This is a genomic window from Frigoribacterium sp. MCBA15_019 (assembly GCF_001864945.1).
Classification (GTDB): domain Bacteria; phylum Actinomycetota; class Actinomycetes; order Actinomycetales; family Microbacteriaceae; genus Frigoribacterium.
The window spans coordinates 249,306-304,322 of record NZ_MJGS01000002.1; the positions used below are offsets into that span (position 1 = coordinate 249,306).

Annotated in this window: 57 protein-coding genes, 4 tRNA genes and 1 pseudogene (1 of these 62 cut by a window edge); 41 read left to right on the plus strand and 21 right to left on the minus strand. The window is 71.4% G+C overall.

Going from position 1 to position 55,017, the window contains the following annotated elements; translation table 11 throughout:
- Window positions 1-67 precede the first annotated feature (67 nt).
- On the minus strand, window positions 68-1,030 hold the full coding sequence (locus tag BIV04_RS06100; protein ID WP_071255172.1) for a cation diffusion facilitator family transporter: 963 nt from the start codon (window positions 1,028-1,030) through the stop codon (window positions 68-70).
- 47 nt (window positions 1,031-1,077) lie between these two features.
- On the opposite strand from BIV04_RS06100, the gene proC reads away from it, so the two are divergent.
- On the plus strand, window positions 1,078-1,929 hold the full coding sequence (proC, locus tag BIV04_RS06105) for a pyrroline-5-carboxylate reductase (protein ID WP_071255174.1): 852 nt from the start codon (window positions 1,078-1,080) through the stop codon (window positions 1,927-1,929).
- A gap of 10 nt (window positions 1,930-1,939) precedes the next feature.
- On the opposite strand, the gene BIV04_RS16705 is transcribed toward proC, so the two are convergent.
- Genes BIV04_RS16705 through BIV04_RS06120 form a run of 3 tightly spaced genes read right to left on the minus strand, consistent with a single transcriptional unit; the run spans window position 1,940 to window position 4,781 of the window.
- On the minus strand, window positions 1,940-2,626 hold the full coding sequence (locus BIV04_RS16705) for a DUF6584 family protein (RefSeq protein ID WP_071255175.1): 687 nt from the start codon (window positions 2,624-2,626) through the stop codon (window positions 1,940-1,942).
- Window positions 2,627-2,668: 42 nt separating this feature from the next.
- Window positions 2,669-3,340: a TrkA family potassium uptake protein gene (locus tag BIV04_RS06115; protein ID WP_054146335.1), complete on the minus strand. Its 672-nt coding sequence runs from the start codon at window positions 3,338-3,340 to the stop codon at window positions 2,669-2,671.
- A complete protein-coding gene (locus BIV04_RS06120) occupies window positions 3,333-4,781 on the minus strand; it encodes a TrkH family potassium uptake protein (protein ID WP_369825291.1) in 1,449 nt (482 codons plus the stop codon). Before BIV04_RS06120 ends, BIV04_RS06115 begins: the two co-directional genes overlap by 8 nt.
- Before the next feature lie 36 nt (window positions 4,782-4,817).
- On the opposite strand from BIV04_RS06120, the gene BIV04_RS06125 reads away from it, so the two are divergent.
- The 4 genes from BIV04_RS06125 (at window position 4,818) to BIV04_RS06135 (ending at window position 6,225) form a co-directional block, all read left to right on the plus strand.
- Window positions 4,818-5,354, plus strand: a complete 537-nt coding sequence (locus tag BIV04_RS06125) for a helix-turn-helix transcriptional regulator (RefSeq protein WP_071255178.1) — start codon at window positions 4,818-4,820, stop codon at window positions 5,352-5,354.
- Between the two features lie 114 nt (window positions 5,355-5,468).
- Window positions 5,469-5,663: a helix-turn-helix domain-containing protein gene (locus BIV04_RS06130; protein WP_043593002.1), complete on the plus strand. Its 195-nt coding sequence runs from the start codon at window positions 5,469-5,471 to the stop codon at window positions 5,661-5,663.
- Between the two features lie 106 nt (window positions 5,664-5,769).
- The gene (locus BIV04_RS16410) at window positions 5,770-5,868 is read left to right on the plus strand and encodes a 30S ribosomal protein bS22 (RefSeq protein WP_003792170.1); all 99 of its coding nucleotides are present in this window, start codon (window positions 5,770-5,772) and stop codon (window positions 5,866-5,868) included.
- 90 nt (window positions 5,869-5,958) lie between these two features.
- Window positions 5,959-6,225: a glutaredoxin family protein gene (locus BIV04_RS06135; RefSeq protein WP_071255180.1), complete on the plus strand. Its 267-nt coding sequence runs from the start codon at window positions 5,959-5,961 to the stop codon at window positions 6,223-6,225.
- A 78-nt stretch (window positions 6,226-6,303) separates the two neighbouring features.
- On the opposite strand, the gene aspS is transcribed toward BIV04_RS06135, so the two are convergent.
- The gene (gene aspS, locus BIV04_RS06140; protein ID WP_071255181.1) at window positions 6,304-7,638 is read right to left on the minus strand and encodes an aspartate--tRNA(Asn) ligase; all 1,335 of its coding nucleotides are present in this window, start codon (window positions 7,636-7,638) and stop codon (window positions 6,304-6,306) included.
- A gap of 122 nt (window positions 7,639-7,760) precedes the next feature.
- On the opposite strand from aspS, the gene BIV04_RS06145 reads away from it, so the two are divergent.
- Genes BIV04_RS06145 through ccsB form a run of 5 tightly spaced genes read left to right on the plus strand, consistent with a single transcriptional unit; the run spans window position 7,761 to window position 12,631 of the window.
- On the plus strand, window positions 7,761-8,408 hold the full coding sequence (locus BIV04_RS06145; RefSeq protein WP_071255185.1) for a histidine phosphatase family protein: 648 nt from the start codon (window positions 7,761-7,763) through the stop codon (window positions 8,406-8,408).
- Window positions 8,405-9,031, plus strand: coding sequence for a TlpA disulfide reductase family protein (locus BIV04_RS06150; RefSeq protein ID WP_055971224.1), 627 nt, complete (start codon window positions 8,405-8,407; stop codon window positions 9,029-9,031). The genes BIV04_RS06145 and BIV04_RS06150 overlap by 4 nt, the downstream gene beginning before the upstream one ends.
- Window positions 9,032-9,796: a cytochrome c biogenesis CcdA family protein gene (locus BIV04_RS06155; protein WP_071255187.1), complete on the plus strand. Its 765-nt coding sequence runs from the start codon at window positions 9,032-9,034 to the stop codon at window positions 9,794-9,796. It begins immediately after the preceding gene.
- Window positions 9,780-11,618 carry a cytochrome c biogenesis protein ResB gene (locus BIV04_RS06160; RefSeq protein WP_071255189.1) on the plus strand — a complete coding sequence of 613 codons (1,839 nt, stop codon included), beginning with the start codon at window positions 9,780-9,782 and terminating at the stop codon, window positions 11,616-11,618. Before BIV04_RS06155 ends, BIV04_RS06160 begins: the two co-directional genes overlap by 17 nt.
- Window positions 11,618-12,631, plus strand: a complete 1,014-nt coding sequence (gene ccsB, locus BIV04_RS06165; protein WP_071255190.1) for a c-type cytochrome biogenesis protein CcsB — start codon at window positions 11,618-11,620, stop codon at window positions 12,629-12,631. The genes BIV04_RS06160 and ccsB overlap by 1 nt, the downstream gene beginning before the upstream one ends.
- 45 nt (window positions 12,632-12,676) lie before the next feature.
- Here ccsB and BIV04_RS06170 read toward each other — a convergent pair whose 3' ends face one another.
- Window positions 12,677-13,693: an o-succinylbenzoate synthase gene (locus tag BIV04_RS06170; protein ID WP_071255191.1), complete on the minus strand. Its 1,017-nt coding sequence runs from the start codon at window positions 13,691-13,693 to the stop codon at window positions 12,677-12,679.
- Window positions 13,694-13,735: 42 nt separating this feature from the next.
- Between BIV04_RS06170 and BIV04_RS06175 the strand changes: the two genes are divergently transcribed.
- The 4 genes from BIV04_RS06175 (at window position 13,736) to BIV04_RS06190 (ending at window position 17,389) form a co-directional block, all read left to right on the plus strand.
- Window positions 13,736-14,170 carry a hypothetical protein gene (locus BIV04_RS06175; RefSeq protein WP_071255192.1) on the plus strand — a complete coding sequence of 145 codons (435 nt, stop codon included), beginning with the start codon at window positions 13,736-13,738 and terminating at the stop codon, window positions 14,168-14,170.
- 43 nt (window positions 14,171-14,213) lie between these two features.
- Window positions 14,214-15,122, plus strand: a complete 909-nt coding sequence (locus tag BIV04_RS06180) for a 1,4-dihydroxy-2-naphthoyl-CoA synthase (RefSeq protein WP_071255193.1) — start codon at window positions 14,214-14,216, stop codon at window positions 15,120-15,122.
- A gap of 76 nt (window positions 15,123-15,198) precedes the next feature.
- Window positions 15,199-16,404 (plus strand): AMP-binding protein, encoded by a 1,206-nt coding sequence (locus BIV04_RS06185; protein ID WP_071255194.1) that lies wholly within the window; start codon window positions 15,199-15,201, stop codon window positions 16,402-16,404.
- Window positions 16,405-16,432: 28 nt separating this feature from the next.
- On the plus strand, window positions 16,433-17,389 hold the full coding sequence (locus BIV04_RS06190) for a 1,4-dihydroxy-2-naphthoate polyprenyltransferase (protein ID WP_083396196.1): 957 nt from the start codon (window positions 16,433-16,435) through the stop codon (window positions 17,387-17,389).
- A 63-nt stretch (window positions 17,390-17,452) separates the two neighbouring features.
- On the opposite strand, the gene BIV04_RS06195 is transcribed toward BIV04_RS06190, so the two are convergent.
- Window positions 17,453-17,743, minus strand: a complete 291-nt coding sequence (locus BIV04_RS06195) for a DUF4229 domain-containing protein (protein ID WP_071255197.1) — start codon at window positions 17,741-17,743, stop codon at window positions 17,453-17,455.
- A gap of 177 nt (window positions 17,744-17,920) precedes the next feature.
- Here BIV04_RS06195 and BIV04_RS06200 point away from each other — a divergent pair, with 177 nt between their 5' ends.
- Genes BIV04_RS06200 through BIV04_RS06210 form a run of 3 tightly spaced genes read left to right on the plus strand, consistent with a single transcriptional unit; the run spans window position 17,921 to window position 20,940 of the window.
- Entirely contained in the window at window positions 17,921-18,280 is a 360-nt protein-coding gene (locus BIV04_RS06200) for a PLD nuclease N-terminal domain-containing protein (protein WP_071255198.1), read from the plus strand.
- Window positions 18,281-20,035, plus strand: a complete 1,755-nt coding sequence (gene menD, locus BIV04_RS06205) for a 2-succinyl-5-enolpyruvyl-6-hydroxy-3-cyclohexene-1-carboxylic-acid synthase (RefSeq protein ID WP_071255199.1) — start codon at window positions 18,281-18,283, stop codon at window positions 20,033-20,035.
- A 53-nt stretch (window positions 20,036-20,088) separates the two neighbouring features.
- Window positions 20,089-20,940, plus strand: a complete 852-nt coding sequence (locus tag BIV04_RS06210) for a PPK2 family polyphosphate kinase (protein ID WP_071255200.1) — start codon at window positions 20,089-20,091, stop codon at window positions 20,938-20,940.
- Between the two features lie 24 nt (window positions 20,941-20,964).
- On the opposite strand, the gene BIV04_RS06215 is transcribed toward BIV04_RS06210, so the two are convergent.
- Both BIV04_RS06215 and BIV04_RS06220 read right to left on the minus strand, forming a co-directional pair.
- On the minus strand, window positions 20,965-22,398 hold the full coding sequence (locus BIV04_RS06215) for an MFS transporter (RefSeq protein WP_071255202.1): 1,434 nt from the start codon (window positions 22,396-22,398) through the stop codon (window positions 20,965-20,967).
- The gene (locus BIV04_RS06220) at window positions 22,395-23,627 is read right to left on the minus strand and encodes an isochorismate synthase MenF (RefSeq protein ID WP_071255203.1); all 1,233 of its coding nucleotides are present in this window, start codon (window positions 23,625-23,627) and stop codon (window positions 22,395-22,397) included. Before BIV04_RS06220 ends, BIV04_RS06215 begins: the two co-directional genes overlap by 4 nt.
- A 52-nt stretch (window positions 23,628-23,679) precedes the next feature.
- Here BIV04_RS06220 and ubiE point away from each other — a divergent pair, with 52 nt between their 5' ends.
- The 5 genes from ubiE to cls all read left to right on the plus strand — a co-directional run bounded on the left by ubiE (window position 23,680) and on the right by cls (window position 29,131).
- Window positions 23,680-24,420, plus strand: coding sequence for a bifunctional demethylmenaquinone methyltransferase/2-methoxy-6-polyprenyl-1,4-benzoquinol methylase UbiE (ubiE, locus tag BIV04_RS06225; RefSeq protein WP_255364177.1), 741 nt, complete (start codon window positions 23,680-23,682; stop codon window positions 24,418-24,420).
- Window positions 24,417-25,556, plus strand: a complete 1,140-nt coding sequence (locus tag BIV04_RS06230; protein WP_071255205.1) for a polyprenyl synthetase family protein — start codon at window positions 24,417-24,419, stop codon at window positions 25,554-25,556. Before ubiE ends, BIV04_RS06230 begins: the two co-directional genes overlap by 4 nt.
- A 91-nt stretch (window positions 25,557-25,647) precedes the next feature.
- Entirely contained in the window at window positions 25,648-27,030 is a 1,383-nt protein-coding gene (locus BIV04_RS06235) for an FAD-dependent oxidoreductase (protein WP_054146356.1), read from the plus strand.
- 105 nt (window positions 27,031-27,135) lie between these two features.
- Window positions 27,136-27,624 (plus strand): YajQ family cyclic di-GMP-binding protein, encoded by a 489-nt coding sequence (locus BIV04_RS06240; protein ID WP_043592964.1) that lies wholly within the window; start codon window positions 27,136-27,138, stop codon window positions 27,622-27,624.
- 40 nt (window positions 27,625-27,664) lie between these two features.
- Entirely contained in the window at window positions 27,665-29,131 is a 1,467-nt protein-coding gene (gene cls / locus BIV04_RS06245) for a cardiolipin synthase (protein ID WP_071255206.1), read from the plus strand.
- A gap of 217 nt (window positions 29,132-29,348) precedes the next feature.
- Here the strand turns inward: cls and BIV04_RS06250 are convergent, their stop codons facing one another.
- Window positions 29,349-30,218 (minus strand): type IV toxin-antitoxin system AbiEi family antitoxin domain-containing protein, encoded by an 870-nt coding sequence (locus BIV04_RS06250; RefSeq protein WP_071255207.1) that lies wholly within the window; start codon window positions 30,216-30,218, stop codon window positions 29,349-29,351.
- 359 nt (window positions 30,219-30,577) lie between these two features.
- Between BIV04_RS06250 and BIV04_RS06255 the strand changes: the two genes are divergently transcribed.
- The 3 genes from BIV04_RS06255 to BIV04_RS06265 all read left to right on the plus strand — a co-directional run bounded on the left by BIV04_RS06255 (window position 30,578) and on the right by BIV04_RS06265 (window position 32,978).
- Window positions 30,578-30,659, plus strand: a tRNA-Tyr gene (locus BIV04_RS06255).
- 76 nt (window positions 30,660-30,735) lie between these two features.
- Window positions 30,736-31,548, plus strand: coding sequence for an inositol monophosphatase family protein (locus tag BIV04_RS06260; RefSeq protein ID WP_071255208.1), 813 nt, complete (start codon window positions 30,736-30,738; stop codon window positions 31,546-31,548).
- 278 nt (window positions 31,549-31,826) lie between these two features.
- A complete protein-coding gene (locus BIV04_RS06265; protein WP_071255210.1) occupies window positions 31,827-32,978 on the plus strand; it encodes a M23 family metallopeptidase in 1,152 nt (383 codons plus the stop codon).
- Window positions 32,979-33,057: 79 nt separating this feature from the next.
- Here the strand turns inward: BIV04_RS06265 and BIV04_RS06270 are convergent, their stop codons facing one another.
- Window positions 33,058-34,782, minus strand: coding sequence for a glycoside hydrolase family 13 protein (locus tag BIV04_RS06270; RefSeq protein WP_083396197.1), 1,725 nt, complete (start codon window positions 34,780-34,782; stop codon window positions 33,058-33,060).
- A 130-nt stretch (window positions 34,783-34,912) separates the two neighbouring features.
- On the opposite strand from BIV04_RS06270, the gene BIV04_RS06275 reads away from it, so the two are divergent.
- Entirely contained in the window at window positions 34,913-35,857 is a 945-nt protein-coding gene (locus BIV04_RS06275) for an aldo/keto reductase (protein WP_071255211.1), read from the plus strand.
- Window positions 35,858-35,877: 20 nt separating this feature from the next.
- On the opposite strand, the gene BIV04_RS06280 is transcribed toward BIV04_RS06275, so the two are convergent.
- Window positions 35,878-36,444 carry a 2'-5' RNA ligase family protein gene (locus BIV04_RS06280; RefSeq protein ID WP_071255213.1) on the minus strand — a complete coding sequence of 189 codons (567 nt, stop codon included), beginning with the start codon at window positions 36,442-36,444 and terminating at the stop codon, window positions 35,878-35,880.
- 126 nt (window positions 36,445-36,570) lie between these two features.
- On the opposite strand from BIV04_RS06280, the gene BIV04_RS06285 reads away from it, so the two are divergent.
- From BIV04_RS06285 to BIV04_RS06305, 5 genes are all read left to right on the plus strand, one after another.
- Window positions 36,571-36,642, plus strand: a tRNA-Thr gene (locus BIV04_RS06285).
- 52 nt (window positions 36,643-36,694) lie between these two features.
- Window positions 36,695-36,768: transfer RNA gene (locus BIV04_RS06290), tRNA-Met, on the plus strand.
- A gap of 78 nt (window positions 36,769-36,846) precedes the next feature.
- A complete protein-coding gene (locus BIV04_RS16710) occupies window positions 36,847-37,965 on the plus strand; it encodes a type III polyketide synthase (RefSeq protein ID WP_071255214.1) in 1,119 nt (372 codons plus the stop codon).
- Window positions 37,962-38,744, plus strand: coding sequence for a class I SAM-dependent methyltransferase (locus BIV04_RS16715; protein ID WP_255364179.1), 783 nt, complete (start codon window positions 37,962-37,964; stop codon window positions 38,742-38,744). The genes BIV04_RS16710 and BIV04_RS16715 overlap by 4 nt, the downstream gene beginning before the upstream one ends.
- Complete coding sequence (locus BIV04_RS06305; protein WP_143048580.1) at window positions 38,731-39,915, plus strand: NAD(P)/FAD-dependent oxidoreductase; 1,185 nt, start codon at window positions 38,731-38,733, stop codon at window positions 39,913-39,915. The genes BIV04_RS16715 and BIV04_RS06305 overlap by 14 nt, the downstream gene beginning before the upstream one ends.
- A gap of 76 nt (window positions 39,916-39,991) precedes the next feature.
- On the opposite strand, the gene BIV04_RS06310 is transcribed toward BIV04_RS06305, so the two are convergent.
- Window positions 39,992-40,894: a UbiA family prenyltransferase gene (locus BIV04_RS06310; protein ID WP_083396198.1), complete on the minus strand. Its 903-nt coding sequence runs from the start codon at window positions 40,892-40,894 to the stop codon at window positions 39,992-39,994.
- A gap of 366 nt (window positions 40,895-41,260) precedes the next feature.
- Window positions 41,261-41,476 (minus strand): annotated as a pseudogene (locus BIV04_RS17405) (DUF3072 domain-containing protein); the annotation flags it as partial.
- Between the two features lie 218 nt (window positions 41,477-41,694).
- On the opposite strand from BIV04_RS17405, the gene BIV04_RS06320 reads away from it, so the two are divergent.
- From BIV04_RS06320 to BIV04_RS06330, 3 genes are read left to right on the plus strand one after another with little or no spacing between them, the layout of a single operon-like run.
- Complete coding sequence (locus tag BIV04_RS06320; protein ID WP_043592955.1) at window positions 41,695-42,153, plus strand: MaoC family dehydratase N-terminal domain-containing protein; 459 nt, start codon at window positions 41,695-41,697, stop codon at window positions 42,151-42,153.
- Window positions 42,150-42,581, plus strand: a complete 432-nt coding sequence (locus BIV04_RS06325) for a MaoC/PaaZ C-terminal domain-containing protein (protein ID WP_071255215.1) — start codon at window positions 42,150-42,152, stop codon at window positions 42,579-42,581. The genes BIV04_RS06320 and BIV04_RS06325 overlap by 4 nt, the downstream gene beginning before the upstream one ends.
- Complete coding sequence (locus BIV04_RS06330; RefSeq protein WP_255364180.1) at window positions 42,578-43,669, plus strand: UDP-N-acetylmuramate dehydrogenase; 1,092 nt, start codon at window positions 42,578-42,580, stop codon at window positions 43,667-43,669. Before BIV04_RS06325 ends, BIV04_RS06330 begins: the two co-directional genes overlap by 4 nt.
- A gap of 54 nt (window positions 43,670-43,723) precedes the next feature.
- Here BIV04_RS06330 and BIV04_RS06335 read toward each other — a convergent pair whose 3' ends face one another.
- The 5 genes from BIV04_RS06335 to BIV04_RS06355 all read right to left on the minus strand — a co-directional run bounded on the left by BIV04_RS06335 (window position 43,724) and on the right by BIV04_RS06355 (window position 48,755).
- Entirely contained in the window at window positions 43,724-44,350 is a 627-nt protein-coding gene (locus tag BIV04_RS06335) for a response regulator transcription factor (RefSeq protein WP_071255343.1), read from the minus strand.
- 83 nt (window positions 44,351-44,433) lie between these two features.
- Entirely contained in the window at window positions 44,434-45,651 is a 1,218-nt protein-coding gene (locus BIV04_RS06340; protein WP_083396201.1) for a sensor histidine kinase, read from the minus strand.
- 74 nt (window positions 45,652-45,725) lie between these two features.
- Window positions 45,726-46,535 (minus strand): ABC transporter permease, encoded by an 810-nt coding sequence (locus BIV04_RS06345; RefSeq protein WP_071255217.1) that lies wholly within the window; start codon window positions 46,533-46,535, stop codon window positions 45,726-45,728.
- Entirely contained in the window at window positions 46,532-47,452 is a 921-nt protein-coding gene (locus tag BIV04_RS06350; RefSeq protein WP_071255218.1) for an ABC transporter ATP-binding protein, read from the minus strand. Before BIV04_RS06350 ends, BIV04_RS06345 begins: the two co-directional genes overlap by 4 nt.
- A gap of 100 nt (window positions 47,453-47,552) precedes the next feature.
- Window positions 47,553-48,755 carry a pyridoxal phosphate-dependent aminotransferase gene (locus tag BIV04_RS06355; protein WP_255364181.1) on the minus strand — a complete coding sequence of 401 codons (1,203 nt, stop codon included), beginning with the start codon at window positions 48,753-48,755 and terminating at the stop codon, window positions 47,553-47,555.
- Between the two features lie 232 nt (window positions 48,756-48,987).
- Here BIV04_RS06355 and BIV04_RS06360 point away from each other — a divergent pair.
- From BIV04_RS06360 to BIV04_RS06385, 6 genes are all read left to right on the plus strand, one after another.
- Window positions 48,988-49,060 (plus strand) — tRNA-Trp (locus BIV04_RS06360).
- An 84-nt stretch (window positions 49,061-49,144) separates the two neighbouring features.
- Window positions 49,145-49,426, plus strand: coding sequence for a preprotein translocase subunit SecE (gene secE, locus BIV04_RS06365; protein ID WP_043592949.1), 282 nt, complete (start codon window positions 49,145-49,147; stop codon window positions 49,424-49,426).
- Window positions 49,427-49,521: 95 nt separating this feature from the next.
- Entirely contained in the window at window positions 49,522-50,616 is a 1,095-nt protein-coding gene (gene nusG / locus BIV04_RS06370; RefSeq protein WP_071255219.1) for a transcription termination/antitermination protein NusG, read from the plus strand.
- A gap of 108 nt (window positions 50,617-50,724) precedes the next feature.
- Entirely contained in the window at window positions 50,725-51,156 is a 432-nt protein-coding gene (gene rplK, locus BIV04_RS06375) for a 50S ribosomal protein L11 (RefSeq protein ID WP_043592945.1), read from the plus strand.
- A gap of 100 nt (window positions 51,157-51,256) precedes the next feature.
- Window positions 51,257-51,946 (plus strand): 50S ribosomal protein L1, encoded by a 690-nt coding sequence (gene rplA, locus BIV04_RS06380; RefSeq protein ID WP_043592944.1) that lies wholly within the window; start codon window positions 51,257-51,259, stop codon window positions 51,944-51,946.
- Window positions 51,947-52,070: 124 nt separating this feature from the next.
- On the plus strand, window positions 52,071-52,607 hold the full coding sequence (locus BIV04_RS06385; protein ID WP_071255221.1) for a GNAT family N-acetyltransferase: 537 nt from the start codon (window positions 52,071-52,073) through the stop codon (window positions 52,605-52,607).
- 43 nt (window positions 52,608-52,650) lie between these two features.
- On the opposite strand, the gene BIV04_RS06390 is transcribed toward BIV04_RS06385, so the two are convergent.
- Entirely contained in the window at window positions 52,651-53,637 is a 987-nt protein-coding gene (locus BIV04_RS06390; protein WP_369825292.1) for an NADP-dependent oxidoreductase, read from the minus strand.
- 126 nt (window positions 53,638-53,763) lie between these two features.
- Between BIV04_RS06390 and BIV04_RS06395 the strand changes: the two genes are divergently transcribed.
- Complete coding sequence (locus BIV04_RS06395; protein WP_071255349.1) at window positions 53,764-54,405, plus strand: Pr6Pr family membrane protein; 642 nt, start codon at window positions 53,764-53,766, stop codon at window positions 54,403-54,405.
- Here the strand turns inward: BIV04_RS06395 and BIV04_RS06400 are convergent.
- A protein-coding gene (locus BIV04_RS06400) for a YqaJ viral recombinase family protein (protein WP_235451041.1) crosses the window boundary here: on the minus strand, window positions 54,387-55,017 show its 3' portion. 104 nt of this gene lie beyond the right edge of the window; the window shows 631 of its 735 coding nt (coding positions 105-735); its start codon lies beyond the right edge, outside the window; the stop codon is at window positions 54,387-54,389. The genes BIV04_RS06395 and BIV04_RS06400 overlap by 19 nt on opposite strands.

Below are 55,017 nucleotides of genomic sequence, written 5' to 3' on the forward strand. Positions count from 1 at the left end.
GAGCGACGCCGAACCGAGCGGCGTCGGACCGCACCGGCGCCGCTGGCCGACCCGCGCTTCCTCGGGGTCAGTCGGCGGCGCGGATGACGATCGCGTCGGTCGGCGGGTCGACCTGGCCCGGCTTCACCCAGACGTCGGGTTCGACGTAGATGACGCGGGCGATCGGCACGGCCTCGCGGATGCGCGACTCGACGGCGTTGATGGCGCTGGCGACGTCGGCCAGCACGGTGCGGCCGGGCATCGCGACCTTGACGCCGACGAGCAGCTCGTCGGGGCCGAGGTAGAGCGTCTTCATGTGGATGATCGACTCGACCTCGGGGCCGCCGGTGACGGCCGCGCGGATCTTCGCGACGTCGTCGGCCGAGGCACCCTCGCCGACGAGCAGGCTCTTCGTCTCGATGCCGAGGATGATCGCGACGGCGACGAGCAGCACGCCGATCGCGAGGGTGCCGATCGCGTCGAACACGCCGTCACCGGTGATCCAGGTCAGCACGACGCCGATCATGGCGAACGACAGGCCCAACAGGGCGGCGGCGTCCTCGAGCAGCACGACCGGAAGCTCGGGGGCCTTGGCGCGGCGCACGAACGAGACCCAGCTCTGCTGGCCCTTGCTCGGTCGGGACTCGCGGATCGCCGTGCGCAGCGAGAACCCCTCGAGGGTGAGCGAGATCGCGAGCACGAGCACCGGCAGCCAGGGCACCTCGAGCGGGTGCGGCTCGCGCAGCTTCTCGACGCCCTCGTAGAGCGAGAAGACACCGCCGACGCTGAACAGGATGATCGACACGACGAAGGCGTAGACGTAGCGCTCCCGGCCGTAGCCGAACGGGTGCTCGGCGTCGGCCGCCTTCTTGGACTTGCGACCGCCCAGCAGCAGCAACACCTGGTTGCCCGAGTCGGCCAGCGAGTGGACGCCCTCGGCGAGCATCGACGACGATCCCGAGAAGGCCCAGGCGATGAACTTCGTCACCGCGATGCCCAGGTTCGCGCTGAGTGCGGCGATGATCGCCTTGTTGCCGCCGTGACTGCTCATCGGTCTCGATCCCCTCGTGTGGTCCTGGTCGATCCTAGGATGGCCGGATGGCCACCACCCTCCCCACCACAGCGATTCTCGGAGCCGGCTCGATGGGCGGTGCGATCCTGCAGGGTCTGCTGCGCCCCGAGGTGACCGTCGACGGGGGTGTGCGGGTGACGAACCGCACCGAGGTCAAGGCCCGGGCGCTGCGGCACGGCGCCGTCACCTCGCTCGCGACCGAGACCGACCCGAGCGCCAACTCCTCGGCGGTCGTCGGTGCGCGGTTGGTCTTGATCGGCGTGAAACCGCACATGGTGGTCGACCTCCTGCACGAGATCGGTCCCGTGCTCGACGCGGGTGCCGTCGTGGTGAGCCTCGCCGCCGGCGTCACGACCGCCACGATGGAGGCGGCCCTGCCCGAGTCGATCTCGGTGCTGCGTTCGATGCCGAACACGCCCTCGCACGTGGGTCTCGGGGTGACCGGGCTCAGCGCCGGCTCGCGCTCGACCGACGCCGACCTCGACCTGGCCCGCTCGCTCTTCGCGGTGGTCGGCGACGTCGTGGTCGTCCCCGAGTCGCAGATCGACGCGCTCAGCACGATCTCGGGTTCGGGCCCCGCCTACGTCTTCTACCTGATCGAGCAACTGCAGGAGGCGGCGGTCGCCTTGGGCTTCACCCGCGCGCAGGCCGCCACCATGGTGCAGGGCACGTTCCGCGGCGCGAGCGAGCTGCTCGCGACGAGTGACGTCCTGCCGGCCGACGCCGCGCCCGCCGAGCTGCGTCGCCGGGTCACCAGCCCCGGCGGCACGACCGAGCGCGCCGTCGCCGAGCTCGCCGACGGCGGCCTGCTCGAGCTGTTCGAGCGGGCCACGCAGGCCGCCCTCGCCCGCAACCGCGAGATCGCCGAAGGCAGCTGACCCGCTTCCCTCAGGAGGTGCCGGTGCGGCCCTTGTCCCGCCGGACGCGTTCGGCGAACCAGCGACGTGAGCGTCGGGTGGACGGCAGTCGAACCGCGAGCACGATGAGGCGGACGACGATGACCGCCCCGTAGGCGCAGAGGGTTCCCATGCCGACGCCGACCCAGAGTTCCGCCCATGTCGTCGGGACCCACGGGGGCTGACCGGGTTCATCCGACGGGCCGCCGAAGAAGGCCGAGACGACGGAGGCATCGACCCCGACGAGGACACCGCCGAGTGCGGTGGGAACGGCGAGCATGAGGGTTTCGAAGGCATCGTCCGCGACGGTCGTCGTCCCCCTCATCAGGCGACGGCCCTCGCGCTCGACGAGGTGCTCGAACTCCACGACCTCGCCCGTGGGGTCGAGTTCGGTGAGCCACCGCCGCCGTGGCACGAAGAGGATCTTCAGGAGTCGGCCGCGGTCCGTGGCGCCTGTGCGAACGGCCCATCTGGCGAACGCCTGCCGCTCTGCCGACGTCGACGCCCCGGGGACCAACAACCCCCAACGCCCCGCCTGATCCGCGTGGCCCGCCGTCCGGTGGTTCGCTGCCAACGCGGCCCGCGCCTCCTGGTCCTCGGGGTGGTGGTGGAGGTGCTGCCTCAGCCTCGAGCGCTCGACGCGCATCGCCGCCAGATCGGCCTCGGTCGGGTGCTCCACGAGGTCATCTTGCCGGAGAACAGTTGCCCCGGCGGGCCGCGGTCAGCCCTCGAGGGCGGCGAAGCGTTCGATCGCGCGGCTGTCACCCGACACGATGATCAGGTCGTGGTTGCTGATGACCGTGTCGGGGGTGGCCTCGACGAACGCGCCCCCGGGGCTCTTCACGCCGACGATGGTGATGCCGTACTTCTTCCGGATGTTCGACGCGGCCAGCGAGGCACCGCGGACGGGCTTCGGCGGATACATCTTGACGATCGCGAAGGCGTCGTCGAACTCGATGTAGTCGAGCATCCGGCCCGAGACGAGGTGCGCGACGCGCTCGCCGGCCTCGCGCTCGGGGTAGATCACGTGGTTCGCGCCGATGCGGGCGAGGATCTTGCCGTGCGACTGGCTGATCGCCTTCGCCCAGATCTGCGGCACCTTCAGGTCGACCAGGTTGGCCGTGATGAGCACGCTGGCCTCGATGGACGAGCCGACGGCGACGACCGCGATCGAGAAGTCCTGCGCACCGATCTGCTTGAGTGCGTCGATGCTGCGTGCGTCGGCCTGCACCGCGTGCGTCACGCGGTCGGCCCACTTCTGCACGAGCCCGGCGTCGGTGTCGACGGCGAGCACGTCGCGGTCCTGACGTTCGAGCTGCCCGGCGGTGGCGGCGCCGAAGCGGCCGAGGCCGATGACGAGCACCGGGGCGTCGTGCTTGATCTTGTCAACCAACGATCGGTCGCTCCTCGGCTCGGGTGAACAGCTGGCGTCGTTGGCTGGCGGCCAGGGCGACGGAGAGTGTCACTGTACCAACGCGGCCCATCCACATCGTGACCGCCAGGATGTACTTCGCCGAGTCCGGGAGCCGGTCGGTCAGCCCCGTGCTGAGGCCGGACGTCGCGAAGGCCGAGATGGTCTCGAACAGCACGTGGTCGAGCGGCTCCTTCGTGATGTGCATGATCAGGATGCTCGACACCGCCACGATCGTCGCGCCCCACAGCACGACGCTGACGGCCAGGCGCAGGACGTCGCTGGGGATGCGACGGCCGTAGGCCTCCATCGACCGCTGACCGCGCGCCTCGGCGAACGCGGCGAGGAACAGGACGGCGAGCGTCGTGACCTTGATGCCGCCGGCCGTCGAGGCCGAGCCGCCGCCGATGAACATGAGCATGTCGGTGACGAGCAGGGACGAGCCGTTGAGGTCGGAGATCTGGATCGTCGAGAAGCCGCCCGACCTCGTCATCATGCTGAGGAAGAGCGACTGGAACACCGTCGGTCCGGCCGCGATGCCGCCGAACGTCTTCGGGTTGTCGAACTCGAGGACGATGTAGAGCACCATGCCGAACACGATCAGGATCGCCGTCGTGACGAGGGTCAGCTTCACGTGGACCGACCAGCGGCGGGGGTTGCGGGGGTTCCGGGCCAGGGCGTAGATCACCGGGAACCCGATGCTGCCGAGGAACACCCCGACCATGATCAGGCTGAGGAACCAGTAGTCGTTCTCGAACGCGGCGAGTCCCTCGGCGTTCGGCGTGAACCCCGTGTTCGTGAAGGCCATGGCCGAGTAGTAGAAGCTGTCGAGCACGGCGTCGCCGACGGGGATGCCGTCGATCAGCATGCGGGGGATCATCAGCACGGCGATCACGAGCTGGATCACGAACGAGCTGAGCGCCACCGTCGTCAGCAGGCCACCGATCTCGCCGAGACGCACCGCCTGACCCTCGGGCACCGGGCCGGCGTGCACCCGCAGCGGGTTCTGGTCGCCGGCGGCCATCAGTCGGGCGCGGAGGCCGAGCTTCCGCGAGACGACGAGACCCATGATCGAGGCCAACGTGAGCACGCCGATCGCCCCGATCTGCACGCCGACGAAGATGACGACGTGGCCGAACACGGACCAGTGGGTGGCCATGTCGACGGTCGCGAGGCCGGTCACGCAGATGACCGAGACGGCCGTGAAGACGGAGTCGGCCAGCGGGGTGATCGTCCGGTCGGCCGACGAGATCGGCAGCGAGAACAGCAGCGTGAAGACGACGATCAGGCCGGTGAAGATCAGGATGGCGAAGCGCGCGGGCGACTTGCGACCGATGTCGTCGATCGCGTCGCTGAGTCTGCGCCAGGGCGAGCGGCCGGGGTCCGAGGGGCGGCGTCGACCGGCGACGGGGGCGCGAGTCACGACGGTCATGCTATCCCGGGTCACTACGCTGGTCGCATGCCGGACATCTTCGCCGTGATCGCCGACGCCACCCGCCGAGACCTCCTGAAGGTGCTGCTCGACGCGTCGCTGTCGACCGACTCCGCCAACGCCGACATCAGCGTGGGCGAGATGGTCACGTCGCTCGGCGTCAGCCAGCCGACGGTCTCGAAGCACCTGCGGGTGCTGCGCGAGGCCGGTCTCGTGCGGGTCCGCGAAGAGGGACAGCACCGCTACTACTCGCTCGAGCCGGGGCCGCTCGAGGTCGTCGAGGACTGGTTGATCCCCTTCGTCAGCGCCGACTCGTTGACCTCCGAGGCCCTGGCCAGCACGCCGTTCGCGGCCTGGGCCGGGGCCACCGTGCCCGCCCCGCTCCGGAGGGCGGCCGAGAACCTGCCCGACGCCGAAGACGTCGGGAGCACGCTGGGTCGCTACGCGGCCGGGGCGCAGTACCGCGCCTCCTCGGCCCTGCACGACGCGCAGAGCGCGCTCGGTGCCCTCGACGAGCGCGTCATCGATCCCGTGCGCAAGCGCCTGGGACGCACCGGGCAGTAGCGTCCGACCGACCTTTACACTGAGTCACACGCGCCCCTAGAGTTGCCCCCAGGCACACGGGAAACACCCGTCTGCTCCACAGCCCCGCCCCGGGGCCCGAGTCGAGGCAGGGTCATGTCCCAGGATCTGTCGGATGTGCGGTTCCTCACGGTCGCCGAGGTGGCCGACATGATGCGCGTGTCGAAGATGACCGTCTACCGCATGGTCCACTCGGGCGAGCTCCCGGCGATCCGCTTCGGGCGGTCCTTCCGCGTGCCGGAATCGGCCGTCGCAGCCGTGCTGCGCATCGGCATCGCCGACGTCGGCTAGGCCACTTCGACTTTCTCGGGCCGTCCTAGTAGACTGACCCGAGGCATTTTTCCGCGGTTCTGTTTCGGACCCGGTCGGTCCAATCCAGAAATCAGTGAGGTCCTCTATGGGTTCTGTCATCAAGAAGCGTCGCAAGCGCATGGCGAAGAAGAAGCACCGCAAGTTGCTTCGCAAGACTCGTCACCAGCGTCGCAACAAGAAGTAGTCGCTCGACACGAAGGCCCCCGCCGACCACCGGTCGCCGGGGGCCTTCGTCGTGCCCGGGGGCCACTCGGCCCTCGCTACCCTTGACGGCATGGCCGAACCGCGAATCACCCTCCTGACCAAGCCGGGCTGCCACCTGTGCGACGACGCCCGGTCCGCGCTGCACGACGTGCTGGCAGAGGCCGAGTTCGCCGATGCCGCCCTTCCCGTCCACGAGAAGAACATCCTCGACGACGCCGAGCTCACCGCCGAGTACGCCGAAGAGATCCCCGTCGTGTTGATCGACGGTCGCGTCCACACCATCTGGCGCGTCGAGCCCGAGCGCCTGCGGGCGGCACTCCGCGCTGCCGTCCTCTAGGTCGGTCGCACACGCGCAACGGAAAGAAGCCCCGACGAGATCGCTCTCGTCGGGGCTTCTGTGGTTCGTGCGGCGGGCCTACGGCTGGAGGCGCGTGGGGCCGCGGAAGAGGAAGGTCACCTCGCGCAGGTTGGCCTGGTGCAGCATGAGCATCAGCACGCGGGCGAGGCCCATGCCGAAGCCACCGTGCGACGGGGCGCCGTACCGGAAGAAGTCGAGGTAGCTCGAGAGCTCTTCGGGCTTCATGCCCTTCTCGCGGATCTGCTGCTCGAGCACCTCGATGCGGTGCTCGCGCTGCGCACCCGTGGTGATCTCGGTGCCGCGGTAGATCAGGTCGTAGCTCTTGGTGAGCTGCGGGTCGTCGTCATGACGCATGTGATAGAACGGCCGGATCGAGGCGTCGTAGTCCGTCAGGTACACGAAGTCGTGTCCGAACTGCTCCGCGACGTACTCGGCGATCCGGCGCTCGCCCTCGGGGTCCATGTCGGCGTCGGCGCGGGGCACCTCGTAGCCGCGCTCCGCCACGATGCGCTTGGCCTCGGCCAGGGGGATACGCGGGAACGGCACGGTGGGCACCACGACGTCGACGTCGAAGAGCTCCTTGATCTCGGCGCCGTGCTTGTCGGCCACGGCCTGGAAGGCGAAGGCCAGCAGCTGCTCCTGCATCTGCATGACGTCCTCGTGGCTCTCGACGTAGCTGATCTCGGCGTCGACCCCCGTGAACTCGGTCGCATGGCGCGACGTGAACGACGGGTCGGCGCGGAACACCGGGGCGATCTCGAAGATCTTGCCGAAGCCGGCCGACTGGGCCATCTGCTTGAAGAACTGCGGGCTCTGCGCCAGGTAGGCGACACCGTCGAAGTAGTCGACCTTGAACAGCTCGGCGTTCGACTCGCTCGGGGTCGCCATGAGCTTCGGGGTGTGGATCTCGACGTAATCGCGCTCGATCCACCAGGTGCGCAGGGCGTGCTCGAAGGTCGTCTGCACGCGGAAGATCAGGGCGTTGCGGGGGACGCGCAGGTCGAGGAAGCGCCAGTCGAGGCGCTTGTCGATGCTGCTGTCGGCCGCGATCGGGGTCTCGGGGTCGGCCAGCGAGTCGATGACGAGCGTCTCGACCTTGACCTCGATGCCGCCGAGCTTGACGCGCTCGTCGTGCTTGAGTTCGCCCGTGACGGTGACGAAGCTGCCCTGCGACAGCGACGAAATGGCGTCGGCGACGTCGTCGGTCTCGCCCGCGGCCTCGAGTACGTCCGCGGCCGTGCGGGGGCGGACCAGCTGGAGGGCGCCGGTCTCGTCGCGGAGGACGACGAACTGCACCTTCTTCTGGTCACGCACCGTCTCGACCCAGCCGGTCACGGTCACGGGTCCGTCGGGCAACGCGGACAGGTCTTTGATGAGGGTGCGTTCGATCACGAGGCCCGAGTTTACAGTCACCGCCTCTCGCGGCCCCGCCGGACCGTCCGCCCGGGGCCCCGGCGAGCTTGGGGCTTCCCGTGTGGGAGGTGTGCAGGCGGTCCCGACCTAGACTCGTTCGCATGCCCGCGCAGCAGATCCACCTCGTCCGGCACGGTGAGGTGCACAATCCCGAGCACGTGCTCTACGGCCGCCTCGACGGGTTCGGCCTGAGCGATCTCGGCCACCGGATGGCGGCCGCCTCGGCCGACGCCTTCCACGAGCAGGGCGTTCCCGTCCGTGCCGTCTTCGCCTCACCGCTGCAGCGCACCCGCGAGAGCGCCGCGCCGTGGTCGGCGGCCTTCGGGCTCGAGACGCAGGTCGACGAGCGGCTGGTCGAGCCGAGCAACAAATACGAGGGGCGCCGCAGCGACTTCAGCATCGCCAAGCAGCTCAAGGTGCCGGCCGAGTGGCCGTGGATCGTCAACCCCCTGAAGCCCAGCTGGGGCGAGGCCTACGTCAGCATCGCCGCCCGCATGCTCTCGGCGATCGACGAGGCCTGGTCGAGCGTCGACGAGGGCGACGTCGTGCTCGTCAGCCACCAGCTGCCCATCTGGATGGTCCACCGGAGCGTCACCGGCGCCCGCCTGTTCCACGATCCGCGCCGCCGCCGCTGCACGCTCTCGAGCATCACCACGCTCGAACGCCGCGAGGGGGGCTTCGTCGAGGTCGGCTACCAGGAACCCGCTGCACACTTGAACGAGTCCGCCGTCGACCTGGGAGCAGTGTGAGCCAGACCATCCGCCCGACCCGCGCCCGTCTCGTGGCCCGCGGCCTCGCCCTGGCCGGCGTGGTCGCCCTCGTCGCCACGGGGTGCTCGTCCACGGCCGACGACCTCGCGACGCAGTACGGCAACGGCACCACCGAGAACTACATCTCGGGCAACGGCACCGTGACCGAGATCGCGCCCGAGGACCGCACCGACCCGGTCGCGTTCACGGCCGAGACCGACGCCGGCGAGACCGTCTCGCGGTCCGACCACGAGGGCGAGGTCGTCGTCCTGAACTTCTGGTACGCCGCGTGCCCGCCCTGCCGCCTCGAGGCGCCCGAGCTCGAGAAGCTCAACCAGTCGTACGCCGACAAGGGCGTCGAGTTCCTCGGCGTCAACGTGCGCGACCAGGCCGACACCTCCCTGGCCTTCGCCCGCACCTTCGACGTCACCTACCCGTCGGTCGTCGACGCCAACGACGGGGCCGTCCAACTCGCCCTCGCGGGCACGATCGCGCCCAACGCCGTCCCGACCACGATCGTCCTCGACAAGCAGGGCCGCATCGCGGCGCGCATCCTGGGCGGTCTCGACGGGCCGAGCATCCTCGACACCCTGATCTCCGACACCCTCGCCGAGACGTCCTAGGTGTACCAGGGCAATCCCTTCTTCGACGCGGTCGTGGGCGGTCAGCTCGCGGTCGGCCTGCCGGTCGCCCTGCTGGCGGGGCTCATCTCGTTCCTGTCGCCCTGCGTGCTGCCTCTCGTGCCGGGGTACCTCGGTTACGTCGGCGGTCTGACCACCGGGGCGACCGAGGCAGGGGCCAAGCGTCGCGACCGCCGCCGGCTCGTGCTCGGCGTCGTCCTGTTCATCCTCGGCTTCTCGGTCGTCTTCGTCGGCACCTCGCTCGCCTTCGCCTCGGCGGGGTTCTGGCTGATTCAGTGGCGCGAGGTCGTGACGCGCGTCATGGGCGTCGTGGTGATCCTGCTCGGCCTCGTCTTCATCGGACAGTTCACGTTCCTGCAGCGCACCCTGAAGCCCGGGTTCCTCCCGAAGACGGGCCTCGCCGGGGCGCCGCTGCTCGGCATCGTCTTCGGCATCGGGTGGACGCCGTGCATCGGCCCGACCCTGGCCGCGGTGCAGGTGCTCGCCCTGGGTTCGGGCTCGGCCTGGCAGGGCGTCCTGCTCGGGGCCTTCTACTGCATCGGCCTCGGGGTGCCGTTCCTGCTCGTCGCGCTCGGCTTCGGCTGGGCCTCACGGTCCATCTCGTTCGTCAAGCGGCACATCCGCGTCGTCAACATCGTCGGAGGGTCACTGCTCGTGCTCATCGGTCTGCTCATGGTCACGGGCCTCTGGTCCAGCCTCATGTCGCACGTCGGGGCGGTGATCGCGACCTATGGCACGATCGTCTGACCGCGACGGGGGCGACGCGACCCGCGCCTCCTCGGCCGCCGCCGGCACCGACACCGGGGTGACCGACACCGAGCTGACCGACGCCGACGCGACCGACGTCGGCGGCGACCCGTTGCGCCCGAGCGACCACATCGACTCGGTCCGCCCGGGGCCTTCCGACGGTGCGGGCATCACGCAGCCCAAGCTCGGCCCCCTGGGCTACCTCCGCTTCTTCTGGCGGCAGCTGACCAGCATGAAGACCGCGCTCTTCCTGCTGATGCTGCTCGCCGTCGCGGCGATCCCCGGCTCGCTCGTGCCGCAGCGCACCTCCGACCCCAACGGCGTCGTCCAGTACCGCACCGACCACCCCGACCTGTTCCCCGTGCTCGAAAAGCTCGGCGTCTTCGACACCTACTCGTCGCCCTGGTTCTCGGCCGTCTACCTGCTGCTCTTCATCTCGTTGATCGGCTGCATCATCCCGCGCACGCGGCACCACTTCGAGGCGCTGCGGGCCCGCCCGCCGAAGACCCCCGCGCGGCTGTCGCGCCTGGCCGGCTACCGTTCGATCACCCTCGAGACCGCAGGAGGCGCGGGTGACGACCCGATCACGGCCGCCCGGGCCGTCGACGCGGCCCGTGCCCAGCTGAAGCGCTCCGGCTACCGCACACAGGTCTTCGGCGACTCGGTCAGCGCCGAGCGCGGTTACCTGCGCGAGACCGGCAACCTGGTCTTCCACTCGGCCCTCGTCGGGGTGCTGCTGACCGTCGGGGTCGGTGGCGGCTTCGGCTACTCGGGCCAGCGCGTCGTCGTCGAGGGGCAGACGTTCTCGAACGTCCTCGGCTCGTACGACTCCTTCAACCCGGGACGCTGGTTCGACGAGACACAGCTCTCGCCGTTCTCGATCGCGCTCGACGAGTTCTCGACCGAGTACGCGCCGGACACCGCGGGCGCCGCCGGCATGGCCACCGACTTCACCGCCGACGTCACCGCCCAGGCGCGGGGCGGCGACGCCGAGAAGACGCAGATCAAGGTCAACTCGCCCCTGTCGATCGGCGGCTCGAACGTCTACCTGCTGGGCAACGGCTACGCGGTCGACGTGACGGTGCGCGACGGCGAGGGCAACGTCGCCTTCCGCGACACGGTGCCGTTCCTGCCGCAGGACACGAACCTGACCTCGCTCGGCGTCATCAAGGTGCCCGACGCCCTGCCCGACCAGCTCGGCATGATCGGGTTCTTCTACCCCACGGCGGCGGACAACGGCACGGGGGCCCTGACGTCCACCGATCCGGACACCACGAACCCCGTGCTCAGCCTGAACGTCTACTCGGGCGACCTCGGGCTCGACGCGGGCGTGCCGACGTCGGTCTACACGCTCGACACCGACGGCCTGACCCCGTTGGCCGGCACCGACGACGACGCGCAGGAGAAGGCCGTCCAGCTGACCCCGGGCGAGACCGCGACGATCCCCGACGGTCTGGGCACGATCACCTTCGACGGCGTCAAACGATTCGCCTCGTTCGACATCCACCACGACCCGTCGCAGGTCTGGGTGCTGCTCTTCGCCGGGCTCTCGTTCGCCGGTCTGCTGACCGCGCTGTTCGTGCCGCGCCGCCGGGTCTGGGTCAAGGCGACCGAGACCGACGAGGGCGTCCGGCTCGAGTACGCCGGGCTCGCCCGCGGCGAGGACCCCACGCTCGGACGTGCCGTCGGCGACATCGCCAAGACGCACCTCGGCGGTCTGGGCGTCCCGGCCGACGTCGCCCGCGAGGTGGCCGACGACCCGTCCCGTCACGACGTCGAGAAACCCGGCCCCGACGCGGGTGGACGCGGACGTAAGATCTGATGGTGACCGCCGACCTCGCCTACTACTCGCTCGTCGCCGTGTACTCGGCGATGGCCATCTACACGATCTCGTTCGTGGCCTTCGCGCTCGACCTGGCGAAGCGGTCCGGTGACGCCCAGCAGGCGGCGGCCCGTGCCGCCAAGGCCGAGGCCCTCGCGACGGCGTCCGTCTCGCGCTCGGCAGCGGGTGGCAGCACGGTCGTCCTCGACCGACCGTCGCGCGGTGGGGGTGGTGGGGCCTCAGCCCCCACCGGTGCGCCTGCCAAGGCGTCGAGCTTCGAGCGCGTCGCCATCGCGATGATGCTGCTCGGGTTCGTCGTGCACGTCGCCTCGGTCGTGCTGCGCGGCCTCGCCGCCGGTCGCGTGCCGTGGGCCAACATGTTCGAGTTCTCGCTGACCGGCACCGCGATCATCGTCGGCGTGTACCTGGCCGTGCAGCTGGTGGTCAACCTGCGGTTCCTCGGCGCGTACGTCATGGGCCTCAACCTGGTGCTGCTCGCCATCGGCACCGTCAACTACTACGTGGCGGTCTCGCCGCTGCCGCCGGCGCTCCAGTCGGCGTGGTTGGTGATCCACGTCTTCGTGGCCATCCTCGGCACGGCGTTCTTCGCCATCGCCGCCGGGCTCTCGGCTGCCCAGCTCGTGCAGACCAAACGTGAGCAGTCCAAGCTCGCCGGTCTGCGCTTCCTCGACACCCTCCCCGGTGCCGAGCGCCTCGAAGACCTGGCCTACCGCATCGCGCTCGTCGGCTTCGTCCTCTGGACCTTCACCCTCATCGCCGGTGCCATCTGGGCCGAGCGGGCCTGGGGTCGCTATTGGGGCTGGGACACCAAAGAGGTCTGGACGTTCATCATCTGGGTGCTCTACGCCGGGTACATCCACGCGCGGGCGACCCGCGGGTGGCGTGGGGCCCGCTCGTCGTGGTTGTCGATCATCGGCTTCGCCGCCGTCATGTTCAACTTCTCGGTCGTTAACGTCTTCTTCAAGGGTCTGCACGCCTACTCGGGTCTCTGATCGACCGGCGCTTCGGCGCCGCCCCGTGAACCGCGTGAACCGACGTCAGTCGGCGAGCACCTCGTACGAAGCGCGAAGCCGCTCCAGCCACATCCTCCGACGGTCGTCGTCCACGGCGTGAAGGCGGAGCAGGTCGACGTCGACGTCGACACGGCGTACGTCGATCGCCCCGTCGACGGGCAGCAGGGGATCGCGCGTCACGTCGGCCCCGAGCAGAGCGGCCGTGCCGAGACCGCAGTCGTGGCGGAGGTCCGTCACGGCGGCGGCGAGGTGCGCGCCCATGCTGAGCCCGACCGACGTGTCGAGGGCGCTCGAGACGACGACGGGCAGCCCGGCAGCAGCGACGATCCGGAGTGCGGCGGTGACGCCTCCGAGCGGTTGGGCCTTGATCACGAGGAGGTCCGCGGCGCCGGCCCGGGCGACGGCCAGCGGGTCGTCGGCCTTCCGGACGCTCTCGTCGGCCGCGACGAGCACGCCCAGCCCCGAGACGCGGCGTCGCAGCTCGGCGAGCTCGGACACCGTGGCGCACGGTTGTTCCGCGTACTCCAGGGCGTACGGTGCCAGGCCGACCAGCGCCTCCTCGGCCGACTCGACCGACCATCCCCCGTTGGCGTCGACGCGGACGCGGCCCTCGGGGCCGACCCACTCGCGGGCCGCGGCGACGCGGGCGATGTCGTCCGCGAGGGTCTGGCCGCGTTCGGCGACCTTGACCTTGACCGTCCGGCAACCGCGGTAGCGGGCGAGCACGTCGGGCACCCGGTCGGCGGCGACCGCAGGCAGGGTGGCGTTGACCGGCACCCGACGGGCACCCACATCGGGGAGCCGGCCCCAGCCGAAGTGGATCGTGGCCGCGAGCCAGGCTGCCGACTCGGCCGGCCCGTACTCGAGGAAGGGGCTGAACTCGGTCCAGCCCGAGGGGCCCTCGACCACCAGGGCCTCGCGCTCGTCGAGCCCGCGGAAGCGCGTGCGGAGAGGGAGGCGGACGACGTGGGCGTCCTCGACCAGTTCGGCCAGGGGAGGCAGCGGGGGAGCGGTGGACGGCGCACGGTCGACGGTCGGCATCCGCTCAGTGTCGCACCGGCGACCCCGGTAAGGTCGTGCGTCATGGTCGACCGCGAACCCGTACCCGCCCGAGAACCGGAGTGGTCACCCGACGAGCGTGCCGCCCGGGGGAGTGACGGCAGCGGCCGCGACGCGTCGGAGCCCGACGACCTCCAGGTCTTCGACGGCCCCGGTCACGACGTGGTCGACCGGCCTCCGCGCAGCCGACGGCTGGGCGTCGTCACGTTCGTCCTGGCGATCGTGCTGCTCGCCCTCGACGGACTGGCCCTGGGCCTCCTCGCCGCGGACGCCGTGAGCCCGGCCGCCGTCCTCGCCCTCGTCAACCTGTTGGCCTCGATCGTCGTCGGGGTCGTCGGGCTGATGGCCGTCGTCATGCGTCGTGGTCGCTGGTGGGGGGTGGCCGCGGTGGTCCTCAGTTCGCTGTCGAACCCGTTCGTGCTCGTCTGGCTGATCGGGCGGTTCGTCTCGACGGTATGACCCCGGTCGGGGCGAGGTCGGGCCCCGTCGGTAGGCTGGCGACATGGCTTCCGAGGTGTCCGACCTGTTCGATCCGACCGAGTGGCGCAGCGTCGAGGGCTTCGACTCCCTGACCGACGTCACCTACCACCACAGCGTCGACGGCCGTGTGGCCCGCGTGGCCTTCGACCGTCCCGAGGTGCGCAACGCGTTCCGGCCGCACACGGTCGACGAGCTCTACCGGGTGCTCGACGACGCCCGCATGAACAGCCGCCTCGGGGTCGTCCTGCTCACCGGCAACGGTCCCAGCGCGAAGGACGGCGGCTGGGCGTTCTGCAGCGGCGGAGACCAACGCATCCGTGGTCGTGACGGCTACAAGGCCGAGGGCGACCAGGCGAACGTGCCCGACCCGGCGTCGGCCGGACGGCTGCACATCCTCGAGGTGCAGCGGTTGATCCGGTTCATGCCCAAGGTCGTCATCGCCGTGGTGCCCGGATGGGCCGCCGGCGGTGGGCACTCCCTGCACGTGGTCTGCGACCTGACCGTCGCGAGCCGGGAACACGGCAAGTTCAAGCAGACCGATGCCGACGTGGGCTCGTTCGACGCGGGGTACGGAAGCGCCTACTTCGCCAAGCAGATCGGGCAGAAGTTCGCCCGCGAGGTGTTCTTCCTCGCGGAAGAGTACAGCGCCGATCGCGCCTACGAGATGGGGGCCGTGAACCGCGTCGTGCCGCACGCCGACCTCGAACGCGAGGCGCTCGCCATGGCCCGCACCATCCTGACGAAGTCCCCGACCGCCATCCGCATGCTCAAGTTCGCCTTCAACGCGACCGACGACGGCATCGTCGGCCAGCAGGTCTTCGCGGGCGAGGCGACCCGTCTCGCCTACGGCACCGACGAGGCCGTCGAGGGGCGCGATTCGTTCCTCGAGAAGCGGGCGCCCGACTGGTCGCCCTTCCCCTGGCAGTACTGATGTCCGCGTCCGCGAGTCCGACGGGGCCGGGCGACCGCTCGGGTCGCCCCCGACGGTCCGTCCGGAGGCGCGGCGCGTGACCCGCCCCCTGCTCGCCGTCGACGCGCGTGACCCCGGTGCCGTGCTCGACGCGCTCCGGGTCGCGCTCGAGGGTGGTCCCGCCGTCGCCCCCCGGACCGACGACCGCGTGCCCGTCGACCTGCCCGGTGTCGTGCCGCAGGCGGTGTCACTGGTCGTCGAGACCAGTGGCTCGAGCGGCCGCCCGAAGCGCGTGGCGCTGTCCTCGGACGCCGTGCTCGCCGGTGCCGCCGCGGCCGACGGTGCCCTGGCCGGGCCGGGGCAGTGGGTGCTCGCCCTGCCGGCGCACTACGTCGCGGGCCTGAACGTGCTGGTCCGCTCGCTCGCCGCCGGTACCGAGCCGGCCCTGCTCGCGCCGGGGCACTTCGACGTCGGCGCCTTCGTCGCCGCCGCCGAGCGTCTGGATCACCCCGTCCGGTACTCGTCCCTCGTCCCGGCCCAGCTGTCGACGGCGCTCGACGTCGCCGAGGCCGACCCCGCCGTCGCCGACGTGTTGCGCCGCTTCGACGCCCTGCTGGTCGGTGGGCAGGCGACCCCCGCCCCCCTCGTCGAGCGGGCCCGCCGCCTCGGCGTCACCGTCGTGCGCACCTACGGGTCGAGTGAGACCAGCGGTGGGTGCGTGTACGACGGCGTGCCCGTGGGTCGCACTCGCGTCGAGGTCGTCGACGGCCAGGTTGAGCTGAGCGGGCCGTCGCTCGCCGAGGGGTACCTCGACGATCCGGAGCGCACGGCCGCGGCCTTCGTCATGCGCGACGGCCTGCGGTGGTACCGCACGGGCGACGCGGGCACGGTGTCGTCCGACGGTTCGCTGACCATCAGCGGCCGGCTCGACGACGTGATCGTCTCGGGCGGTGAGAAGGTGTCGCTCGGCGTCGTCGAGCGGGTCGTGCGCGAGCAGTCGGGGCTCGCCGACGCCGTGGTCGTCCGCGCGGCGCACGCCCGGTGGGGCGAGGTGCCCGTCGTGGTCACCGGCACCGCGCCTCCTGCACCGACGTCGGCCGACGACCTGGCCGCCGACGACCTGGCGGCCGACGACTCGGCGGCCGACGACCTCGCGGCCCTGCGGTCCGCGGTGGCGGCCGTCGCCGGTCGTGCCGCGGCACCCGACCGCATCGTCCGGGTCGACACGGTGCCCCTGCTCGCCAGCGGCAAGCCGGACCGGGTGGCCCTGACCCGCCTGGTCGCCGACCTCGCGGCAAGCTGATAGCCGGCTGCGAACTAGACTCGACCCCGTGGCGAAGACGAAGACCTCGACCCCCAAGCGCAGCGGCCGCCCCGGTGGCCGACCCGGCGGGCGGCCCGGCAAGCAGCCGGTCCGTCGCGTGACGGCCGGCGACTGGATCGGCGGTGCGCGCCTGCGCACCCTGCCGCTGGGCATCGCCCCGGTCGCCCTCGGCACCGGCGTCGCCCGGGCGAACGGCGGCTGGGACCTCACCCTGGCGCTGCTCTGCCTCGCCGTCGCGGTGTTCCTCCAGGTCGGCGTCAACTACTCGAACGACTACTCGGACGGCATCCGCGGCACCGACGACTTCCGGGTGGGGCCCTCGCGCCTGACCGGTTCGGGCAGCGTCCGCCCGAAGACCGTGCTGAAGGTGGCGCTCGCGTTCTTCGCCCTCGCAGCCGTCGCCGGTGTCGTCGTCGTCATCATCACCCAGATCTGGTGGCTGCTCGCGGTCGGTGCCGCCGCGGTCGTCGCCGCCTGGTTCTACACGGGCGGCAAACGGCCCTACGGCTACAACGCCCTGGGCGAGCTCTTCGTCTTCGTGTTCTTCGGGCTCGTCGCGACCGTGGGCACGACGTTCGTGCAGCTGCGAGAGTTCCCGTTCGACGCCTGGGTGGCGGGCGTCGCCGCGGGACTGTTCGCCTGCGCGGTCCTGATGATCAACAACGTGCGCGACATCCCGCAAGACACCGCCGCCGGCAAGCGCACCCTCGCGGTCGTCGTCGGCGACCCGGTGGCGCGGGCGCTCTACGCGCTCTTCCTGCTGCTGCCGTTCTTCATCCTCGTGTACTTCGCGTTCCTGTACCTGCACGCGCCCTACGTCTACTTCACGCTCATCGTCGCGGTGCCCGCCGCAGTCATCGGCGTCACGGGCAAGACCCCTCGCGAGCTCATCCTCGCCCTGCAGCTGTCCTCGCTGACGGCCCTGGTCTGGGCTCTCGCCCTGTCGGCGGCGCTCTTCTTCTAGGGGGCTGCCCTTCTCGGGGGCTGTTCTCCCCGGGATCTGCCCCGGACGTTCGGCCCGGGAGGGTCAGGCGTGGTCGTCGGTGCGGCGCGCGCGATCGGCGTCGGCGTCGTCGGCGATCGCCTCGTCCTCGGCGACCGAGTCGTCGTCGAGCTTCGCCGGGCGCGACCGGCGGTCGGCGAGGTCGAGGGCGACCTTGCGGCGCAGCGGGGCGAAGAACAGGTACGAGACGCAGAAGCCGACGACCGCCGCGATCAGCGTGGCCCAGAAGGGGTCGAACCTCAGCACCAGCAGCAGGCCCAGCACGACGGCGAACAGGCCGAGGCGGACGATCGAGTACTTGAGCCAGGGTTTCACGACGAGGAGTCTACGGTCCGCGAGGTGTGCGCCCGCCGCGCGGCGGACGGCCCGCCCTGACCCGACCCGTGGGGCCGAGGAGGCGCGGTGCAGCACCGCCGGGAGTCGTACGTCACAGCTCCGCAACGGCCGACCGACCATCAGGCGTTGCACCGGATCGAGAACTAGGCTCGGTCCATGGTCAGGCTCTTCATCGTGGGCATCGTCGCCGCGGCGGCATTCGTCATCTTCGCGCTCATCGATTGCCTGTTCGCCGACGCCTCGCGGTTCCGGGCGTTGAACAAGCCGCTCTGGGCCGTCATCATCGTCCTCCTCCCCGTCATCGGTGCCGTGCTGTGGTTCGTGCTCGGGCGGGCCCGGAAGAACGGTCGCCCCGCCGCCCCGCGCACGGTCGCACCCGACGACGACCCCGAGTTCTCGGGGACGTCCTGGCGTACGACGAGCGACCTCGACCGCGAGACGACCGACGAGCGCATCCGTCGACTCGAGCAAGAGCTGCTCGACCTCGACAACGACGACAAGACCGGCAAGCAGTAAGTGACCAGCCCGTCGACCGAGTACGCCCTGTCGCTGCTCGCGTCCCTCGCCGACGCCGGTGTCCGTGACGTCGTCCTCAGCCCCGGCTCCCGCAGCCAGGCCCTGGCCCTCGCCGCCGCCGAGTTCGAGACCGCCGGCCGGCTGTCGGTGCACGTCCGCATCGACGAGCGCTCGGGTGGGTTCCTCGCGCTGGGCCTCGCCGCCGAGACGGGCGTCCCGAGCGTGGTGATCACCACGTCGGGGACCGCCGTGGCGAACCTCCACCCCGCCGTGCTCGAGGCGCACCACTCGGGTGTGCCACTGATCGTGCTGACCGCCGACCGTCCCCTCGAGATGCGCGGGATCGGCTCGAACCAGACCACGGTGCAACCGGGCCTCTTCGCGAGCGCCGTCGGCTGGGTGCGCGACGTCGAGGCACCGCGCTCCGGTCCCGTCGACCACGCGGCCGTCCGCACCCTCGCCCGCGAGGCCGTCGCCGAGGCCCTCGGTGGCGACTCCCACGGTGCCCTCGGGCGTTCACGCGGTCCGGTCCAGTTGAACGTCGCGTTCCGCGAGCCCCTGTCGTCCGGCGAGCAGCCGCTGCCCGTCGCCCACCCTCAGCCCGTCGAGATCGCGCCCGCGGCGGCACCGGTCGCCCTCGAGGTGGACGTCGACCCCGCGACCCTGGTCGTCGCCGGGCACGCCGCCGGCCCCGAGGCCGAGGCCGTCGCCCGGGCGCTGGGCGCCCCCCTCGTGGCCGAGGTGTCGAGCGGGGCACGTTTCGGGCCGCACCTGGTCTCGTCGTACCGTGCCCTGCTCGACGACGCCGACTTCGGCGGCCGGGTCCGTCGTGTGGTGGTCTTCGGTCACCCGACCCTCAGCCGTCAGATCCCGTCGCTGCTCACCCGTGACGGGGTCGAGGTCGTCGTCGTCCGTGCGGCGGGGGCCGAGGCCTACGACCCGAGTCGCTCGGCCCGCGTGGTCGAGGCCATCGAGGTGACCCGCGCCTCCTCGGGGTCCGGTTCGATCGACGACGGCGTCCATCGTGCGTGGGTGGGGCGCTGGGTGCACACCGGCCGTCGGCTGGCCGAGGCCGAGGCCGAGGCCGACGTTGCCCGGCCGGACGCCGATGACGCCGACGCCACCACGGTTACGGGTGCGTCCGATCGCAGCGAAGCGGCCGAGCAGGCCGAGTTCCTGCGGCGCGAGGTCCAGCTGCTGCGTCGGCCGGTCACGCGTCGAGCCCTGGCCGAGGCCCTCTGGCGCGTCAGCTGGCCGCACGACCGCCTCGTGCTGGGGGCGTCGAGACTGATCCGCGAGCTCGACCAGGTCGTGCCGGGCAAGAAGATCCCCGTGCACGCCAACCGGGGGCTCGCGGGCATCGACGGCACGATCGCGACCGCCACGGGCATCGCGCTCGCCAGCCAGCGCGACGACCCCGCAGCCGGCACCACCCGGGTGCTCGTCGGCGACCTGACGTTGCTGCACGACGTCGGCTCGATGCTCCTCGGTCTCGGCGAGACCAGGCCCCGGCTGCAGGTGGTCGTCGGCAACGACGGTGGCGGCACCATCTTCGACGGGCTCGAGGTCGCCGCCACGGCGTCGCCCGAGGCGATGACCCGCGTGCAGTTCACCCCGCACGAGGTCGACCTCTCGGCCCTCGCCCTGGCCTACGGCTGGCAGTACGTCGAGACGGCCACGCGGGCAGAACTCGATCAGGCTCTCGTGGCCCGGTACGACGGCCCGGTGCTGATCGAGGTGCCCCTCTCTCGCTGATCGTCCGCCCCACGGCGGCACGGACCGGCGCGCTCGGCCGTAGGGTCGAGGGCATGGCCAAGACGTGGACGACCCCGCCCTCCCAGTCCCTCCGAGCGGGAGAGGGCTTCGTGCTCGCCGACGTCGACACGTCCTCGACGCCCGGGTTCGCCGGCGACAAGGCGTACGCGCAGCAGGCGCTCGAGGCGGGCCGCGAGACCCTGGGCGAGCTACAGGAGAAGCTGTTCGCCCAGAGCCGGAGCGGGGGCAGCACCGGCAACGTGTTGCTCGTCCTGCAGGCGATGGACACCGCCGGCAAGGGCGGCATCGTCCGGCACGTCGTGGGAGCCGTCGATCCCCAGGGCGTCGCGCACCACGCATTCAAGGCACCGACCCCCGACGAGCTCGCGCACGACTTCCTCTGGCGGGTGCGGCGCGAGCTGCCGGGCCCCGGCATGATCGGGGTCTTCGACCGGTCGCACTACGAGGACGTGCTGATCGGCAAGGTGCGTCGCCTGGCCCCGCCCGAAGACATCGAGCAGCGGTACGCCGACATCGTCGCCTTCGAGGACGAGCTCGTCGCGAACGGCACCACCCTGGTCAAGGTGATGCTGCACATCTCGTCCGACGAGCAGAAGGAGCGTCTGGCCGACCGACTCGACCGCCCGGACAAGCACTGGAAGTACAACCCCGGCGACCTCGAAGAGCGCCTCGTGTGGAACGACTACCAGGACGCCTACGAGACGGCGATCCGTCGCACCTCGACCGAGAGCGCCCCGTGGTTCGTCGTGCCGGCCGACCGGAAGTGGTACGCCCGGATCGCCGTTCAGAAGCTGCTGACCGACGCCCTCGCGTCGCGCGGGCTCGACTGGCCCGTCGCGCAGTTCGACGTCGAGCTCGAGAAGACCAAGCTCGCCACCTCGTAGCCGCGCCCCGGCGGCCGGACGACCCTAGGAGGCGCGGGTCCGCAACGCGTCGCCGGTCCCCTCGGGCAGCCGCAGCCCCTCGATCAGGCTGAGCAGGGCCAGCACGGCCAGGACGATCAACGCGGCCTGGTACCCGAACGCCGCGGGTGCCGGGCCGTCGGTCGATCCCGCGAGGTCGGCGACGCGGACGGCCAGCGCCGTCGCGGCGACGCCGAGCCCCACGGCGAGCTGGCTCGTGATGGACGCGATGGCGTTCGCCGGGCCGATCATCTCGGCCGGCACGTCGGCGAACTGCAGGGTGTTGTAGGCCGTGAAGCCGACGGAACGGAAGACGCCGCTGAGCAGCAGCACACCCGCCACGACGACGGGTGACGTCTCGGGACCGACGAGCGCGGCCGCGACGAAGGTCGCCGCGAGGGCCACCGTGGCGACGACGATGATCGGGACGACGCGGAACCTCTGCAACAGGGGTGTCGTGAACGGTTTCACGGCGAGGTTGCCGACGAACACCCACATGAGCATGAGACCCGCTTCGACGGGCGACCAGCCGAAGCCGTCCTGCAGCAGCAGCGGCACGACGAAGGGGATGCCGTTCACGACGGCCCGGTAGAGCGATCCGCTGAGGTTGGTCACGCGGAAAGACCCGATCCGGAAGGCCGCGAGGTCGAGCAACGGGTGCGCCGCCCGGCGGAACCACCGCACGGCGGCGAGACCGAGCGCGACCGCGGCGACGACCAGCAGTACGCCGGGCACGAGCGTCGTGGGTTCGCCGAGCAGTTCGAAGGCCAGGACCAGCGCCACGATCGAGCCGGCCACGAGGGCCAGACCCACCAGGTCGAGCGGTCGGCGGTCGCCGACCTCGGGGGAGGGGACGACCCGCCAGGCGACCACGAGCAGGGCGAGGCCGACGGGGACGTTGACCAGGAACACCCATTGCCAGCCGAGGTGCTCGGTGAGCAGTCCGCCGAGCAGCGGCGCGACGACCGGTGCGACGAGTGCGGGCCAGGTGAGGTAGGCGATGGCCCGGATCAGCTCGGACTTCTCGGTGCTGCGCAGGACGATCAGCCGGCCGATGGGCACCATCATGCTGCCCGCGAAACCCTGCACGACCCGGGACGCCGTGAGCGCGACCAGGTCGGTGCTCGCGGCACAGGCCACCGAGGCGAGGACGAACAGCACGACCGCCGCGAGGAACACCCGACGGGCGCCCCAGCGTTCGGCGAGCCAGGCTCCCAGCGGGATGAACGCCGCCACGGCGACGAGGTAGCCGGTCACGGCGAGCCCGAGTTGGGCGGGCTGGACCGCGAAGTCGCTCGCGATCGTCGCGGTGGCCGTCGACAGGATGGTGGCGTCGAGGTTCTCCATGAAGAACGCGGCCGCCACGACGAGGGCGACCGGACGCGACCACGTCGTCGCGGGCGCGGGCGCGGGCGCGGGCGCGGACCCGGGCGCGGTCATCGGCTGAAGGCGTCGACCACGGGGCGGAACTTCATGGCCGTCTCGGCCACCTCCCGCTCGGGCACCGACTCGGCGACGACGCCGGCCCCCGCGAACGCCCGCACCGATCCGTCCCGATCGACCTGGGCGCAGCGCAGGGCGATCGCCCACTCGCCGTCGCCGTCGGCCCCGACCCAGCCGACCGGGCCGGCGTAGCGACCACGGTCGAACGGTTCGAGTTCTCGGATCAGGGCCAGCGCCTCCTGCGTCGGGGTGCCGGCGACGGCCGCCGTCGGGTGCAGCGAGGCGATCAGGTCGAGCGAGCTCGAGCCGTCGGTGAGGCGGCCGCGCACGTCGCTCGCGAGGTGCCAGAGATTCGGGAGGCGCAGGGTGAAGGGCTGCTCGCCGGTCACGACGTCGCGGGCGTGCGGCCCGAGCGAGAGCAGCAGGCTGCGGAGGGCGAAGGCGTGCTCGTCCAGGTCTTTCGGGGACGTCGCCAGGGCCAGGGCGGCCTGCTCGTCGCTCGTCGCGTCGACGCCGCGGGCCGCGCTGCCGGCGAGCACCCGGGCCGAGACCTCGCCGCGCTCGGACTTGACGAGCGTCTCGGGGCTGGCCCCGATCAATCCGTCGACGGCGAACGCGTAGCAGTCGGGGTAGGCGGTGAGCAGGGTGGCGGCGACGAGGCGCAGGTCGGCCTCGGGCGGCAACGTGCCCACGAGGTCTCGGGCGAGCACGACCTTGCTGACGCGGCCGTCGCCGATGGCGTCGACGGCCCGGGCCACGGCCTTCGCGTAGCCGTCGGCACCGAGGGTGCCGTCGACCAGCGAAAGACGGACGGAGGCGCCGACCGGCTTCCCCGCGGGCAGCTCGGCCCCGTCCACCCGCGTGATCCACGCGACCCCGTCGCGCCGTCCGATGACGATGCTCGGGACGATCAGCACGCTCGTCTCGGCGGACTCGTCGTCGAACGCGAACGAGCCGAACGCGACCAACCCGGTGCCGGGCACGCCGACCTCGTCGTGCACCGTGGCGGCGGCCGCGACGGCACGCCAGGCGTCGGCGGCCTCGGTCATGCGACCGGGCCCGGAGAACTCGAGACGGAGGGCCTCGCCGACGCCCGCCATGCCCGCCCCGCCGCGGACGAAGACCAGCGGACGCGCCCGGTCGACGACGTCGAGCAACGGGCTGACGTGGTCGATGCGCGTGGTGCGGACGGTTAGTGACGGAACGCGGGACGCGGGGGACTTCACTCGTCGACCCTACTCGGGACACCCCCAGTGCTTGACGGTAGGATCCACCATCGTGACCAAGGCCGACATGAACAAGCAACCCGACGAGGTCGCCTCGATGTTCGACGGCGTCGCGCGCCACTACGACCGCACGAACGACGTGCTCTCGGCGGGCAACGCCGTCTTGTGGCGCATCGCCACCGTCAAGGCGATCGGCGCCGGTCCGGCCGACAAGGTCCTCGACATCGCGGCGGGTACGGGCACCAGTTCGGCGGCCATCGCCCAGCGGGGTGCCGAGGTCGTCGCGCTCGACTTCTCCAAGGGCATGGTCGAGGTCGGCCGCGAACGCCACCCCGAGCTCGAGTTCGTCGAGGGCAACGCCGAGTCGCTTCCCTTCGACGACGACACCTTCGACGCCGTCACCATCTCGTTCGGGCTGCGCAACGTCAATCGGCCCAAGGTCGCGCTCGCCGAGATGAACCGCGTGCTCAAGCCCGGCGGCCGCCTCGTCGTCTGCGAGTTCTCCACCCCGCCGTTCGGTCTGCTGCGTGCCGCGTACCGTGCTTACCTCAAGTACGGCATGCCCCTCGTCGCCAAGCTCACCAGCAGCAACGGTCCGGCCTACTCGTACCTCGCCGAGTCCATCGAGCAGTGGCCCGAGCAGCAGGTCCTCAGCCAGTGGATCCGCGGCGCCGGGTTCACCCGCGTCGCCCACCGCGACCTCAGCTTCGGCATCGTCGCCCTGCACCGCGGTCGCAAGCCGGCCTCGGGTGCCTCTCGCGCCTCCTCGCGGTCGAAGCGGACCACGTCGTGAACGCCGGCGCACATCCTGCGCAGCGCAATTCGCTGGGTCGCTCGCTCGGCCTCGGCGAGAAGTTGTTCGCCACGCCGACCGAGCGGCGTTTCGTGGCCGCCGTCGACGACGGGCTCGAACTCGTCGAAGAGGGCTTGCTGCGCGAGATCGCCTTCGCCGACGACATCGCCGACGCCACCACGCGGTACCTGCTCGCCGCGGGCGGCAAGCGCGTCCGACCGACGCTGACGCTGCTCATCGCCCAGCTGGGTGACGGCGCGACGCCCGGCATCGTCGCCTCCGCGCAGGCCACCGAGATCACCCACCTCGCCTCGCTCTACCACGACGACGTCATGGACGAGGCGCAGATGCGTCGTGGCGTCCCCAGCGCCCAGACCGTGTGGGGCAACAACGTCGCGATCCTCGCCGGCGACCTGCTGTTCGCCCGCGCCAGCACGATCGTCTCGGGGCTCGGCCAAGAGGCCATCCTGCTGCAGGCCGAGACCTTCGAACGGCTCTGCCTCGGGCAGCTGCACGAGACGGTCGGCCCGCGAGAGGGCGACGACCCGATCGCCCACTACATCGACGTGCTCGCCGACAAGACGGGGTCGCTCATCTCGACCGCCGCTCGCGCCGGGGTCATGTTCAGCGGGGCATCGCGCGAATACCTCGCGCCCGTCGCCGAGTTCGGCGAGAAGATCGGCATCGCCTTCCAGCTGATCGACGACGTCATCGACCTGTCCGACCAGCCCGCCGAGACCGGCAAGAAGGCCGGCACCGACCTGCGGGCGGGTGTCGTCACCCTTCCGGTGCTGTACCTGCGTCAGCTGGCGCAGACCGACCTCGAGGCGTCGTCCCTCTTGTCCGAGATCGACCGCATCGTCGACGCCACGCGCGCGGCGGCGCAGCGGTCCGGTGTCGAGCCGACCGCCGAGGGCGGCTCGTCGGCACCGCTCGCCGACGCGACGGCCCACCTCGACGACGAGTTCGCCGACCTGGTCCGGCGGGTCCGCGAGCACGAGGTCACCGAGCGCACCCGGGTCGAGGCCCACCGCTGGGCCCGCGAAGCCCTCGAGGCCCTGGCGCCGCTGCCCGACGGGCCCGTCAAGAAGGCGCTCACCCGCTTCGCCGACCGCGTGGTCGAGCGGTCCGCCTGACCGGCGCCGCGCCTCCTCGTCCGTCTCGTCCTCGAGCACCAACGTCCAACCGGCCGGCCCCGCCGAGCCACCCCAGATCTAGGGAGAACCCGTGACCACTTTGCGATTGGCCATCGTCGGCGCCGGACCGGCCGGCATCTACGCCGCCGACATCCTCGCGAAGGCCGAGAAGGCCTTCGACGTCTCGATCGACCTCTTCGAGCAGCTGCCGGCCCCCTACGGTCTCGTGCGTTACGGCGTGGCCCCGGACCACCCCCGCATCAAGGGCATCGTCAACGCGCTGCGCGACGTGCTCGACAGCGGTGACATCCGCGTCTTCGGCAACGTCCGCTACGGCGTCGACATCGGGCTCGACGACCTGCGCAAGCACTACAACGCCGTCATCTTCTCGACCGGTGCCATCAAGGACGCCGACCTCGACATCCCCGGCATCGACCTCGAGGGCAGCTACGGCGCCGCCGACTTCGTCAGCTGGTTCGACGGTCACCCCGACTTCCCCCGCACCTGGCCGCTCGACGCGACGTCGGTCGCCGTCGTCGGGGTCGGCAACGTCGCCCTCGACGTCTCGCGCATCCTGGCGAAGCACGCCGACGACCTGCTGCCCACCGAGATCCCCGACAACGTCTACGCGGGCCTCAAGCAGTCGTCGATCACCGACGTGCACGTCTTCGGCCGTCGCGGTCCGGCACAGGTGAAGTTCACGCCGCTCGAGCTGCGCGAGCTCGGCGAGGTGCGCGACGTCGACATGATCGTCTACGACGAGGACTTCGACCACGACGAGGCGTCGAAGACGGCCATCGCGACCAACAAGCAGGTCTTCGTCATCGACAAGGTCCTGAACCAGTGGCGGCAGCGCGAGGTGGGCACGGCGTCGCGTCGCCTCCACCTGCACTTCTACGCCAAGCCCGTCGAGGTCGTCGGCGACGCCGACGGTCGTGTCGCGGCCTTCCGGTACGAGCGCACCCGGCCCGACGGTCAGGGCGGCGTCGAGGGCACCGGCGAGCTCCGAGACGTGCCGATCCAGGCCGTCTACCGCGCGGTCGGCTACTTCGGCTCGCCCCTCGACGGCATCCCCTTCGACGAGCGCCGCGGCGTGATCCCGAACCACGAGGGCCAGGTGATGGACGACGACAACCAGATCGTCCCCGGCGTCTACGCCACCGGGTGGATCAAGCGCGGCCCCGTCGGCCTCATCGGGCACACGAAGTCCGACGCGATGGAGACCGTCAAGCACCTGATCAACGACCAGGCCAGCTGGTGGCAACCGGTCGACCCGTCCGACGAGGCCATCCCGGCCCTGCTCGAGCAGCGCGGCGTCGAGTACACCGACCTCGAGGGCTGGCACCGTCTCGACGAGCACGAGATCGCCCTCGGCGGGTCCCACGAGCACGAGCGTGCCCGGGTCAAGGTCGTCGAGCGTGACGAGATGGTGCGCGTCTCGCGCGCCGTCGAAGCGGAGTCGACGCCGGCCTGACCTCCCCGGCCGCCCGCACCGCGCCTCCTCGGCTCCCCTCGACGGGGGAACCGAGGAGGCGCGCGGTCGTCACCGACCTCGGTGGTCGTCGGTAAGGTGGTCCCCATGGCAGACAGTTCCTTCGACGTGGTCAGCAAGGTCGACAAGATGGAGGCCGACAACGCCCTCCACCAGGCCCAGAAAGAGATCGAGCAGCGTTACGACTTCAAGGGCGTCGGCGCCTCGGTCGACTGGAGCGGCGAGAAGCTGCTGCTGAAGGCCGCCACCGAAGAACGCGTCAAGGCCGTGCTCGACGTGCTCGAGTCGAAGTTCATCAAGCGCAGCATCAGCCTCAAGCACCTCGACGTCGGTGAGCCCTTCGCCAGCGGCAAGGAGTACCGCATCGAGGCGTCCCTGAAGCAGGGCATCGAGCAGGACGCGGCGAAGAAGATCGGCAAGATCATCCGGGACGAGGCACCCAAGAGCGTGAAGAGCCAGATCCAGGGCGACGAACTGCGTGTGCAGTCCAAGAGTCGTGACGACCTCCAGGCCACCATGGCGCTGTTGAAGAAGGCCGACCTCGACGTCGACCTGCAGTTCGTCAACTTCCGCTAGTCGCCCGCGGCTCACGGCTCACGGCTCCGAGATCCCGTCCATGGTCGAACCCGCCTGGGTGGCGCCGACGATCGCCGTGCTGGGCATCGTGCTCGACGTCGCGATCCGGGTGTTCGCGATCGTCTACGTGCCGATCAACAGGCGGCCGCAGACGGCCACCGCGTGGTTGCTCGCGATCTTCCTGATCCCGTACGTCGGGTTCGTCCTCTTCCTGCTGATCGGCAGCACCAAGTTGCCCGCGCGGCGTCGTGAGAAGCAGAGCGAGATCAACAAGTACATCATCGAGACGACCGAGGGCATGGAGCGCGTCAAGCGCGACCACCCGTGGCCCGCCTGGCTCGACTCCGTGGTCGAACTCAACCGCACGCTCGGTGCCATGCCCCTGGTCGGCGGCAACACCGGTGAGATGCACACCGACTACGACGAGTCCATGGCGGCCATGGTCGAGGCGGTCGACGGGGCGCACCGCTACATCCACGCCGAGTTCTACATCACGAGCCTCGACCGCACGACCGAGCCGTTCTTCCTCGCACTCGAGAACGCCCGTCGACGGGGCGTCACGGTCCGTGTGCTGATGGACCACATCGCCAGTCGGGGGTACCCGGGTTATCGCAAGGCGCGCCGACGGCTGGACGCGATGGGCGTGCAGTGGCAGCTCATGCTGCCCGTGCTGCCGTTGCGGGGCAAGTACCAACGGCCCGATCTGCGCAACCACCGCAAGCTGCTCGTGATCGACGGTCGCGTGGCCTTCACGGGCTCGCAGAACATGGTCGACAGGAGCTACCAGAAGCGCAAGAACAAGCGACGCGGCCTCGAGTGGAAGGACTTCATGGTCCGATTCGAGGGGCCCATCGTCGCCGGCATCAACGCCCTGTTCGTCACGGACTGGTACAGCGAGACCGACGAGCTGCTGCTCCGCGAGACCGACCCCGTGCACACGGCCGACCGGCTCGAGACGATCGACTGCCAGGTCGTGCCGAGTGGGCCGGGTTTCGACGGCGAGAACAACCTGCGGCTGTTCAACTCCCTGCTGTACAGCGCGCAGGAGCGCATCATCATCACGAGCCCCTACTTCGTGCCCGACGAGTCGATGCTCTACGCCGTCACGACGGCGGCCCAGCGGGGGCTCGAGGTGCAGCTCTTCGTCAGCGAGATCGGCGACCAGCCGGTGGTGTACCACGCGCAGCGCTCCTACTACGAGGCCCTGCTGCGGTCGGGGGTCCGCATCTTCCTCTACCGCTCGCCGACGGTGTTGCACGCCAAGCACTTCTCGATCGACGACGAGGTCGCCGTCATCGGCTCGAGCAACATGGACATGCGGTCCTTCAGCCTTAACCTCGAGATCTCGGTCATGGTGCGCGGCCGCGAGTTCGTCGACCGGCTGCGCGAGGTCGAGCAGACGTACCGCGACTCGAGCCGCGAACTGTTCCTCGACGACTGGCTCGTGCGCCCCTTCCGCTCGAAGGTGCTCGACAACGTCGCCCGCCTCACCTCCGCCGTCCAGTAGCCGCGCGCCCCCGCCCCCCGCCCCCTCTGCCCCGTGTGCAAATCGCGACAGTTGCGCGTCGACACGCCGGCAGATCTTGATTCGGCGTGGTGCGAGGCCGAGAAATGTCGGGTTTGGCGCGGTGCGCCAACTGGGTGAGGTCGGGTTCGGCCCGCCCCGGTGGGCGGGCCGGGTCGGGTCCGGACTGCCTCGGTCGAGACGAGAGAGGTCGACTGGGCTAACGCCCCAGGGTCATTCGGACGGCCTGGCGAACCGCTGGCCAATCGAACAACACCTGCGGGTACGTGACCTCGAGGACGACGAAGCCGAGGCCGGTGATGTGGACGATCCGTTCACGGTCTCGGTTGTAGTGAGCAGGAGAGGAATGGTGTTCCTTGCTCACGCATTCGAGCACGAACCAGCCGTCGATCAACAGATCGACGCGGGTGTGATCGTCGACCCACACCTGAGGTTCGGCGCGGATGCCGTCACGAGCGAGAAGGAGGCGCGCCATGGACTCGGTCCCGGACTCGGCCCTCGGGTCGATCATGGTCACGAGTCCCTGAGCTGAGCGTCGCGTCGCCAGGAGGCGTGAGACCTCGTCGAGGTCGGGCCGCTGCAACGGGGCCAGCCGGAGGGCGGAGTCGACGATGGCTGCCGCGTGCTCAGCTGGTTCGTGGAGGAACGCCTGGGCTGCCGCCCTGCTCGGGGACGCCATCAGTCGTTCCGTGCGGCGATCGAACCGCGACAGGTCACGAAGGACGAGCACGTCGGATCGCTCCGGGTCGAGCCGTTCCCCGGCGTCGTCCGGGTCCCGGAGATCGCGGGCGTTGTGCGGAACGGAGACGACCAGGCGTGGAGTCGGGGGAACCCAAGCGCCTCGATGCGCGAGCGATGAGGCTCCCGACAGCGCGCCTCCTACCCGCGCCGCCCGGACGACGTAGGTCGGCAGATCGACGAGTCCGTAGAGTCCGTGCCGGATGCGGACGATCTCACCGGCGGCCCACGACGACTCCACCTGGCGCCGGGACAGGCCGGCGGCAAGCAGTTGACGACGGTGGGCGACGGAGCCGAGCCGTCTCACGGTGGCGGGGACGATGGCGGTCATCTGCAGAGCCTTCTGGCCGCCGGGAGGGCAGAAGTCTCGACCACTGCGGCCTGGGGAGGGCGAAGACCTCCGACCCGCTGTGGGCGAGACGAACCGCCGCGCGCCTCGTCGTCGACCGATCGGGGGCCGAACCCGACTACTGGACCCGCCCACAGCGTGCCGAATCCGACCACTGGTCCACGGGACCGCCTGTCGAATCACGGAACGGCGGCGTGTCGGTGGCCGGTTGTCGCGATTTGCACAGCGGCGAGGGGAGGGCGGGCAGGGGAGGGGCGAGGGCGAGTGGTCGTGAGGGGGCTCGGGAGGCTGTATATTTGTCGGGCGCCTCCGGTCGGTGATCACACGGGCTGGGCGTGCATGGCAAGTTACCCAAGCGGCCAAAGGGATCTGACTGTAAATCAGCCGGCGTAGCCTTCGGGGGTTCGAATCCCTCACTTGCCACGGTTGCCCCTCAAGAACGGACTCGCTCGTCGAGTCCGTTCTTGCGTTACCGGGCGCCTCACCCCCAGGAGGACCCGTGCCCGTCACCCCGACCCCCGCCGAGTTGCTCGAGATCGCCGTCGTCGTCGCGCGTGAGGCTGCCGAGCTGGCGGCCCGTCGCCGATCCGAGGGGGTCGAGGTCGCCGAGACCAAGAGCAGCGCTGTCGACGTCGTGACGTACACCGACCGAGAGGTCGAGGAGCACGTCCGGAGTCGTCTGGCCGAGCTGCGTCCCGGCGACGGCTTCTTCGGTGAAGAGGGAGAAGCCGACGACTCGACCACGGGTCTCACCTGGGTCGTCGACCCCATCGACGGCACCGTCAACTTCCTCTACGGCATCCCGCAGTGGGCCGTGAGCATCGCCGTCGTCGAGGGCGGCCCCGATCCGCTCACCTGGCGCGCCCTCGCGGCGGTCGTCGCCAACCCGACGTCGGGCGAGACCTTCACGGCGTCGGTCGGCGGCGGTGCGTGGCTGGACGGGCGTCGTCTCGGGGTCAACGCTCCGGCGTCCCTCGAGTTGTCCCTCCTCGCGACCGGGTTCTCGTACGACGCCGCCCGCCGTGTCGAGCACGCGGAGGCGCTGGTCCGGGTGGTCGGGCGCGTCCGTGACCTGAGGCGCCTGGGGGCGGCCTCGCTCGACCTCTGCGCCGTCGCGGCGGGGCGTGTCGACGCCTACGTCGAGCGGGGGCTCAAGCCGTGGGACCACGCGGCGGGTGCGCTCGTTGCCGCCGAGGCAGGCGCCGTCGTCCGAGGTGAACTCGGTGAGGCACCCAGCGATTCGCTGACCTTCGTGGCGGCTCCCAGCATCGCCCACGACCTCGCCGCGCTCATCGTCGAGGCCGGCATCTGACGGGAACGCCCTCGTCGCGCACACGTTGTGGCGCGTTGTCATACTGTGTGTCAACGATACATATCCACGTTGACACCCGAACACGGGTAGCCATTCGTTCACCGACCGGCTACCCTGGTGAGGTCGTTACTGATCCGTGATCATCGCGTGATGCATCCCCTCGGCGGCTTCCTCATCCGAAGGTCCGCCCCGAGGCCGCGCCACGATCACCAGTGACGGCCGTGAAGACGACGGTGCACCCACCGTCCGATCCCGATCACCCCGAGGACCCATCACACGTGACGAAGTACCAGCAGATCGCCGAGCCCGACGGCGACGGAACCCCGTCGCGTCGCGCCACCGACGACCTCACGGGCACCGGTTCGCTGAGCGTCGCTCCGACCGTCCCCGTCGTGGCCGACGCCCCCGTCTACCTCACCCGCCGTGAAGCCCGCGAGGCCGAGCGCCGCGCCGCCCAGGTCGCCGTGACGACGAACCCCGCAGTGGCGAAGGCCCCTGCCGCGCCGACTCCTCCGGTCGCCGTCGTCGAGGCCGCGCTCGTCGCCGAGGCCCCGACGTCGACGGCTCCGACAGCGGCGACCGAGCCCGTCTCGCCGAGGCGTGCCGCGCGGCTCGCCGCCGAGTCCGGCACCCGTCCCGCTGCCGCCGGACGCACCAAGGCGGCCCGCACCCAGCGCCCCGCCGCTCGCCGCGAGGCACCCGTCCGCGCCCCCCGCACCGCCGGGGCCACCTTCCGTCGCAACACCAAGCGCGTGACCGTCGTCGGAGCCATGCTCTTCGCCGGGTCGATGCTCGTGGCCACCTCGGTGCCCGCCAACGCCTTCTTCGTCGACACCCCCACGCAGACGGCCGCCAAGAAGGCCGCCGACTCGCAGAGCTACACGGCGGCCTCGCCCTCGGCAGACGGTACGGCCGGCATCTCGCGTGACGGCTACTCGGTCACCGAGATGAAGGCCGTCTCCGAGTACGCCTCGACGAGTGCCAGCACGTTCTCGAACGACGTCAACGGCACGGTGCAGTGGCCGTTCCAGACGGGTGTGCCGATCAGCAGCGGCTTCGGCGCGCGTCAGGTCGCCAACTGCGGTTTCTGCTCGACGTTCCACCAGGGTCTCGACTTCGTCCCCGGTGCCGGCTCGCCGATCCAGTCGATCGCCGACGGCGTCGTCAGCAAGGTCGACGGTCCCTCCGGTGCCCTGGGCAACAACGTGTGGATCGACCACGTCGTCAACGGCCAGAAGGTCACCAGCGTCTACGCGCACATGCAGACCGGTTCGGTCGAGGTCCGCGAGGGCGAGACCGTCACGGTCGGCACCATCATCGGAAAGGTCGGCAGCACGGGCAACAGCACCGGGGCCCACCTGCACTTCGAGATCGTGATCGGCGGCGTGCCCGTCGACCCGTATCCCTGGCTCCAGGCCAACACGAACTGAGCCCCTGGCCTCCGCGATCGCGGTGCGCACGAGAAGAGCCCCACCTGGTGCCAGGCGGGGCTCTTCCGTCGTCTCGTGCCTACGACGTGGTCGCGAGCCACACCGTCGCGTTGGGCGGCAGGGCCGGCCCGTCGACGACCATGGTGGCCAGCAGGACCTCGGCCACGGGCAACTCGACGGGGACGTCGCCCATGTTGGTCACGACGGTGACGCCCTGGCTGCGGAACGCGACCACGTCGGGCCCGAAGCCGTCGAGCCAGGTCAGCGTGCCCGCACCGAGCTCGTGGTCGGCCCGGAGGCGCAGTGCCCGCGTGTAGAGCTCGAGCGTGGAGCCGGCCACGCCCCGCTGCTCGTCGCGGGCGTACGTCGACCAGTCGGCGGGCTGGGGCAACCAGGAGGCGCCGGTCGCGTTGAAGCCGAAGGCCGGCTCGGTCGCGGACCACGGCAGCGGCACGCGGCAGCCGTCCCGGCCGTAGCGCTCCCCGTCGGTGCGGAACCACGTGGGGTCTTGTCGGGACTCGTCGGGCAGGTCGATCGCCTCGGGCAGGCCGAGCTCTTCGCCCTGGTAGACGTAGGCGCTGCCGGGGAGGGCCAGCATGAGCGCCGACGCGGCTCTGGCCCTGGCCAGCCCGAGCTCGGGGACGGGAAGCCCCTCGCTCTTCGGTCCGATGCCGTACCCCTGCGGGTTCTCGGCCGTGAGGGCGAGCCGGCTGGCGTGCCGGACGACGTCGTGGTTGCTCAGCACCCAGGTGCTCGGGGCCCCGACGCTCGAGAAGGTCTGGATCGACGCGTCGACGACCTGACGGACGGCCGGGGCCGACCACCCGGTCTCGAGGTAGGCGAAGTTGAAGGCCTGGTGCATCTCGTCGGGGCGCACCCAGTCGGCGAGACGCGAGAGCGGTTCGACCCAGGCCTCGGCGACCAGCACCCGATCGCCCGGGTACTCGGCGAGGACCGTGTTCCACTCACGGTAGATCTCGTGCACGCCCTCCTGGCCCCAGTACGGCGGGGGAGCGGAATCGCCCTGACCGCCGCCCATGCTGCCGGAGTCGGCGGGAGGCGTGTAGTCGGGCAGGCCCTCGGCCTTGACCATGCCGTGCGCGACGTCGACCCGGAATCCGTCGACGCCGCGGTCGAGCCAGAATCGCAGGACGTCGACGAACTCGTCGCGCACGCGGCGGTTCGTCCAGTCGAGGTCGGGTTGTGACGAGTCGAACAGGTGCAGGTACCACTGACCCGGTCGGCCGTCGGCCTCGGTCACGCGGGACCAGGCCGGGCCGCCGAAGATCGACTGCCAGTTGTTCGGCGGCAGGTCGCCGTCGGGGCCGCGGCCGTCACGGAACAGGTAGCGGCCGCGGGCGGTCGAACCCGGCGCCGACGCGAGGGCCTCGCGGAACCACGCGTGGTCGCTCGAGGTGTGGTTCGGCACGACGTCGACGATGACGCGCAGGCCCAGCTCGGTGGCCCGGGCGCGGAGGGCGTCGAAGTCGTCCAGGGTGCCGAACAGCGGGTCGACGTCGCGGTAGTCGGCCACGTCGTAGCCCGCGTCGCGCTGGGGCGAGGTGTAGAACGGCGACAGCCAGACGGCGTCGACGCCGAGCTCGCCGAGGGCGTCGAGGCGTGACGTGATGCCGGGGAGGTCGCCGACGCCGTCGCCGTCGCCGTCGGCGAACGACCGCGGATAGACCTGGTAGATGACGGCGGTTCGCCACCATTCTCCGCCCTGGTCGGCGGTCGTCGAGGTGCCCTCGAGCGGGGCGGTCGGGGTCAGCGTGTCGGTCTCGGCCGGTTCTCGTGTGGACATGCGGCCACGATACGGCAGGCCCCCCACGCGGCATCGGCTACGGTCGTGGTCAGAGCACCCGGGGCGCGAGCTCCGGGGCACGAGCACCTGCGACACGATTGGCACGATCCTGAACCCTGCGACCGACCTCGTGACGGCCGACCTGCCCGCCGGCACCCGGCCGTTCCCGCTCGCGCTCGGGACCAACGTCTTCGGCTGGACGGTCGGCGCCCCCACGGCCCTCGAGGTGCTCGACCTCTTCGCCGACGACGGCGGTCGCGTCGTCGACACGGCCGACGTCTACTCGGCGTGGCTGCCCGGCAACTCCGGGGGCGAGTCCGAGGCGATCATCGGTCGCTGGCTCGCCCGACCGGGCAACCGCGACCGGGTCGTGCTGAGCACGAAGTGCGGGCAGCACCCCGACGCCCCCGGCCTGTCGCGCGCCAGCATCCGCGCGGCGGTCGAGGCGTCGCTGCGCCGTCTGCGCACCGACCACGTCGACTTCTACTTCACGCACTTCGACGACGACGAGACGCCGCTCGACGAGACCGTGGGCGCGCTCAGCGAGCTCGTCGACGAGGGCAAGATCCTCTGCGCCGGGGCGTCCAACTACACCGGTGCGCGCCTCCGTCAGGCCCTCGCGATCGCCGACCGCGACGGGCTGCACCCGTTCCGGTTGGTCCAGGTCGCGTACAACCTGGTGCGTCGCGGAGAGTACGAGAGCGACGTCGCGGCGATCGTCGACCACTACGACCTCGCCGTCCTGCCGCACTCGTCCCTGGCGAGCGGGTTCCTGACGGGCAAATACCGTCACGAGGTCGGTCGCGGGGACTCCCCCCGGGGCAGCCGGGCCCTCAGCTACATCACCCCGCAGAACCAGGGCACCCTCGAGGTCGTCGTCGAGATCGCCGAGCGGCTCGACGTCCAACCGGGGGCCGTCGCCGTGGCCTGGCTGGCGTCACGCGACAACGTCATCGGCGCACTCGGCAGCGCCCGCACCCCCCGGCAGCTCGAGGGCCTGCTCGACGCCGCCCGGGTCGAACTGACCGAGGGCGATCTGGCGTCACTCGAGGCCGTCTCGCGTCCGCTCGACTGACGTTCGTCCGACCCACGGTCTCAGCGGCCGGCGCCGTCCGGCGCGCCCGTGCTCCCGGTGACGGGCCCCAACGGCACGATCGTCCCCGTGCTCGGGTCCCAGCGCCTCAACCGCGACAACACGACCGTCCGGGTCGACGGGGCGTCGGCGTCCGCGAGGGCGTCGACGGCACGGGCCACCTGGTCGGGCGTCAGGCGCGACGCGAGCGTGACGTGGGGGGTCCACCGACCGGGGGTGGTGTGCGGGACGTCCCCCGCGCCTCCCAGGCTCTCGTGCACCCGGGCGTGGAGGTCCAGCAGGTCGCCGGTCACGACCACCGGCCTCACCAGCACGAGTCCGCGCGGAGGCGTGCCGAAGAGCAGCAGCCCGCCGAGTTCGGCCGGCAGCGGCAGCGCCGCCGACAGGGGCAGGAGGCGCGGGTCGGCTGCCGGGTCGATGCCGGGTCGTGCCACCAGGGTGACGTGCGGCGCGTTCGACGTCCCCGCGTGGTCGCCCTGCGACGGCAGACCCGCCGCGGACAACACGCGCCATTCGTCACGGACGGCCTCGTCGGAGGCCGGGTCGAGCAGGAGTTCGAGGCTGTGCACCCGTCGATCCTGCCCCGGACGCGCCTCGCCGGGCCGGGGCGGCACGTGGCGTCAGCACCCCGTTCGCTCTGCTACCCTTGTCTGGTGCCAATCGGCAGCGGCCTGGGTCGCTCGCCTGGTGGTCACGCCCCGATAGCTCAGTGGTAGAGCACTTCCATGGTAAGGAAGGGGTCGTCAGTTCAATCCTGACTCGGGGCTCTGGCTGTCTCGGTCCCGTCCCGGTGTGATGCCGGCAGGGCCCGCAGCTTGCGGCGGGGTAGCTCAGTTGGTTAGAGCACACGGCTCATAATCGTGGTGTCGCGGGTTCAAGTCCCGCCCTCGCTACCGCAGGCCCGGATCTCTCACGAGTTCGGGCCTTCGTCGTCGGTCCGCTGCGCCCAGGCGCCGGGCCTACGATGAAGCATGGCCGTGAGCATCCGCAGCATCGGCACCGCGGTGCCGCCGACCATCATCCGACAAGACGACGTCCGCGAGATCTTCGCCACCCAGCCCGGCCTCGGCCGCCTCGGGCAGCGCATCGTCGGCGCCGCGTTCGGCGCCTCGGCCATCGAGACCCGGCACACCGTCGTCGACGAGCTCGACCGGCGACCGCGCGAGGGAGAGCCGACGTTCTACGACGCCGCGTCGAACGAGATCCTCCGCCCCGGCACGGGCGCGCGCAACCAGGTCTACGTGGACCGGTCGCCCGAGCTCTTCCTCGACGCCGCTCGGGCCGCCCTCGCGGGGGCGCCCGACCTCGGTGCCGACGACGTCACGCATGTGATCAGCGTCTCGTGCACCGGCTTCTTCGCGCCCGGCCCCGACTACCTGCTCGTGCGGGGCCTCGGGCTGTCGCCGTCGACCCGACGCCACCACCTGGGCTTCATGGGCTGCTACGGCGCCTTCCCGGCCCTCGCCGCGGCACGGGACTTCTGCCTCGCCGATCCGGAGGCGGTCGTGCTCGTCGTCTGCGCCGAACTCTGCACGCTGCACCTGCGCAGTTCCGACGACCCCGACTCGATCGTCGCCTCGTCCGTGTTCGCCGACGGCGCGGCCGCCGCGGTGGTGACCGCCCGACCGGCGCCGTCGGGGTCCGTCGTGCTCGACCTCGACGTGCTCGAGACGGTGCTCACCCCGGTCGGCGAGACCGACATGGCGTGGACCATCGGCGACCTGGGCTTCGACATGGTCCTCAGCAGCTACGTGCCGCAGATCATCGAGCTGCACATCGACTCGGCCCTCGCGCCGCTCTTCGAGGCCGGAGGCGTCGGCGTCGGCGAAGTCGACCTCTGGGCCGTCCATCCGGGCGGGCGCAGCATCCTCGACCGGGTGCAGCAGCAGCTCGGGCTGACGGACGACCACCTGGCGCCCTCGCGCGACGTCCTGCGCGACTACGGCAACATGTCCAGCGCGACCGTCCTGTTCATCCTCGCCGAGCTGCTGGCCGGGCCCGCCGCCCCGTCGCAGCGCGTGGGAGCCATGGCGTTCGGCCCCGGGCTGACCGTCGAGACCGCGCTGATGACGCGACGCACGGTCTCGTGAGCGCGACCCGCACCTCCTCGGCTCCGTCGATCGCGGTGCGGCCGCCCTGGTGGCCCGACCTCTCGCGACGCGGCGTCGAGCTCGTCGAGCTGATGGACGACCCGGGCTGCGACCTCGGGCTGCTCGACGCCACCTACCGAGCCTTCCCCGTCGTGAACGGTCTCGTCGCGGGATGGCGTCGGGTGTACCTCCGCCGCCTGCGGCCGGTGTTGTCCTCCGAGAAGGTGACGCGGCTGCTCGACCTCGGGTCCGGCGGCGGCGACCTGGCCCGTGCCCTGGCCGGCTGGGCCCGCCGCGACGGCCTCGCTCTCGAGGTCGTGGCCGTCGACCCCGACGACCGAGCCCACGCCTTCGCCGTGTCTCGCCCCGTCCCGGCCGGGGTCGAGTTCCGGCGGGCGTCGAGCACCGAGCTCGTCGCAGCGGGCGAGACCTTCGACGTGGTCGTCTCGAACCACGTGCTGCACCACCTCGACGACGACGCCCGGGCGGCCGTGCTCGACGACAGCGTCCGTCTGGCCACCCGTCTCGTGTTGCACGCCGACATCGAGCGGGCCCGCGGGGCGTACCTCGCCTACCGGGCCACGACCTGGCCGTGGCGGAGGCGGTCGTTCGTCCACGTCGACGGACTGCTGTCCATCCGGCGCAGCTTCACCCCCGGCGAGTTGGTCGACGTGGCTCCCCGCGGCTGGCGCGTCGTCCGGCAGTGGCCCTACCGTCTGATGCTCGTCCGCGAGACCGGCGCCGACGCCCCCGGAGGTGCCGACCGTGCGGACGCATGACGTCCTGATCGTCGGTGGCGGACCCGTCGGGGTGATGCTCGCCGTCGCACTGGCGGATCGCGGCCTCGACGCCGTCGTCTGGGAGGCACGGGTCGACGACCCGGCGCACTCTCGCGCCCTCGGCGTGCATCCGCCCTCGATCGACCTGTTCGACCGGCTCGGCCTCGCGGACGAGCTGCTCGCCGGCGCCGTCCGCATCCGCAAGGGGATCGCGCGGAGCGGCACCCGGACGGTGGGCGTCGTGCCGTTCGACCGGGCGTCGTCCCGGTGGCCGTTCGTCGCCGCCGTGCCGCAGGACCGCACCGAGGCCGTGCTGCGGAGGGGGCTCGCCGCGCGCCGGGACGACGCCTTGCGCCGGGGCGTGCGGTTCGTCGGGCTCGAGCAACGCGACGAGGACGTCGTCGTCCGGGGGGTCGACGACGAGGGCCCGGTGGTCGTCGCCGCCCGGTTCGTCGTCGGGGCCGACGGCACGCGCAGCGCCGTCCGCGCCGCCCTGGGCGTCGACACCAGGGCCCGGGACCTGCCCGACCGCTACGTCATGGGCGATTTCGCCGACACGACCGGCCACGGCCCCGACGCGGTGATCCACCTCGAGCGCACCGGGGTCGTCGAGTCGTTCCCGTTGCCCGCGGGTCGGCGACGGTTCGTGGTCCACGCCGGGTCGGTGCACGGGTCGACCGCCTCGGCGCACGGGCCAGCCGCCTCGGTCACCGCGGACGACGTCGCGCGGCTGGTGTCGGATCGCACCGGTTCGCCCGTCGACCCGACGACCTCGACCATGACGAGCGCGTTCGGCGTCCGCCGCCGGCTGGCCATCCGGACGGTCGTCGGCCGCGTCGTGCTGATCGGTGACGCGGCCCACGAGATCAGCCCCATCGGCGGCCAGGGCATGAACCTCGGCTGGCTCGACGGAGACGCGCTCGAGACCGTGATCGCCGCGGCGGTGAAGCGGAGGGGAGGGCGGCTGCTCGAGCCGACGACGTTCGCGCGCTTCGAGGGCGGCCGCGCCCGCGCCGCCGTCCGCGCCGCCCGTCAGGCCGAGTGGAACACCGCCCTCGGTCGACCCGTCGGCGGGGGCACGGCGCGGGCCCGCGACCTGGCGCTCGGGGCCGTGCTGCGGGCCCCGAGCAGGTACGTCCTCGCGTCGGTCTACGCGATGCGCTGGGCCTGACGCGTCCGGGCCCTGCCCACCCCTGCCGCTGCCCTGCCCACCCCTGCCGTTGCCTGTCCGCCGCGGCGCGTGGGTCTCAGGCGACGATCGTGCCGCCGCTGAGGGCGAGCTGCACCACGAGCAGCACGGCCGCGACCATGATCAGCCGGAAGAGGGTCCGGTCGACGTGTCCCGCGAGCACGAGGCGCACGCCGACGACGGCGATGCCGAGGGTCACGACGGTGCCGACCACCGCAGCCGTGAGGCCCGGCGTCGACGAGTCGCCGCCCAGCTGGCCCGAGAGCAGCAGGACGGCCGCGACGGCCAGGGCCGCGAAGGCGGTGATTCCCGACACCGTGCGTCCGAGGCGGTGCGGCAGCCCCGCGATGCCGGTGCGCGCGTCGTCGTCGAGATCGGGCAGCACGTTGGTGAAGTGGATCGCGACACCGAAGACGGCTCCGACGGCCACGGCCCAGGCGGCGGGCGGCGCGGGCGGGGCCGCGGCGAGGGTGGCGACGGCGGGCAGCAGGCCGAAGCTGACGACGAACGGCACCACCGAGACCGGTGTGCGTTTCAGCCCGAGGTCGTACGCCCACCCCGAGGCCACGAGCACGAGGTGCGCCGTGCCGGCGGCCGGCCCCAACGCGTACGACGGCACGAGCATCAGGACTCCGCAGACCACCGCGGCGGTGCGGACGGCCGACACGCTCACGCGGCCCTGGGCGACCGGCTTGTCGGTGCGCCCCACGGCGCGGTCGCGTCCGGCGTCGAGCCAGTCGTTGGCGAAGCCGATCGAGGCCTGACCCAGCAGCACCGCGAGGGCGAGCACCACGAGACGACCGAGGGGCAGCCCCGAGGAGGCGCCCAGCACGACCGCGAGGAGGGTCACCACGAGCGTCGGCCCCGGGTGCGTCGACCCCAGCAGGGCGGCGGTCCACGAGGCCGGTCCGTCGCGGCGTCCGGAGCCGACGGCGGAGACCGGGGGCTCGGGGGAGGTCATCCGCTCACCCTAGACGGGCGGAGCCCGTCGGCCCCGGACACGGTCGGACCCGGACTCGGCCCCGGCCCCGGCCCCGGCCCCGGACCCGGACCCGGTCTCGGTCTCGGACGACCATGGTCGGACCCGGGCGGCAGGTCCGACGACGCGAAGAGGTGCACCCGAGTCGGGGGAGGACTCGGATGCACCCCGTCGCACCCTCGGCGCTCGAGGTGCAGGTGGATCAGTACCGGCACGCGCCAGAGGAGGGTGCCCACGTCGAGTTACCATCCCAGACGTGACTGGAGTGTACGACTGCGCGGGGAGGATCGGAAGAGGCCCGGGACCGTCTTTCGTGCAACGGCCCGGGCCTCGGCGGACGGTGGGGCGTCAGGCCCCCCGGCCGGTCTTCTGCTGGAGGCGGTCGATGTGCTCGCTGGCCTCGGCCTTGGTCATGTCCGCGGGCAGCTCTTCGCCGGCCTCGCGGGCGAGGGTGTCGAGGTAGCTCTTCTGCGGGCCGGTGATGGGCTCGTCGCCGGTGACCCAGTCGTCGGGGTCTTTCGAGGCGGTGCTGCCGGCGTCGGGGCGGGCCCCGCCGAGGGTCTCGCCGTGTGCGGGGTTCGAGTTCTCTTCGCGGGCCGTGGCGGCCTGGTCGGTCTGCTCGGTGCTCGTCGTGTCGGTGGTCGTCGTCTCGTCGGACTCGGCCGCTGCCGGGTCGACGGGGGTGATGTCGGGGTCGATGTTCGCGTCGCTCATGCCGTGACCGTACGCCGTGCCCCCGACACCGGGCCGGGCGTCGTACCCCGCTGGTTAGACTCGACCGCGTGTCCGTGAACCCTGATCTGCAAGGGCGGGTCTTCCCGCCGGCCCCGCCCTACCTCGTGGGCCGCGAGAAGGTGCGCGAGTTCGCCCGCGCCACCGGCTCGACGAGCCCCCTGTCGCTCGACGTCGAGGCGGCCCGCGCGGCCGGCCACGGCGACCTCGTCGCCCCGCCGACCTTCGCCGTCGTCGTGCAAGAGGCCACCCTCGCCCAGTTGCTCGCCGAACCCGACGCCGGCATCGACTTCTCCCGCGTCGTCCACGGCGAGCAGCGATTCTCGCTCTCGCGTCCGATCGTCGCGGGCGACGAGCTCACGGCGACCCTGACCGTCACGAGCGTCAAGACGCTGGGCGGCAACGCGATGGTCACGGCGTCCTCCGACATGCGCGACGTCGAGGGGCGACACGTCGTCACCGCGGTGTCGACGCTCGTCGTCCGCGCCGACGACGAGGCCGCCGCATGAGCGCCCTCGAGGTCGGCCAGGTCGTGGCCGAGAAGACCTACCCCCTGACGCGCGACTCGCTGGTGCGGTACGCCGGGGCGTCGGGCGACTTCAACCCGATCCACTACCGCGACGACGTGGCGGCCGAGGTCGGTCTGCCCGGCGTCCTGGCCCACGGCATGCTCACGATGGGCACCGCCGTCCAGCCGGTCGTCGAATGGCTCGAGGGCGCGGGCGACGACGCCGGCGTGCTCGGCTGGGTGTCGGACTACCAGGTGCGCTTCACGCGTCCCGTCGTGGTCGACCCGACCGCCGGGGCCGAGATCGTCGTCGTCGCGAAGGTGGGCAAGCTCGACGACGAGGCCGGCACGGCGCGCATCGACCTGACCGTCAACTCCGGCGGCCAGACGGTGCTGGGCAAGGCCCAGGTCGTGGTGACGCTGGCGTGACGACCTTCGCCGAGCTCACGACGATGCAGGTGGGCGGCGAGCCCGCCCGCCTCGTCGAGGCGACGACGACCGACGAGCTCCTGGCGGCCGTCCGTGAGGCGTCGCTCGGCGACGACCCCTGGTTCGTCCTGGGCGGCGGCTCGAACACGGTCGCCTCCGACGAACCGTTCGACGGCACGGTCGTCCGCGTGGCCACGCGCGGTGTCGAGCGCGTCGACTCCGACGACGACCGCGTCCACCTGCGCGTCGCCGCCGGCGAGCCCTGGGACGACCTCGTCGCGTACACGGTCGAGCAGGGCTGGTCGGGGCTCGAGGCGCTGAGCGGCATCCCCGGCTCGACGGGCGCCTCGCCGATCCAGAACATCGGTGCCTACGGCCAAGAGGTCGCCTCGACGCTCGTGGCCGTCGACTTCCTCGACGACGACTCCGGTGAGTTCGTCCGCATCCCCGCGGCCAACCTCGACCTCGGCTATCGCACGAGCGTCTTCAAGCAGGGCCGCCGGGGCGTCGTCACGGCGGTCGAGTTCGCCCTGACGGACCACGGAGGCGCGAGCGAGCAGGTCGCGTACCCGCAGCTCGCGAAGGCCCTCGGCGTCGAACTCGGGGCCCGGGTCTCAGTGGCCGACGTACGGTCGAGCGTGCTGGCCCTGCGGGCCGCCAAGGGCATGGTGCTCGACCCCGACGACCGTGACACCGCGTCCAGCGGCTCGTTCTTCACGAACCCGATCGTGTCGCGGGCCGACGCGTCGACCCTGCCCGCCGACGCACCGCGGTGGCCGACCGGCCCCGAACCCGAGCGTCGGGTCGTGCCGCTCGGCGAGGAGCCGGCGGCCCCGGCACCCCGGGCGCCCGCCGAGGTCAAGCTCAGCGCGGCCTGGCTGATCGAGCACGCCGGCATCGCTAAGGGTTTCCGACTGCCCGGCTCTCGAGCCGCCGTCTCGTCCAAGCACACCCTGGCCCTGACCAACCGTGGCGGTGCCACGGGCGACGAGGTCGCCGAGCTCGCCCGCTACGTGCAACAGCGCGTCCAGTCCGAGTTCGGCGTGCTGCTGCACCCCGAGCCCGTGCTCCTCGGCCTGTCGCTCTAGGCACGAGGCCGCGCGCGGCAGGTCGACCAGGCGCCACGTCGGCCGCGCGTCCCGTCAGCCGCGCGGCAGGTGGCCGAGCTCGAGGGCCAGCGTGACGGCGCGCGTCCGGTCGTTGACGCCGAGCTTCTCGAACACGTGCAGCAGGTGCGTCTTGACCGTCGCCTCGCCGACGAAGAGCCGACGTCCGATCTCGCGGTTCGAGCACCCCTCGGCCACGAGGGCGAGCACCTCGGTCTCGCGAGGACTCAGCGGACTCACGCGCGTCGCGGGCTCACCGCCGGTGCGCGCCCGGCCGACGAGCCGGGCCGCCATCGCGGGGGCGAGGGCCACCTGCCCCGCGGCCACGGCTCGGAGACCCGCCACCAGCTCGTCCTCGGGTGAGGCTTTGAGCAGGTAACCGCTCGCTCCCACCTCGATCGCCCGCAGGATGCTGTCGTCGGACTCGTAGGTGGTGAGCACGACGACGCGGGTGGACGGGCGTCGCGCCAGGACGGCCTCGGTCGCCTCGACCCCGTCGAGGCCCGGCATGCGGAGGTCCATCACGATCAGGTCGGGCTCGAGCGACTCGGCCAGGGCGACGGCCTCGTGGCCGTCGCTCGCCTGCCCGACCACGACGAAGTCGTCCGTCGTCGCGAGGAGCGCGGCGATGCCCTGCCGCACGATCGGGTGGTCGTCCGCCACGAGGGTGCGGTGGACGAGCGGCTCTGTCGGGGAGGTCCCGTCGACGGCCGGTGTCGCGCCGTCGTGCGCGGGCCCGGCGGCGGTCACGGTGTCGTCACCGCCGCCCGGGGCACCTGCGCGGTGACGATCGTGCCGTCGCCACCGGACGAGATGTCGAGCCGGCCGCCCGAGAGGTGGAGCCGCTCGCGCAGACCGTCGAGCCCGAAACCGGTCGAGGCGACCGTCGGGTCGAACCCGCGGCCGTCGTCGGCGACGACCAGCGCCACCGTCCCGGCCGTGGCCGTGAGCGTGACCCGCGCGGCGGTCGAGGCACTGTGCTTGCGGACGTTGGCCAGCGCCTCCTGGGTGCAGCGCACCAGCACGACCTGCAGGTCGCGGGGCAGCTCGACCTCGGCGGCGTCGACCGTCACGTCGATGCCGCTCTCGCGCTCGAACCGCTGGCCGAGGCGCCGCAGGGCCGCCGCGACGTCCGTGCCGGCCGGGCCGGAGGACGCGGTCGCCGCGACGAGGGTGCGGGCCTCGGTGAGGGCCTCGCGGGCGGCGGTCTCGATCACGTCGAGCCGTTCGCGGGTCGTCGTCAGGTCGCCGGCCGCGAGGGCGCCCCGGGTCTGTTGGGCGAGCATGACGACCCCGGTCAGGCTCTGCGCGATCGTGTCGTGGATCTCGCGCGCCAGCCGTTCGCGTTCGGCGCTCGTGCCGGCGTCACGGTGGCGGGCGGCGAGTTCGGCCTGCGCCTCGCGCAGCTCGTCGAGCAGGCGGCCGCGCTCGGCCCCGACGCGGGCGATCGTGGTGATCCACAGCCCGAGCGCGATGCTGAACACCAGCGAGAGGCCCTCGCTGGTGGCGGCCGTCGCGAGCGCCTCGGCCGACCAGCCGAGGCTGACGACGAACCCGACCGAGACGGCGACGCACAGGCAGACGTTGGCGACGATCGCGGACCGGGTGCCGGGCAGCAGGGTCCAGATCAGCGGCATGAGGAAGGCCTGCACGACCGCGAGCTCAGGGGTGGCGGCGACGGCGAGGCCACCCACGGCCACGATGGCGGCCACCGCCGCGACGGCCGGGAGCGACAGGAGGTCGTCGTCGCGACGGACTACGGGCCGGGCGAGGACGAACCACACGAGCGCCAGCAGGCCGACGGCGACGAACGACGCCGTCACCCGTCCGCTCGACGAGGCCGTGGCGAGCACGACCATCACGACGACGGTGACCGCCAGGCCGGCGTCCCACCAGCGCATCGAGATCGCGGTGCCCGACCGGGCGGATACCCCGGTCTCGGCCCGGTCGCCGGTGTCGTCCATGTCGCTCACGCTAGCGGCAGGCGCCGGTCGTCGGGACCGAGGCCGGTCGGCGGGGATCGGTGCCCGTCCACGGGTCACGTGTCCTTCCTGATCCAGCGGAAGGTCAGCAGTGAGGCGACGGCGCCGGCGACGAGCCAGACCGCCAGCCAGAGGGCGACGCCGGGCAGGTCCCACGAGCCGCCGGTCTCGGCGGCCGAGAACGTGTCGGGCAGGAACACGCTGCGCATGCCCTGCGCCAGCCATTTCAGCGGGAAGACCGAGGCAACCGACTGCAGCCAGTCGGGCAGCTGGGTGAACGGCAGGTAGACACCCGAGATGAACTGCAGCACCAGCGTGATCGGGACGATCACGGCCGTGGCGCTCTTGCCGCTGCGGGGCACGCGCGAGAGGGCGATGCCGACCAGTGCAGAGGTCGCGATGCCGAGCAGGTAGACCCAGGCGAGCGTCAGCCACGACCCGGCGTCGGTCGGCAACGGCACGCCGAAGACCACGCGCGCGACCAGCACGAGCAACGCCACCTGGAGCAGGCTCGTGACGAGCACCTGACCGAACTTGCCCACGAAGTACGACCCGACCGGCAGGGGAGTCCCCGAGAGCCGCTTCAGGGTGCCGTCGCCGCGCTCGAGGGCGATGTCGACGGCGAGGTTCTGCACGCCCGAGAGCAGGATGCCGGCCGCGATCATGCCCGGAAGGTAGAACGCGGCGGCCCCCACCTCGGAGCCGTCCGGCCGGGTGCCGAACGATCCCGACGCGCTGAAGGCCGTCGAGAAGATCGCGAGCATCACCACCGGGAACAGGAACGTGAAGAAGACGGTGTCACCGGCCCGGAAGTACCCCCGGACCTCGTACCGGGTGCGGCTCAGGCCGAGCGCGAGGGTCCTCACGAGATCACCCCGGACGAGGAGGCGCGGTGCCCGTCCCCGGCCCCGGTCGCGTCCGGGATCCCGTCCGCGGCCCGCTCGGCGGTCGCGACCAGCCCGAGGTACACGTCCTCCAGCGACGGCCGGATCACCTCGAGCGAGCGGGGTTCGCCTCCACGGGCGTGCAGGTCGGCGACCAGGGCGCCCGGTTCGGTGGTGCGGACGTCGTGTCGTCCGTGCTCGTCGACCCAGGTGACGTGAGGCGTGCGCGCCTCCTCGTCCCCGAGCTCGTCGGGTCGCCCCTGGGCGACGAGCCGGCCCTGGGCGATCACCGCGACGCGGTCGCTCAACTGGGCCGCCTCGTCGAGGTAGTGCGTGGTGAGGACGATGCTCGTGCCGTCGTCCGACAGCGACCGGATCAGCTGCCAGAACTGTCGCCGGGCCTCGGGGTCGAAGCCCGTGGTCGGCTCGTCGAGGAAGAGCAGCTCGGGACCGCCCACGACACCCAGCGCCACGTCGACGCGGCGCCGCTGCCCACCGGACAACGACCGGATGCGGGCGCCCGCCTTCGCCTCGAGGCCGACCGCCGAGATGACCTCGTCGACGTCGCGCGGGTTCGGGTAGAAACCCGCGAAGTGGGCGATCTGCTCGCGCACCGTGGCCGTCCCCTGTTCGCCGGACGTCTGCAGAACGATGCCCAGGCGTGCCTTCCAGTCGAGACCACCGTGCTGCGGGTCGGCGCCCAGGACCGACACGTCGCCGCCGGACCGGTCGCGGTAGCCCTCGAGGATCTCGATGGTGGTCGACTTGCCGGCACCGTTGGGGCCGAGCAGGCCGAGGGTCTCGCCTGCGGCCACCTCGAACGAGAGGCCGTGCAGGGCGGTGGCGGTGCCGTAGGTCTTGGTGAGCTCGTGCACTCGCACGACGGGATCGGGGGTCATGGCTCCAGCGTGCGCCGTGGCGGCCCCGCGCACCAGGCCCGACCGGTCGAGGCCGGGTCCACCGATCGGTGGACCCGGCCTCGGGGTGGTGCGGGAGGGGTCAGGCGAACAGGCGCTGCAGGCGACGGACACCCTCGAGAAGCTCGTCGTCGCCGAGCGCGTACGACAGGCGGAGGTATCCGCTGGGGCCGAAGGCCTCGCCGGGCACGGTGGCGACGTCGGCCTGTTCGAGGATGAGGTCGGCCAGCTCGAGCGACGTGGTGGGCGTCACTCCGCCCCACTCGCGACTGAGCAGGCCCTGCACGTCGGGGTAGACGTAGAAGGCGCCCTCGGGAGTCGGGGTGACGACGCCGTCGATCCGGTTGAGCTCGCGCACGATCGTGCCGCGGCGGGCGTCGAAGGCGACGCGCATGGCCTCGACCTCGTCCTGTGGGCCGGTGAGCGCCGCCAGGGCCGCGCGCTGCGACACGTTCGAGACGTTCGAGGTGAGGTGCGACTGGAGGTTCGCGGCACCCTTGATCACGTCGGTCGGGCCGATCATCCAGCCGACCCGCCACCCGGTCATGGCGTAGGTCTTGGCGACGCCGTTGACGAGGATCGCCTGGTCGGCCAGTTCGGGCACGGCCTCGGTGATCGAGGTGGCCGTCACGCCGTCGTAGGTGAGGTTCTGGTAGATCTCGTCGGTGATCACCCAGACGCCGGCCTCGAGGGCCCATCGACCGATCGCCTCGACCTCCTCGGGCGAGTAGACCGCGCCGGTCGGGTTCGACGGCGAGCAGAACAGCAACACCTTGGTGCGCTCGGTGCGGGCGGCCTCGAGCTGGTCGACGGTGACCTTGTAGCCCTGGTCGGCACCGGCGAAGACCTCGACGGTCACGCCGCCGGCCAGGGCGACGGCCTCGGGGTAGGTCGTCCAGTAGGGCGCGGGCAGGAGGGCCTCGTCGCCGTCGTCGAGCAGCGCCTGGAAGGCCTGGTAGACGGCCTGCTTGCCACCGTTCGTGACGATCACCTGCGACGTCGACACCGTGGTGCCGCTGTCGCGGAGGGTCTTCTCGACGATCGCCTCGCGCAGCTCGAGCAGGCCGGCCGCCGCCGAGTAGCGGTGGTTGCGTGGGTCGCGGGCGGCGACGACGGCCGCCTCGACGATGTGGTCGGGTGTGGGGAAGTTGGGCTCGCCCGGGCCATAGCTGATGATCGGTCGGCCCTGGGCCAGCAGGGACTTGGCCTTCGCGTCGACGGCCAACGTGGCGGATTCGGCGATCGACGAGATACGGGACGAGAGACGGCGCACGGTCGGGGTCACGCGGGTCAGCCTAGCGGGGGCGCCACCGGCCGGACAGGGCCGGTCCGGGCAGGGGCGCCGGGTGCGGCACGGCCCGGCTTTGCACGCGCCCGCCGCTTCGCCTACACTTGACGAGGCGATCGAATGCGCCAAGCTTCAGCGCGCCTCTGCAGTCCGGTTCACCAACAGCCGGCTACGAGAGGCAGGGCCTCCGGGTCCGGCCGAGAGGTCATCTGAACGGCGTCGATCCCATAGGGCGGTGGCTCAATTGGTAGAGCAGCGGTCTCCAAAACCGCAGGTTGCAGGTTCGAGTCCTGTCCGCCCTGCAGCCCGGCTGTGTTCTTCATGACACGGTGATCACACACAGATACGGACACAGGCCCTCGGGCCGAGCTCGGAAGGTCGGAACAGTGGCGAGAAAAGACGTTGACGTCCCCAGTGAAGACGTCGTCGAGAAGGCGAAGAGCGACGGTGCGACGCGCCGCAGCCCCTTCGCCCGCATCGCGTTGTTCATCCGCCAGGTGATCGCCGAGCTCAAGAAGGTCGTCACCCCGACCCGCAAAGAGCTGCTGAGCTACACCGGCGTCGTGCTGGTCTTCGTGGTCATCATGATGGCCCTCGTCTCCCTGCTCGACCTGGTCTTCGGCACCGGCGTCGGCTACGTCTTCGGCAACGGCCCCACCGGCAGCTGACACGCCACCCACCGGCCGACTCCCCGAGCACCACGTGAGCGGGTCCCGTGCCACCGAGCACGTGCACCCGACAACCCCGATCGAAAGAAGAACCCTTGCCTGACAACGAGCGCGACGACATCGACCTCGCCACCGCTGCCGAGCAGTCCTCCGAGGTCGAAGAGGCCCAGGAGGGCGGCACGCTGGCCGCCGACGAGGACGCCGTCGAGCCCGCCGAGTCCGAGGCCCTCTCGGTCGTCGACGAGGGTGACGCCGGTTCGACCGACACGAGCGACCTCGACGGTCTGCTCGACACGCTGGCCGAAGCGCGCGACCCCGAGGCCGACGCGATCGTCGACGACGCCCTCGACATCGACGACGCCTTCGAGGCCGAGGCCGCCGTCGAGGCGACCGACGACGAGGCCGACTCCGAGGCCGAGCAGGCCGCCGACGAAGGCGACGCCCCTGCCGCGAACGCCGTCATCGCCGAGGCCGAGCAGTCCGTCCAGGACGCCGACGCCGAGATCGCCCACGACGACGTCGACGTCGACGTGTCCGCCACCGAGGTCGAGGACGACGAGCCCGCCGAGGTCGACCCCTACGAGGCCTTCCGCTACGAGCTGCGCGGCAAGCCCGGCAAGTGGTACGTCATCCACTCGTACGCCGGCTTCGAGCGTCGAGTGAAGCAGAACATCGAGAACCGCATGGTCTCGATGACCATGGAGGACTACATCTACCAGGTAGAGGTCCCGATGGAAGACGTGGTCGAGATCAAGAACGGGCAGCGCAAGCTCGTCACCCGCGTCCGCATCCCCGGCTACGTGCTCGTGCGTCTCGACCTCAACGAGGACAGCTGGTCCGTCGTCCGGCACACCCCCGGCGTCACCGGCTTCGTGGGCAACGCCCACAACCCGACGCCGCTGCGTTTCGAAGAGGCCTTCAACATGCTGAAGAGCCTCGTCCAGGTCGACACGACCCCGGCCCCCGCCAAGGGCGGTGCCAAGGGCGGCAAGCAGGCCCAGCGGGTCATCCCCGCCGAGGTCGACTTCGAGATCGGCGAGACGATCACGATCAAAGAGGGGTCGTTCGCCGGACTTCCCGGTACGATCAACGAGATCAAGCCCGAGAGCGGCAAGCTCACCGTGCTGGTCTCGCTGTTCGAGCGCGAGACGCCGGTCGAGCTCAGCTTCGACCAGGTCACGAAGCTCTAGCAGCACACACCCCCCAGGTTTTCAGATCACCGGAGTCCGCGCCGCGGGCCACCGGGAGAGCAGGCCGCGACCGCGATCGGCTCGAACCCCACAAGAAGGAAAAGAACAATGGCACCGAAAAAGAAGGTCACGGGTCTGATCAAGCTTCAGATCAACGCCGGCGCCGCGAACCCCGCCCCGCCCATCGGCCCGGCCCTGGGTCAGCACGGCGTGAACATCATGGAGTTCTGCAAGGCGTACAACGCGGCGACCGAGTCGCAGCGCGGCAACGTCGTCCCCGTCGAGATCACGGTCTACGAAGACCGCTCGTTCACGTTCATCCTGAAGACCCCGCCCGCCGCCGAGCTCATCAAGAAGGCTGCCGGCGTCGCCAAGGGTTCGGGTACCCCGCACACCACCAAGGTCGGCAAGCTGACCATGGACCAGGTGCGCGAGATCGCCACGACCAAGCAGGCCGACCTGAACGCCAACGACATCGACGCCGCGGCGAAGATCATCGCCGGCACCGCCCGCTCCATGGGCATCACGGTCGACGCCTAAGCAGCACCCCTCCGTGCAGGCGACCCGCCTGCACGACCCTGACATCAGTGGGAGAGCCGGCCAGGCTCGCAACCACGTCCCCAGTACGAAGAGGTCCAACATGGCTCAGAAGTCCAAGGCGTACCGCGCCGCTGCCGAGAAGATCGAGGCAGGCAAGTTCTACAGCACCAGCGAGGCCGTCGCCGTCGCTCGCGAGACCGGCTCGAAGAAGTTCGACTCGACCGTCGAGGTCGCGTTGAAGCTCGGCGTCGACCCCCGCAAGGCCGACCAGATGGTGCGTGGCACCGTCATTCTGCCGCACGGCACGGGCAAGACCGCCCGCGTCATCGTCTTCGCGACGGGTGCTGCCGCCGAGGCCGCCATCGCGGCCGGAGCCGACGAGGTCGGTGGCGACGAGCTCATCGAGAAGGTCGCCGGCGGCTACACGTCGTTCGACTCGGCCGTCTCGACCCCCGAGCTCATGGGCAAGGTCGGTCGTCTCGGCAAGGTGCTCGGCCCCCGTGGCCTCATGCCCAACCCGAAGACCGGCACCGTGACCCCCAACGTCGCGCAGGCCGTGAACGACATCAAGGGCGGAAAGATCGAGTTCCGTGTCGACAAGCACAGCAACGTGCACTTCGTCATCGGCAAGGCCGGCTTCTCGGAAGAGCAGCTGAACACCAACCTCGACGCCGCCCTCGAAGAGGTCGTCCGTCTGAAGCCGTCCTCGTCCAAGGGCCGCTACATCACCAAGGGCACGCTGTCGACGACCTTCGGTCCCGGCATCCCCCTCGACATCAACGTCTTCTAAGTCCACCCGACCTCGAAGACCTCGCGTCGACCGAAGGCCGTCCCACTCTCGAGTGGGGCGGCCTTCGTCGTCGTCACCCGGTCGGTGGTCGGGTGAGGAGGCGCGGGTGCGGCACCATGGGCAGATGACCGTCACCGTGCGCCCCGCCCTTCCGACCGACGCCGCCCTGCTCGCCGAGGTCGCCGCGGTCACCTTCCCGCTCGCGTGCCCGCCCGGGTCGGACCTCGCCGACATCGCCCGGGTCGTCACCACCGTGCTGTCGGAGGAGGCCTTCACGAGGTACCTCGCCGACGACACCCGCATCGTCCTGCTGGCCGTGGACCCCACGGCCCAGGGCGCCCTCGGCTACAGCATGATGGTCGCGGGCGATCCGGACGACGCCGACGTCGCGGCGGCCGTCTCGTCCCGACCGACCGTCGAGCTGAGCAAGTTCTACGTCATGCCCCAGGGCCACGGCACCGGTGCGGCCTCGACCCTGATGGCCGCGACCCTCGAGGTAGCCCGCGCGACCGGCGCCTCCTCGGTGTGGCTCGGCGTCAACCAGCAGAACGAGCGTGCGCTGCGCTTCTACGCCAAGCACGGCCTCGTGGGGGTCGGGACGAAGACCTTCGCCCTCGGCGACGACCTGCAGCAGGACTTCGTCCTCGAGCGTCGGATCTAGGCGCACCCACGCCGGTCGACGGCGTCCCCGTCCGGTGGCCGGGTCAGGCGGCTTCGGTGTCGTCGGCGACGCGCAGCACGAGCTTGCCGCGGGTGTGCGACCGTTCGAGGCGCGTGTGGGCGTCGCGGGCGTCGGCCAGGTCGTAGACCTCGTCGACGTAGACCCGGACGTCACCCGAGTCGAGCAGTCGCGAGATGACCGCGAGCGTCGCCCCGTCGGGGGAGACGGCGAACCCGGTCGACCGGATGCCGGCCTGCGCGGCCTTCTCCGTGAAGGCGGCGCCCGAGGCGAGCGGCGCGTGGACGGCCAGTCCTCCGGGGCGGAGCAACCTCAGCGACCGATCGGCCTCGACGTCGTCGTCGACCAAATTGATCACGACGTCGACCTGGCGGACGCTCCGGTCGACGTCGGCCGCGCCGTAGTCGACGACCTCGGCGGCGCCGAGCTCGCGCAGCCAGGCCGAGTTGCCCTGCGAGCCGGTCGCGACGACGTGCGCGCCGAAGTACGAGGCGAACTGCACGGCGAAGTGCCCCACTCCGCCCGCGCCGGCGTTGATCAGCAGGCGCTGGCCCTCGTGGGCCTTGGCGACGTCCACGACCATCCCCCAGGCCGTGAGCGCCGCGAGGGGGACCGCGGCGGCCTCGAGGTGCGACAGGGCCGCGGGCTTCCGGGCCACCGAGAGCGATGGGACGCTGATGTACTCGGCGTAGCTGCCGCCCGAGCGGGGGCAGGGGGCCATGCCGTAGACGGCGTCGCCCGGACTGAGCGGATGGGCGGCGTACGGCGTCTCGACGACGACGCCGCTGAAGTCGTGGCCCAGCACGGCCGGGAACGCCGGGATGGCGTCGCTGTCGCCGCGACCGGCCCGGGTCTCGAGGTCGAAACGGTTGACGCCGGCGGCGACGACGCGCACGAGCACCTCGGCGTTGACCCGTCGTGGGTAGGGCACGTCGGCGGCCACGAGCTGCTCGGGACCCCCGGTCCGCTCGATCACCATCGCACGCATCGTCGTGTGCATCGTCGTGTCCATCGGCAGCCCCTGTCGGCTCGTGCGCGCCGTGGCTCGGGCGCGGTGGTGACGCCAGTCAACGGGACGGATGAGTCACCCGTGTTTCGCGGGTGTCACCGACCGGGAAACGATGGGTACGGTGTGGTCATGAGAGCATCGGTCGCCGTCCTGCGCGTCGCGGCTGCGGTCGCGGTCCTCGTCGCCGTCGTCGCGCAGTGGGAGAACAGCCTGCGCGACCCGGGGTACCGGTTCGTCGACTTCTTCGGGTACTTCACGATCCAGAGCAACCTGATCGTGCTGGTCGCCCTGCTGGTCGGCGCGTTCACGGTCCTGCGTCGCGCGACGCCGCCGCGATGGACGGTCGCGCTGCGGGCCGGCGCCACCACCTACATCGCGCTGACCGGGCTGGTCTTCAACCTTCTGCTGGCCGGGTTGCCCTCGGACGACCCCTACACGCTGGGGTGGGCGAGCGACGTCTTCCACCGGGTGATCCCGCTCTACGTGGTGCTCGACTGGGTCGTCTTCGCCGACCGCGACCGTCAGCCGTGGCGGCGGGTGTGGCAGTTCCTGGCGTTCCCGCTGGTCTGGGTGGTCGTCGTGCTGGCTCGTGGCGCCGACTTCGTGCCGTATCCGTTCCTCGACGTGGAGACCCTCGGCGGGGGTGTCGTGGCCCTCTGGTGTGCGGGCATCGCCGTCTCGGTCACGGTAATCGGGGCGCTCGTCGTGGCGGCGTCACGGCTGCGCCTGCTCGACCCGGATCGGCCCGTGCCTCAGCGCAGCGGGTCGTAGGGCGGGGGCTCGTAGGCCTCGTAGGCGTCGGGCGGCGGCGGCGCCGAAGCCCGGCCGCCCGGGGCGAAGGGGTCGACCGGCGCCTGCCGGGCGAGCGTGTCGAGCACCTGGTCCGCGAGGGCCACGAGGCGGTGGATCTCGTCCTCGTCGCGCTCGACCCAGCGGCACTGCGGGTCGCCGTGCACGGGCACGAAGTCGGTGTGCTGCTCCCACACCACGAGGGTGCGCTCGGCGCCCAGCACGTACTGCTGCCACGCGACCTGACGCAGGTACGAGCGGGGGATCGACGACCAGGCCTTCTTCGTCGTCTTGATCTCGCAGAGCTCGACGGTGCCGTCGGTGCGGACGGTCACGCCGTCGGGGGTGGCCAGGTGACGACGCTGACCCGCGGCGTGGAAGAGCTTCTGGCTGGACTCGATGCCGTGTCGCTGCAGCACCCACCGGGCGATCTCGGGCTCACGCGCCCGCCCGTGGTCGGTGTAGGCGTTGCCGCCGAAGCCGTTGCCGTAGAGCTTGTCGAGCACGACGGCCTGCACGGCCCGCGGGCTCGAGAGCCGGGCGACGTCGGTGGCCGTGATGCCCTGGCTGCGGGCCCGGAGCCACGCGATGCGG

Bases quoted from the DNA above. Each gene is read 5' to 3' on its own strand.
- BIV04_RS06100 (WP_071255172.1), bottom strand. From the start codon at position 1,030: ATGAGCAGTCACGGCGGCAACAAGGCGATCATCGCCGCACTCAGCGCG.
- proC (WP_071255174.1), top strand. From the start codon at position 1,078: ATGGCCACCACCCTCCCCACCACAGCGATTCTCGGAGCCGGCTCGATG.
- BIV04_RS06125 (WP_071255178.1), top strand. From the start codon at position 4,818: ATGCCGGACATCTTCGCCGTGATCGCCGACGCCACCCGCCGAGACCTC.
- BIV04_RS06130 (WP_043593002.1), top strand. From the start codon at position 5,469: ATGTCCCAGGATCTGTCGGATGTGCGGTTCCTCACGGTCGCCGAGGTG.
- BIV04_RS16410 (WP_003792170.1), top strand. From the start codon at position 5,770: ATGGGTTCTGTCATCAAGAAGCGTCGCAAGCGCATGGCGAAGAAGAAG.
- BIV04_RS06135 (WP_071255180.1), top strand. From the start codon at position 5,959: ATGGCCGAACCGCGAATCACCCTCCTGACCAAGCCGGGCTGCCACCTG.
- BIV04_RS06145 (WP_071255185.1), top strand. From the start codon at position 7,761: ATGCCCGCGCAGCAGATCCACCTCGTCCGGCACGGTGAGGTGCACAAT.
- BIV04_RS06160 (WP_071255189.1), top strand. From the start codon at position 9,780: ATGGCACGATCGTCTGACCGCGACGGGGGCGACGCGACCCGCGCCTCC.
- ccsB (WP_071255190.1), top strand. From the start codon at position 11,618: ATGGTGACCGCCGACCTCGCCTACTACTCGCTCGTCGCCGTGTACTCG.
- BIV04_RS06170 (WP_071255191.1), bottom strand. From the start codon at position 13,693: ATGCCGACCGTCGACCGTGCGCCGTCCACCGCTCCCCCGCTGCCTCCC.
- BIV04_RS06175 (WP_071255192.1), top strand. From the start codon at position 13,736: ATGGTCGACCGCGAACCCGTACCCGCCCGAGAACCGGAGTGGTCACCC.
- BIV04_RS06180 (WP_071255193.1), top strand. From the start codon at position 14,214: ATGGCTTCCGAGGTGTCCGACCTGTTCGATCCGACCGAGTGGCGCAGC.
- BIV04_RS06200 (WP_071255198.1), top strand. From the start codon at position 17,921: ATGGTCAGGCTCTTCATCGTGGGCATCGTCGCCGCGGCGGCATTCGTC.
- BIV04_RS06210 (WP_071255200.1), top strand. From the start codon at position 20,089: ATGGCCAAGACGTGGACGACCCCGCCCTCCCAGTCCCTCCGAGCGGGA.
- BIV04_RS06215 (WP_071255202.1), bottom strand. From the start codon at position 22,398: ATGACCGCGCCCGGGTCCGCGCCCGCGCCCGCGCCCGCGCCCGCGACG.
- BIV04_RS06240 (WP_043592964.1), top strand. From the start codon at position 27,136: ATGGCAGACAGTTCCTTCGACGTGGTCAGCAAGGTCGACAAGATGGAG.
- cls (WP_071255206.1), top strand. From the start codon at position 27,665: ATGGTCGAACCCGCCTGGGTGGCGCCGACGATCGCCGTGCTGGGCATC.
- BIV04_RS06250 (WP_071255207.1), bottom strand. From the start codon at position 30,218: ATGACCGCCATCGTCCCCGCCACCGTGAGACGGCTCGGCTCCGTCGCC.
- BIV04_RS06270 (WP_083396197.1), bottom strand. From the start codon at position 34,782: ATGTCCACACGAGAACCGGCCGAGACCGACACGCTGACCCCGACCGCC.
- BIV04_RS16710 (WP_071255214.1), top strand. From the start codon at position 36,847: ATGGCCGTGAGCATCCGCAGCATCGGCACCGCGGTGCCGCCGACCATC.
- BIV04_RS06310 (WP_083396198.1), bottom strand. From the start codon at position 40,894: ATGACCTCCCCCGAGCCCCCGGTCTCCGCCGTCGGCTCCGGACGCCGC.
- BIV04_RS06325 (WP_071255215.1), top strand. From the start codon at position 42,150: ATGAGCGCCCTCGAGGTCGGCCAGGTCGTGGCCGAGAAGACCTACCCC.
- BIV04_RS06340 (WP_083396201.1), bottom strand. From the start codon at position 45,651: ATGGACGACACCGGCGACCGGGCCGAGACCGGGGTATCCGCCCGGTCG.
- BIV04_RS06350 (WP_071255218.1), bottom strand. From the start codon at position 47,452: ATGACCCCCGATCCCGTCGTGCGAGTGCACGAGCTCACCAAGACCTAC.
- rplK (WP_043592945.1), top strand. From the start codon at position 50,725: ATGGCACCGAAAAAGAAGGTCACGGGTCTGATCAAGCTTCAGATCAAC.
- rplA (WP_043592944.1), top strand. From the start codon at position 51,257: ATGGCTCAGAAGTCCAAGGCGTACCGCGCCGCTGCCGAGAAGATCGAG.
- BIV04_RS06385 (WP_071255221.1), top strand. From the start codon at position 52,071: ATGACCGTCACCGTGCGCCCCGCCCTTCCGACCGACGCCGCCCTGCTC.
- BIV04_RS06390 (WP_369825292.1), bottom strand. From the start codon at position 53,637: ATGGACACGACGATGCACACGACGATGCGTGCGATGGTGATCGAGCGG.
- BIV04_RS06395 (WP_071255349.1), top strand. From the start codon at position 53,764: ATGAGAGCATCGGTCGCCGTCCTGCGCGTCGCGGCTGCGGTCGCGGTC.